General features: G+C 71.7%; 43 protein-coding genes and 1 pseudogene (1 of these 44 running past the window's edge). 13 read left to right on the top strand and 31 right to left on the bottom strand.

Features of this window, described 5'->3' with window-relative positions; all coding sequences use genetic code 11:
• Nucleotides 1-250 precede the first annotated feature (250 nt).
• The 4 genes from PZ894_RS09535 to PZ894_RS09520 all read right to left on the bottom strand — a co-directional run bounded on the left by PZ894_RS09535 (nt 251) and on the right by PZ894_RS09520 (nt 2534).
• The gene (locus PZ894_RS09535; RefSeq protein ID WP_275744267.1) at nt 251-739 is read right to left on the bottom strand and encodes a MarR family transcriptional regulator; all 489 of its coding nucleotides are present in this window, start codon (nt 737-739) and stop codon (nt 251-253) included.
• A 177-nt stretch (nt 740-916) separates the two neighbouring features.
• A complete protein-coding gene (locus tag PZ894_RS09530; protein WP_275744266.1) occupies nt 917-1435 on the bottom strand; it encodes a PH domain-containing protein in 519 nt (172 codons plus the stop codon).
• Nucleotides 1436-1443: 8 nt separating this feature from the next.
• Complete coding sequence (locus tag PZ894_RS09525) at nt 1444-1611, bottom strand: hypothetical protein (protein WP_275744265.1); 168 nt, start codon at nt 1609-1611, stop codon at nt 1444-1446.
• Nucleotides 1612-1727: 116 nt separating this feature from the next.
• Nucleotides 1728-2534, bottom strand: a complete 807-nt coding sequence (locus PZ894_RS09520; RefSeq protein ID WP_275744264.1) for a MerR family transcriptional regulator — start codon at nt 2532-2534, stop codon at nt 1728-1730.
• Between the two features lie 101 nt (nt 2535-2635).
• Here PZ894_RS09520 and PZ894_RS09515 point away from each other — a divergent pair, with 101 nt between their 5' ends.
• Nucleotides 2636-4081, top strand: a complete 1446-nt coding sequence (locus PZ894_RS09515) for an MFS transporter (protein ID WP_275744263.1) — start codon at nt 2636-2638, stop codon at nt 4079-4081.
• Here PZ894_RS09515 and meaB read toward each other — a convergent pair.
• Both meaB and PZ894_RS09505 read right to left on the bottom strand, forming a co-directional pair.
• A complete protein-coding gene (gene meaB / locus PZ894_RS09510; RefSeq protein WP_275744262.1) occupies nt 4039-5001 on the bottom strand; it encodes a methylmalonyl Co-A mutase-associated GTPase MeaB in 963 nt (320 codons plus the stop codon). The genes PZ894_RS09515 and meaB overlap by 43 nt on opposite strands.
• Nucleotides 4985-6178, bottom strand: coding sequence for an acetyl-CoA C-acetyltransferase (locus PZ894_RS09505; protein WP_275744261.1), 1194 nt, complete (start codon nt 6176-6178; stop codon nt 4985-4987). The genes meaB and PZ894_RS09505 overlap by 17 nt, the downstream gene beginning before the upstream one ends.
• Before the next feature lie 115 nt (nt 6179-6293).
• Between PZ894_RS09505 and mce the strand changes: the two genes are divergently transcribed.
• From mce to PZ894_RS09485, 4 genes are all read left to right on the top strand, one after another.
• Nucleotides 6294-6755, top strand: coding sequence for a methylmalonyl-CoA epimerase (gene mce / locus PZ894_RS09500; RefSeq protein WP_275744260.1), 462 nt, complete (start codon nt 6294-6296; stop codon nt 6753-6755).
• An 88-nt stretch (nt 6756-6843) separates the two neighbouring features.
• The gene (ccrA, locus tag PZ894_RS09495) at nt 6844-8181 is read left to right on the top strand and encodes a crotonyl-CoA carboxylase/reductase (protein ID WP_275744259.1); all 1338 of its coding nucleotides are present in this window, start codon (nt 6844-6846) and stop codon (nt 8179-8181) included.
• A gap of 125 nt (nt 8182-8306) precedes the next feature.
• Nucleotides 8307-9584, top strand: coding sequence for a hypothetical protein (locus PZ894_RS09490; protein WP_275744258.1), 1278 nt, complete (start codon nt 8307-8309; stop codon nt 9582-9584).
• Nucleotides 9585-9606: 22 nt separating this feature from the next.
• A complete protein-coding gene (locus PZ894_RS09485; RefSeq protein ID WP_275744257.1) occupies nt 9607-10743 on the top strand; it encodes an AI-2E family transporter in 1137 nt (378 codons plus the stop codon).
• Nucleotides 10744-10775: 32 nt separating this feature from the next.
• On the opposite strand, the gene PZ894_RS09480 is transcribed toward PZ894_RS09485, so the two are convergent.
• Nucleotides 10776-11762, bottom strand: coding sequence for an EamA family transporter (locus PZ894_RS09480; RefSeq protein WP_275744256.1), 987 nt, complete (start codon nt 11760-11762; stop codon nt 10776-10778).
• 120 nt (nt 11763-11882) lie between these two features.
• Here PZ894_RS09480 and PZ894_RS09475 point away from each other — a divergent pair, with 120 nt between their 5' ends.
• Both PZ894_RS09475 and PZ894_RS09470 read left to right on the top strand, forming a co-directional pair.
• Entirely contained in the window at nt 11883-12419 is a 537-nt protein-coding gene (locus PZ894_RS09475; RefSeq protein WP_275744255.1) for a CGNR zinc finger domain-containing protein, read from the top strand.
• 102 nt (nt 12420-12521) lie between these two features.
• Nucleotides 12522-14402 carry a DUF4157 domain-containing protein gene (locus tag PZ894_RS09470; protein WP_275744254.1) on the top strand — a complete coding sequence of 627 codons (1881 nt, stop codon included), beginning with the start codon at nt 12522-12524 and terminating at the stop codon, nt 14400-14402.
• Nucleotides 14403-14409: 7 nt separating this feature from the next.
• Here the strand turns inward: PZ894_RS09470 and PZ894_RS09465 are convergent, their stop codons facing one another.
• The 4 genes from PZ894_RS09465 to PZ894_RS09450 form a co-directional block, all read right to left on the bottom strand.
• Nucleotides 14410-15183, bottom strand: coding sequence for an alpha/beta fold hydrolase (locus tag PZ894_RS09465; protein WP_275744253.1), 774 nt, complete (start codon nt 15181-15183; stop codon nt 14410-14412).
• A gap of 228 nt (nt 15184-15411) precedes the next feature.
• Nucleotides 15412-16200 carry a hypothetical protein gene (locus PZ894_RS09460; protein ID WP_275744252.1) on the bottom strand — a complete coding sequence of 263 codons (789 nt, stop codon included), beginning with the start codon at nt 16198-16200 and terminating at the stop codon, nt 15412-15414.
• Between the two features lie 38 nt (nt 16201-16238).
• Nucleotides 16239-17711, bottom strand: a complete 1473-nt coding sequence (locus PZ894_RS09455) for an MFS transporter (protein ID WP_275744251.1) — start codon at nt 17709-17711, stop codon at nt 16239-16241.
• 56 nt (nt 17712-17767) lie between these two features.
• Nucleotides 17768-18232 (bottom strand): hypothetical protein, encoded by a 465-nt coding sequence (locus PZ894_RS09450; protein ID WP_275744250.1) that lies wholly within the window; start codon nt 18230-18232, stop codon nt 17768-17770.
• 84 nt (nt 18233-18316) lie between these two features.
• Between PZ894_RS09450 and PZ894_RS09445 the strand changes: the two genes are divergently transcribed.
• Nucleotides 18317-18928, top strand: a complete 612-nt coding sequence (locus PZ894_RS09445) for a helix-turn-helix domain-containing protein (protein ID WP_275744249.1) — start codon at nt 18317-18319, stop codon at nt 18926-18928.
• Between the two features lie 11 nt (nt 18929-18939).
• Here the strand turns inward: PZ894_RS09445 and PZ894_RS09440 are convergent, their stop codons facing one another.
• A complete protein-coding gene (locus tag PZ894_RS09440) occupies nt 18940-20754 on the bottom strand; it encodes a 3-hydroxyacyl-CoA dehydrogenase (RefSeq protein ID WP_275744248.1) in 1815 nt (604 codons plus the stop codon).
• Nucleotides 20755-20876: 122 nt separating this feature from the next.
• Here PZ894_RS09440 and nucS point away from each other — a divergent pair, with 122 nt between their 5' ends.
• A complete protein-coding gene (gene nucS / locus PZ894_RS09435; protein WP_275744247.1) occupies nt 20877-21554 on the top strand; it encodes an endonuclease NucS in 678 nt (225 codons plus the stop codon).
• A gap of 9 nt (nt 21555-21563) precedes the next feature.
• On the top strand, nt 21564-21878 hold the full coding sequence (locus PZ894_RS09430; RefSeq protein WP_275744246.1) for a DUF952 domain-containing protein: 315 nt from the start codon (nt 21564-21566) through the stop codon (nt 21876-21878).
• On the opposite strand, the gene PZ894_RS09425 is transcribed toward PZ894_RS09430, so the two are convergent.
• From PZ894_RS09425 to PZ894_RS09405, 5 genes and pseudogenes are all read right to left on the bottom strand, one after another.
• The gene (locus PZ894_RS09425; protein WP_275744245.1) at nt 21865-22971 is read right to left on the bottom strand and encodes an ATP-binding protein; all 1107 of its coding nucleotides are present in this window, start codon (nt 22969-22971) and stop codon (nt 21865-21867) included. The genes PZ894_RS09430 and PZ894_RS09425 overlap by 14 nt on opposite strands.
• 39 nt (nt 22972-23010) lie before the next feature.
• Nucleotides 23011-23535, bottom strand: a complete 525-nt coding sequence (locus PZ894_RS09420) for a ferritin (RefSeq protein ID WP_275744244.1) — start codon at nt 23533-23535, stop codon at nt 23011-23013.
• A gap of 26 nt (nt 23536-23561) precedes the next feature.
• Nucleotides 23562-23762 (bottom strand): hypothetical protein, encoded by a 201-nt coding sequence (locus PZ894_RS09415; RefSeq protein WP_275744243.1) that lies wholly within the window; start codon nt 23760-23762, stop codon nt 23562-23564.
• Between the two features lie 32 nt (nt 23763-23794).
• Nucleotides 23795-25807 (bottom strand): annotated as a pseudogene (locus tag PZ894_RS09410) (protein meaA); the annotation flags it as partial.
• Between the two features lie 61 nt (nt 25808-25868).
• The gene (locus PZ894_RS09405) at nt 25869-26177 is read right to left on the bottom strand and encodes an STAS domain-containing protein (RefSeq protein ID WP_275744242.1); all 309 of its coding nucleotides are present in this window, start codon (nt 26175-26177) and stop codon (nt 25869-25871) included.
• 182 nt (nt 26178-26359) lie between these two features.
• Here PZ894_RS09405 and PZ894_RS09400 point away from each other — a divergent pair, with 182 nt between their 5' ends.
• Both PZ894_RS09400 and PZ894_RS09395 read left to right on the top strand, forming a co-directional pair.
• Nucleotides 26360-26950: a cob(I)yrinic acid a,c-diamide adenosyltransferase gene (locus PZ894_RS09400; RefSeq protein WP_275744241.1), complete on the top strand. Its 591-nt coding sequence runs from the start codon at nt 26360-26362 to the stop codon at nt 26948-26950.
• A gap of 58 nt (nt 26951-27008) precedes the next feature.
• Entirely contained in the window at nt 27009-30203 is a 3195-nt protein-coding gene (locus PZ894_RS09395; protein WP_275744240.1) for a DEAD/DEAH box helicase, read from the top strand.
• A 29-nt stretch (nt 30204-30232) separates the two neighbouring features.
• Here the strand turns inward: PZ894_RS09395 and PZ894_RS09390 are convergent, their stop codons facing one another.
• Together PZ894_RS09390 and PZ894_RS09385 are read right to left on the bottom strand one after the other, a co-directional pair.
• Entirely contained in the window at nt 30233-31426 is a 1194-nt protein-coding gene (locus tag PZ894_RS09390; protein WP_275744239.1) for an MFS transporter, read from the bottom strand.
• Between the two features lie 77 nt (nt 31427-31503).
• Nucleotides 31504-34833, bottom strand: coding sequence for an AfsR/SARP family transcriptional regulator (locus PZ894_RS09385; protein WP_275744238.1), 3330 nt, complete (start codon nt 34831-34833; stop codon nt 31504-31506).
• Between the two features lie 120 nt (nt 34834-34953).
• Here PZ894_RS09385 and PZ894_RS09380 point away from each other — a divergent pair, with 120 nt between their 5' ends.
• Nucleotides 34954-36378, top strand: a complete 1425-nt coding sequence (locus tag PZ894_RS09380; protein ID WP_275744237.1) for an FAD-binding oxidoreductase — start codon at nt 34954-34956, stop codon at nt 36376-36378.
• 140 nt (nt 36379-36518) lie between these two features.
• Here the strand turns inward: PZ894_RS09380 and PZ894_RS09375 are convergent, their stop codons facing one another.
• The 12 genes from PZ894_RS09375 to PZ894_RS09320 form a co-directional block, all read right to left on the bottom strand.
• Nucleotides 36519-36968: a DUF2550 domain-containing protein gene (locus tag PZ894_RS09375; protein WP_275744236.1), complete on the bottom strand. Its 450-nt coding sequence runs from the start codon at nt 36966-36968 to the stop codon at nt 36519-36521.
• 92 nt (nt 36969-37060) lie between these two features.
• Nucleotides 37061-37453 carry a F0F1 ATP synthase subunit epsilon gene (locus PZ894_RS09370; RefSeq protein WP_275744235.1) on the bottom strand — a complete coding sequence of 131 codons (393 nt, stop codon included), beginning with the start codon at nt 37451-37453 and terminating at the stop codon, nt 37061-37063.
• Between the two features lie 7 nt (nt 37454-37460).
• A complete protein-coding gene (atpD, locus tag PZ894_RS09365) occupies nt 37461-38915 on the bottom strand; it encodes a F0F1 ATP synthase subunit beta (protein ID WP_275744234.1) in 1455 nt (484 codons plus the stop codon).
• An 18-nt stretch (nt 38916-38933) separates the two neighbouring features.
• Nucleotides 38934-39848: a F0F1 ATP synthase subunit gamma gene (locus tag PZ894_RS09360; protein WP_275744233.1), complete on the bottom strand. Its 915-nt coding sequence runs from the start codon at nt 39846-39848 to the stop codon at nt 38934-38936.
• Between the two features lie 3 nt (nt 39849-39851).
• The gene (atpA, locus tag PZ894_RS09355; RefSeq protein WP_275744232.1) at nt 39852-41495 is read right to left on the bottom strand and encodes a F0F1 ATP synthase subunit alpha; all 1644 of its coding nucleotides are present in this window, start codon (nt 41493-41495) and stop codon (nt 39852-39854) included.
• 57 nt (nt 41496-41552) lie between these two features.
• Complete coding sequence (locus tag PZ894_RS09350; protein ID WP_275744231.1) at nt 41553-42362, bottom strand: F0F1 ATP synthase subunit delta; 810 nt, start codon at nt 42360-42362, stop codon at nt 41553-41555.
• Nucleotides 42362-42862: a F0F1 ATP synthase subunit B gene (locus PZ894_RS09345; protein WP_275744230.1), complete on the bottom strand. Its 501-nt coding sequence runs from the start codon at nt 42860-42862 to the stop codon at nt 42362-42364. Before PZ894_RS09345 ends, PZ894_RS09350 begins: the two co-directional genes overlap by 1 nt.
• A gap of 74 nt (nt 42863-42936) precedes the next feature.
• A complete protein-coding gene (locus tag PZ894_RS09340) occupies nt 42937-43188 on the bottom strand; it encodes a F0F1 ATP synthase subunit C (RefSeq protein ID WP_275744229.1) in 252 nt (83 codons plus the stop codon).
• 74 nt (nt 43189-43262) lie between these two features.
• Entirely contained in the window at nt 43263-44135 is an 873-nt protein-coding gene (gene atpB, locus PZ894_RS09335) for a F0F1 ATP synthase subunit A (RefSeq protein WP_275744228.1), read from the bottom strand.
• Nucleotides 44132-44599 carry an ATP synthase subunit I gene (locus PZ894_RS09330; protein ID WP_275744227.1) on the bottom strand — a complete coding sequence of 156 codons (468 nt, stop codon included), beginning with the start codon at nt 44597-44599 and terminating at the stop codon, nt 44132-44134. The genes atpB and PZ894_RS09330 overlap by 4 nt, the downstream gene beginning before the upstream one ends.
• A 6-nt stretch (nt 44600-44605) precedes the next feature.
• Complete coding sequence (locus PZ894_RS09325) at nt 44606-44848, bottom strand: AtpZ/AtpI family protein (RefSeq protein WP_275744226.1); 243 nt, start codon at nt 44846-44848, stop codon at nt 44606-44608.
• Between the two features lie 281 nt (nt 44849-45129).
• Nucleotides 45130-45864: the 3' portion of an MraY family glycosyltransferase gene (locus PZ894_RS09320; protein ID WP_275744225.1), read on the bottom strand. Its footprint extends 477 nt past the window's final position; the window shows 735 of its 1212 coding nt (coding positions 478-1212); its start codon lies off the right edge, out of view — the gene reads right to left on this strand; the stop codon is at nt 45130-45132.

The following is a 45864-nucleotide window of genomic DNA, read 5'->3' as shown; positions in this document are numbered from 1 at the left end:
CGACCCGCCAGCTGAACCCGAGGCCGAGGGCAAAGTCACCGGAACCTTCCTTACAGACGGGACTTCGTCCCTCCTCAAACCACCGCGGCCCGGTCTCGGTGGTTGAGGAGGTGGCGCAACGCCGGCGACACGGTGGTTGAGGAGGTTGCGCAGCGCCGGCGACACGGTGGTTGAGGAGGTTGCGCAGCAACCGTCTCGAAGCCACCCCCGGCGGTCGACGGGCCGACCTGGCCCCTCGTCCCGGGTCGTCTCAGTAGTCCCCGGCTGCCTTCCGCACCGGCGCCAGCAGGCTCGACAGCGACGCCAGGTCGCCGTCGGAGAGCGCACCGAGGGCGAAGTCGGCGGCGACCAGGTCCTTCGTGGCGAGCTCCACCAGCTCGCGGCCGGCGGGGGTGATCTCGGCCAGCACGGCCCGCCCGTCGTCGGGGTGCGCGCGGCGTACGACGAGGCTCGCCGCCTCCAGACGCCGCACGATCGAGGTGACCGAGGTCGGGTGCACCTGCAGCCGCTCGCCCATCTTGCCGAGGGGCAGCGAGCCGCGAGAGGAGAAGGTCAGCAGCACCAGCGCCTCGTAGCGGGCGAACGTGAGCCCGTGCGGTCGGAGGATCGCGTCGAGCTGGCCGATCACCAGCTGCTGCACGCGCATCAGCGAGGTGACGGCGTGCATCGCGGGCACGCCCTCCCAGCGCTTTCCCCACTGGCGGGCGGCTTCGTCGATCGGGTCGAAGGGAAGGGCCACGGAGAGAGGCTAGTGGTCATCCCCGTTGATTCACCAAGGATCTGCGCACCCAGCGCACGCACCTCGCTGCGTTGGCGACGCTCGGTAGACAACCCGGTATGCCGTCACGCCGCCGCCTTGCGATGCACACACGCCGAGCACGGAGACCCCCGACGTATCAACGGGCACGACCACTAGCTAGTTGACCCGGTTGCCGCGCAGCCCGGAGCGCTGTACGACGCGCTGGATCGCGAGGTCGCGCTCGTAGGGCCGGCCGACGTACCGGACGTCGCGGACGCCCTGCTCCTGGGCGGCCGACTCGAAGCAGAAGTGGCCGAAGCCGAGGAGCCGGCCGTGGAGCGGGCGACGCACGGTGATGTCGAGGATCCGGGTGAGCGGCATCGTCGCGAGGCTCTGGCTGAGCACGCCGTGGACCCGGAAGACGCGCATGTTGGTGATCACGAAGCGGTCCCGGTGCTCTCGGAGCGCGAGCCACGCGGCGTGGAGCAGCGCGGCGAGCGCCAGGAGGATCGGCGCCCACGCGACGTCGACGGGTGCGACGGCACTGATCGCCAACAGGCCCGCGGCGGCGAGCGCCTCGAGCGCTGGGCGCACGTAGGCGCACCAGTGGTGGCGGACCTCGTCGACGATCACCTCGCCCTCGTCGCGCAGCAGGTGCTTGGCGATGTCGGGGTCCGTCCAGCCACCGAGACCCATGGTCGCGGCTACTCGCCGAGCTCGCCGGCGAAGTCGATGAGCGCCTCGAAGAAGTCCCCGGTCGCCGAGACGGCCTGGCCGCCGGCGTCCTGGGAGGTGTCGGCGAGGCTGCGGGGGTTGGTGAACATCCAGAAGCCGAGGAAGAGCACGACGGCGACGAGGACGACCTTCTTCATGGGGGAAGCTCCATCTGCGGTGACACCCGGAGTCATGACATGGACCTGTCCGGTGTCTACCGGCTCCGGCACCGACCATGCACCCCGACACGCCGGTCTAGACCAGATCGGGCACGTCACCGCCGGACCGGCCAGCAGACCTCCGTGGCGTGGTCGAGCAGGTCGCCCTCGTCACCGAGCGGGAGGTAGCGCTCCACGACCGGGCCGTCGGCCGCCAGTGCCTGCTCGGTCACCGTCCGCCCGAGCACCGAGTAGGCGCCGTCGAGGTCCACCATGGGGCCGTCGTACGTCGCGACCGCGTAGCGCCCCGCCGGCCGCTCCACGACCTCGACCCGACCCCCGACGGTGGCGGTCGAGGTGACCGGCACGAAGACGACGACCTCGGCGCTGCCCTCGGTGAAGAACTCGGTGGGGAAGACCGCCCCGTCGGGGCCGGCGCGCTCGGCGCCGGACGTCCGCAGGGCGCGGTGCAGCTCGGCGAACGCCTCGAGCCACCACGACACGGCGACGTCGCCGCCGACGACACCGCGGATCGCGAGCGTCAGCACGGCCGCCTCGTCACGCCGCACCACCGCCAGGCGCTCCTCGTCGCCGGAGAGCAGCCGTCGCAGCGAGTCGACCGTCTCCTGGGTCTCCCGCAGCTGTCGGCTCATCCGATCCAGGTGAGCGACGATCACCGCGTTGCGGCTCTCGTCGTCCGGCGCGTCCAGCACGGCGCGCACGTCGTCGACGGGCAGGTCGAGGTCGCGCAGCCGACGGATCAGCCGGGCCGGGGCGACCTGCTCGGGCCGGTAGAGCCGATAGCCGCTGTGCGGGTCGATCCGCGCCGGCTCCAGCAACCCCACGTCGTGGTAGTGCCGCAGCGCCTTGACGGTCAGGAACGTCATCCGGGAGAAGTCGCCGATGCTCAGCAGGCCGTTCATGGCGCCCAGCCTGCACCCTCCCCCCGGGGGAGAGTCCACGACGACTCCTGCTCGCTTCCGGCCTTGACTCTCCCCCTGCGGGAGGCCGGAGAACTCCTGCCATGACCATCCCCCACCTCGACTCCGACACCACCTTCAGACGGGGCCCCCTCGCGGTCCTGCTGACCGGCATCTTCCTGATCGTCCTCGACTTCTTCGTCGTCAACGTCGCACTGCCGTCGGTGCGGCGCGACCTGCACGCCGGCAGCACCGCGCTCGAGTGGGTGGTCGCCGGCTACGGCCTGACCTTCGGCGGCCTGCTGCTCGTGGCCAGCCGGATCGCCGACCGCTGGGGCCGCCGCCGGATGTTCGTCCTCGGCGTCGCGCTGTTCGTCGTGAGCTCGGCCGCGTGCGGCGTGGCCCCCGACGTCGAGACGCTGGTCGTCGCCCGGCTCGTCCAGGGAGCGGCCGCCGCGGCGATCGGCCCGACCGTGCTCTCGCTCATCGGTGACGTTTACGACGGGCCGCACCGCACCCGGGCGCTCGGCGCCTACGCGACCGTCATGGGCGTCGCCGCCGCGCTCGGCCAGCTCCTCGGCGGCCTGCTCATCCACCTCGACGTGGCGGGCACGGGCTGGCGCTCGATCTTCCTCGTCAACGTGCCGATCGGCCTGGCCGCGCTCGTCGCCGCACCCCGGCTGCTTCCCGACATCCGCTTCCGCGCCGCGCCTCGCGTCGACCCGACGGAGGCCCTGCTCGTCGTCGGGACGCTCACCGCGTTGGTGCTCCCACTGGTCGAGGGCCAGCGTCAGGGCTGGCCGCTGTGGACCTGGCTCTGCCTGGGCTCCGCAGCCGTGCTGGCCGACCTCGCCTGGCTGCGCGGCCGGGCGTTGCGTCGCCGCGGCACCACGCCGCTGGTCGACCCCGGTGCGCTGCGACACCGGCCGGTCGGCGTCGGCCTGCTCGGGCAGGCCGCGCTCTTCACGGGCATGGCGGCCTACTTCCTCGTGCTCGCGCTCTACCTCCAGGACGGCCGTGGCCTCGGGCCGCTGGCTTCCGGTGCCGTGTTCACGATCGTCGCGGCGACGTACATGATCGGCACCCGCGACGCCGCCACGCTGCTGGTCCGGTACGGCGCCCGCGCCACCATCGGCGGCGGCGCACTCGTCTTCGGGGCCGGTCATCTGCTGCTGCTGGCGGCCGTCGAGCACGCCGGCGGCGCCGTGCTGTGGCTCGTGCCGGGACTGGCCGTCGGCGGCCTCGGCATGGGCGTGGCGCTCTCGGCGCTCATCGGCACCGTGTTGGGCGCGGTCGACCCACGAGACGCCGGCACCGTCTCGGGCACGGCGTCGACGGTGCAGCAGGTCGGCAACGCATTGGGCGTGGCACTGGTCGGGATCATCTTCTTCGGCCGTGTCGAGGAGGGCATCGTCGAGGCGTTCGCGGCGAGCCTCGTCTACCTGACCGCGACCACCGTGGTGGTGGCCGTCGCCGCCGCGTTCCTCCCCGGCCTGTCGGGTGCGCGTCAGTCGGCGAACGCGTCCAGCAGCTCGTCGGCGGCGGCGTAGGGATCGGTCTCGCCCTCGACCACGGCCGTGGCGAGCTCGTCGAGCTCGGAGCGGCCGTGGACGTCGCCCCAGCGCGCACGGAGCGCGGTGACCGCGATGGCCTCGATCTCGTCGCGGGCCCGGCGGGTACGGCGCCGCGCGAGCTCGCCGCTCGACGCCAGCCACGCGCGGTGCCGGTCGAGTTCGCCGACGACCTCGTCGAGCCCCTGCCCCTGCTGGGCGACCGTCATCACGATCGGCGGCCTCCACGCGTCGTCGGTGCGGTCGGCCAGCGCGAGCATCGAGCGCAGGTCGCGGCGTACCTGCTCGGCACCGTCGCGGTCGGCCTTGTTGACGACGTAGAGGTCGCCGATCTCGAGGATGCCGGCCTTGGCGGCCTGGATGCCGTCGCCCATGCCGGGCGCGAGCAGCACCATCGTGGTGTCGGCGAGCCCGGCGATCTCGACCTCGCTCTGGCCGACGCCGACGGTCTCGACCAGCACCACGTCGCAGCCGGCGGCGTCGAGCACCCGAAGTGCCTGGGGGGTCGTCCACGCCAGGCCGCCGAGGTGCCCCCGCGAGGCCATCGAGCGGATGTAGACGTCACGGTCGAGCGCGTGGTCCTGCATGCGCACCCGGTCGCCGAGCAGCGCGCCACCGGAGAACGGCGAGGACGGATCGACCGCGAGCACGCCGACGCGCTTGCCGGCCCTGCGGAGCTCGGTCACCAGCGCGCTGGTCGACGTCGACTTGCCGACGCCCGGCGAGCCGGTGATGCCGATGACCTGCGCGCTGCCGGTGTGCGGCGCGAGCGCCGCCATCACCTCGCGCAGCAGCGGGGACTCGTCCTCGACGAGCGAGATCAGCCGGGCGACCGATCGGGCATCGCCCTCGCGGGCGCGCTCGACCAGTCGCTCGACGGAGTCAGGCCGTCGGGACACGCACGATCAGGGCGTCGCCCTGCCCACCGCCGCCGCACAGGGCCGCGGCACCGACGCCGCCCCCGCGCCGCTTGAGCTCGAGCGCGAGGTGCAGCACCACGCGCGTGCCCGACATGCCGACCGGGTGGCCGAGCGCGATCGCGCCGCCGTTGACGTTGACCTTGGCGTTGTCGAGTCCGAGCTCGCGGGCCGAGGAGATGCCGACCGCGGCGAACGCCTCGTTGAACTCCACGAGGTCGAGGTCGGTCGGCGCGATGCCCTCCTTCTCGCAGGCCTTCGCGGTCGCGGCGGACGGCTGGAGCTGAAGGGTGGAGTCGGGGCCGGCGACCTGGCCGTGCGCGCCGATCTCGGCGAGCCAGTCGAGCCCGAGCTCCTCGGCCTTCGCCCTGCTCATCACGACGACCGCGGCGGCACCGTCGGAGATCTGGGACGACGAGCCCGCGGTGATCGTGCCCTCCTTGGAGAACGCCGGACGCAGCTTGCCCAGCGACTCCGCGGTGGTGTCGCCGCGCACTCCCTCGTCGGTCGCGAACTGGATCGGGTCACCCTTGCGCTGCGGGATCTCGACCGGCACCACCTCGTCGTCGAAGACGCCGTTCTTCCACGCCACGGCGGCCTTCTGGTGCGACTGGGCCGCGAACTCGTCCTGCTCCGCGCGGGTCAGGTTCGCCGCCGCGGCGTTGCACTCCTCGGTGAGCAGGCCCATCGCCTGCGAGGTGAACTGGTCGAAGAGCGCGTCGTAGGCCATCGAGTCGACGAGCTTCACGTCGCCGAACTTGATGCCCTCGCGCGACTTCGGCAGGAAGTGCGGGGCGTTGGTCATCGACTCCATGCCGCCGGCGACGACGACGTCGACCTCGCCGGCGCGGATCAGCTGGTCGGCGAGCGCGATCGCGTTGAGGCCCGACAGACAGACCTTGTTGATCGTCATCGACGGGACGCTCATCGGGATGCCGCCACCGACGGCCGCCAGCCGGGCGGGGTTCTGCCCGGCCCCGGCCAGGATCACCTGGCCCATGATCACGTAGTCGACCTGCTCGCCGGAGACCCCCGCCTTCGCGAGCGCTCCCTTGATCGCGACGCCCCCGAGGTCGGCGGCCGAGAAGTCCTTGAGGCTGCCCGACAGGCGGCCGATCGGGGTGCGCGCCCCCGCGACGATGACAGACGTACCGGACATGGAAGGCCTCCAAGACTCGTGGGTCGATCTCCGGCCGACCTTACCCACGCTCCCGGACCCCGGCGAGGGTGGAACATCTCACACGTGCTCGCCGCCGCGCCCGCGGCGTACGACCATGTCGGCCATGAGCCTGGAGATCCCCGAGCACCTCTTCACCGCGATCGACCACGTCGGCATCGCCGTGCCCGACCTGGACGCCGCGATCGCCTTCTACCAGGAGATGTACGGGATGCGGCTGGCGCACCAGGAGGTCAACGAGGAGCAGGGTGTCCGCGAGGCGATGATGGCCGTCGGCGACCCCGAGCAGCCCCACTCCTGCATCCAGCTCCTCGCCCCGCTCGACGAGCAGTCCACGATCGCGAAGTTCCTCGACGCCAAGGGGCCGGGCATCCAGCAGATGGCCTATCGGGTCACCGACGTCGAGGCGGTCAGCGCGATCCTGCGCGAGCGCGGCCTGCGTCTGCTGTACGACGAGCCGCGTCGCGGGACCTCGGACTCGCGGATCAACTTCATCCACCCCAAGGACGCCGGCGGCGTGCTCGTCGAGCTCGTGGAGCCGGCCGTCGCCTCCCACTGAGGAACAGGTCACAGGGGCTGGCTGGCCCCGGTTACCGATGGGTAATCTCCCGCCAAAGCCCAGCCGCTCGACCCAACCAGGAGCCGACGTGCAGCACATCCTCGACGCGATCCAGGCAGGCGACACTGCCGCAGGTGACTTCGCGACCCTCGAGATCCCCGACCACTACCGGGCCGCGACCGTCCACAAGGACGAGGCCGGGATCTTCGAGGGCATCGCGACCAAGGAGAAGGACCCCCGCAAGTCGCTGCACGTCGAGGACGTCGCGCTGCCCGAGCTCGGCCCCGGCGAGGCGCTGGTCGCCGTCATGGCGAGCGCGATCAACTACAACACGGTGTGGACGTCGATCTTCGAACCGGTCTCGACCTTCGGGTTCCTCGAGCGCTACGGCCGCCTCTCCCCGCTCACCAAGCGGCACGACCTGCCCTACCACGTGGTCGGGTCCGACCTGTCCGGCGTGGTCCTGCGCACCGGCCCGGGCGTCACCAGGTGGCAGCCGGGCACCGAGGTGGTCGCCCACTGCCTCTCGGTCGAGCTCGAGGACCCCGACGGCCACGACGACACGATGCTCGACCCGCAGCAGCGGATCTGGGGCTTCGAGACCAACTTCGGCGGCCTCGCCCACGTCGCCCTGGTCAAGGCCAACCAGCTGATGCCCAAGCCGGCCCACCTGACCTGGGAGGAGGCCGCCTCCCCCGGCCTGGTCAACTGCACGGCGTACCGCCAGCTCGTCTCCAAGAACGGCGGCGACATGAAGCAGGGCGACAACGTGCTGATCTGGGGCGCCTCCGGCGGCCTGGGCGGCTTCGCGACCCAGTACGCCCTCAACGGCGGCGCCACCCCGGTCTGCGTGGTCTCCAACGAGGAGAAGGCCGAGATCTGTCGCTCGATGGGCGCGAAGCTGATCATCAACCGCTCCGAGGAGGGCTACCGGTTCTGGAAGGACGAGCACACCCAGGACCCGAAGGAGTGGAAGCGCCTCGGCGCGAAGATCCGCGAGCTCACCGGCGGCGAGGACATCGACATCGTCTTCGAGCACCCCGGCCGCGAGACCTTCGGCGCCTCCGTCTACGTGACCCGCAAGGGCGGCACCATCACCACCTGCGCCTCCACCAGCGGCTACATGCACGAGTACGACAACCGCTACCTGTGGATGAACCTCAAGCGCATCATCTCCTCGCACTTCGCCAACTACCGCGAGTCCTGGGAGGCCAACCGGCTCATCGCGAAGGGCAAGATCCACCCGACCCTCTCGAAGACCTACGCCCTCGACGACGTCGGCCAGGCCGCCCTCGACGTCCACCAGAACGCCCACCAGGGCAAGGTCGGCGTCCTCTGCCTCGCCCCCACCGAGGGCCTCGGCGTCCGCGACCACGAGATGCGCGAGCAGCACCTCGAGGCGATCAACCGCTTCCGCGGGGTCTGACCGACGCCGACCCGCCCGAAACTTTCGGGCGGGTCGGCGCGTCCCCCGGGTGTGCCGGGCTGGGATCGGCCGGCCCGATCGGCAAGACTGGGCCGCACACACCAACGCGAAGGAGTTGCGCCGCGATGAGCGACCAGGGACTGTCCATCTTCGACGACAACGAGCCGGAAGAGGACGAGACCCGCGCCGCCGCCGCTGACGACGCCGACGCCACGCAGGTGATGCCGGCCGTGACGCCGCGGCAGACCGCGCCGGGGACCGAGCGCCCCCGCGCCGGGTCGGCCCCCGCCGCCCCGGTCACCCCGGCGACGACTGCGGCGGCCCCGAGCCCCACGCCGCCCCGCGCACCGGCCCCGGCCCCGGCGCAGACCCGGGCGCAGACCCAGTCGCAGGCCCAGGCCCAGGCTCCCGCGGGTGCGCTCCCGGTCGTGCGTCGTGGCGGCTACGACCGCGACGCGGTCGACACCCGGCTGCGCCAGCTCGCGAGCGAGAAGGCTGGCCTCAGCGCGAGCCTGACAGAGTCCGAGCGCCGCGCGGTCGACCTCGAGCAGCAGGTGACCACGCTCCGGGGCGAGCTGGAGGAGAACAAGAACCCGTCGTACGCCGGCCTGGGCGGGCGGGCCTCGGCGATGCTGCGGCTCGCCGAGGAGGAGGCCGCGGAGGTCCGCGAGACCGCCGAGCGCGACGCCGCGGAGATCCGCGAGCAGGCGTCCCGCGACGCCCGGGCGACCCGGGCCGACGCGGCCCGCGAGGCCGAGGACATGCGCCTGGTGCAGCTCAAGGAGCTCGACGAGCACCGCAGCCGGCTCGTGGCCGACGCGGAGCAGGAGCGCGCCCAGGCGCGCAGCGAGGCCGAGGACCTGCTCGCGACCGCGCAGCGCGAGGCCGCCCAGCTCCGGCTCGCCGCGGCGCAGGAGGCCAACGAGCTGCGCACCTCCGCCAAGCGGGAGGCCGAGCAGCTGCGCGCCGCCGTCGACCGGGAGGCCCAGGAGGCGCGGCGCACGCTCGCGGTCGAGAAGGAGCGGCTCGCCCGCGAGGCCACCGACCACCACGCGAGCGCGACCGCGGAGACCCGCCGCCTCGTCGAGGAGGCCGAGCAGCGCGCGGTCGCGGCCGAGCAGCGCGCCCAGGCGGCATCGGCCCAGGCGGCCGAGCACCGCGGCCAGGCCGCGACCGAGGCCGAGGCCCTGCTCAGCCGGGCCCGTCGCGAGGGCGAGCAGATCGTGGCCACCGCACGCACCCAGGCGGAGTCGCTGACCTCGAGCGGTGCCGCCGAGGCCGAGCGCGAGCTGGCCGCGATCAGGGCCGAGGTCGACCGGATGGCCAAGCGTCGCGATGCCATCACCGCCCAGCTCGCGTCCCTGCGTGACGTCGTGGCGGGCTTCGCCGAGGACGACGAGTGAGCATCCCGGTGAAGGATCCTGCATGAGCGACGCCGCGGAGGCGCCGGCTGCCGAGCCGGCCGACGCCTCCGGGGACGCGTCGCCGGGCATCCCCGTCGACGACGACTATCTCGGCGAGCCCGGCCCCCCGCTGGACCACCACGCACCGTTCTTCGTGGGCTTCGTCGGCGGGCTCGGCGTCCTGGTCGCCGTCTGGCTGGCCACGCAGATCCAGGCGATCGGCTCGACGCTGATGTTGATCGTCGTGTCGCTCTTCCTCGCGGCCGGGCTCGACCCGGCCGTGCGCTGGTTCGAGCGCCGCGGCCTGGGCCGGTCGTACGCCGTCCTGACCGTGATCCTGGCGTTCCTCGCGGCACTCGCGCTCTTCATCGTCGCGATCGTGCCGGTGATCGCGGACCAGGTGCGGTCGCTGACGGACAACGTCCCGCAGTGGCTGGACCAGCTCCAGCGCAACCGGCAGGTGCAGCGGCTCGACGACGAGTACGACATCATCACGAAGATCCAGGACTACGTCACCAACGGTGACTTCGCCGGCGCGATCTTCGGCGGGGCCGTCGGCGTCGGACTCGCGGTGCTCGGCGCGCTCTTCAACGGGTTCATCGTCATCGTGCTCACGCTCTACTTCCTCGCGTCGCTGCAGACCACGACGTCCGCGATCTACCGCCTCGCGCCCGCGTCGCGCCGCGACCGGGTCTCCCGGCTCGGCGACCGCATCGTGCGCAGCGTCGGGGGCTACGTCTCCGGCGCGTTCATCGTCGCGATGTGCGCCGGCATCTCGTCGCTGGTGTTCCTCTTCGTCGTCGGGCTCGGCGAGTACGCCGTCGCGCTGGCCTTCGTGGTCGCGCTGCTCGACGTGATCCCGATGATCGGCGCGACGCTCGGCGCCGTCATCGTCACGGCGATCGCCTTCGCCGAGGACTGGAGGATCGGCCTCGCCTGCGCGATCTTCTACCTCGTCTACCAGCAGGTGGAGAACTACGTGATCTACCCACGGGTGATGTCGAAGTCCGTCGACGTCCCCGGCGCGGTCACCGTGATCGCCGCGCTCGTCGGCGCCGCCCTCTTCGGCGTCGTCGGCGCGCTGCTGGCGATCCCGACCGCCGCCACCGTCCTGATGCTGGTGCGCGAGGTCTGGGTCCGGCGGCAGGACACCCGGTAGCCAGGACACCCGAGAGCTAGGACACGCGAGAGCTAGGGCAGCTCGCCCGCGGCCGGTGCCGCCGCCGTGGCCCGCTCGCCCAGCTTCACTCCGACCACGCCCGCCAGGATCAGCACCCCGCCGACCAGCTGCACCGGCCGGGGCAGCTCGTCGAGCAGCAGCCAGGCGAACACCACGCCCGCCACCACCTCGAGCAGCGCGACGAACGACGCGAGCCGCGACCCGAGCCGCCGGCCGGCGGCGATGCCGGTCGTGTAGGCGACGGCCGCGGTGACGACTCCGAGGAGCAGCAGCGGGACCCACCAGGTCACGGCGGCGCCGGCGTACGTCACGTCGGCCGTCGCCCCCTCCATCGGGAGCACGCCGACCAGGCCGGCCAGGCCGAGCACCGTGGCGCCGACGAGCAGGCCACCCGCCGCGAGCGCCATCGGCGGCAGGCCGTTGGCCTCGTCGGCGGAGATGACGAAGTACGTCGCGGCGCCGACCATCGCGGCGAGCGCCCAGAGCACGCCCACCGGGTCGAGGTCTGCACCGGAGACCAGGTCGAGCACGAGCACCAGGCCGAGCGCGGCGAGACCGGCACCCACCAGCGTCAGCGGGCCGGGGCGCTCGCCGTGCCGCAGCCACATCCAGACGACGACCGCGGCGGGGGCCGTGTACTCGATCAGCAGGGCGGGCCCCACCTGCATGTGCTGGACCGCGGAGAAGTAGCAGAACTGGGCGCCGGCCACCGCGAGCGTGCCGTAGAGGACGATCAGGCCGGCGTTGCGGCGTACGACGCCGCGGTGTCCCCGCAGCGCCAGCAGCCCGAACGGCAGCACCACGAGCGCCGCGAGGGAGATCCGGATCAGCACGATCGCGCCGGGGCTCCAGCCGGACTCGAGCAGCGGCCGGGCGAGCGGCCCGGAGAGCCCGAACGTCGCGGCCGAGACGACCGCGAAGGCCAGGCCGGCGGCGAGCCGGGAGCCCGGCGGCACCGTCGGCGTGGTCACGGACGCGTCGTCGGCGAGCTTGGTCACGGCTGATGGTACCCAGTGTCCCGAACCAGGAGTTCGTGCGCGCGCATTGCGGATGAACCTCCGACTCGGAAGACTCGGCAATCTTCTACGAATGTCGCGACGGCCCGGTAATATGTCAACATGTCCTTGGCGAATGACACGACGACGACCCTCCAGGCCGCCGTGGTGCTCGCCAACTCCGCCATCGGCGTCGACGGCCTGACCAGCGTCGATCAGCTCGACGAGTGGTACGCCGAGTACCTGCACACCGAACGCCGGTCGGCGACCGCCGACGAGCTCGAGGCGGTCCGCGCCGTGCGACCGATCCTCCACGACCTCCTCGGCGCCGACCGCGACCGCGCCGCCCAGCTCGTCAACGAGCTGCTCGCCGAGTCCGGGACGGTCCCGCAGCTGGTGCGCCACGACGACTGGGACTGGCACCTGCACGGCGTCTCCCCCGATGCCGGACCGGCGACGCGGATCATCGTCGACACCGCGATGGCGATGATCGACTTCATCCGCGAGGACGAGATGTCGCGGCTGGGCATCTGCGCCGACGAGGCGTGCACGGGCATCGTGCTCGACCTCTCCCGCAACCGCTCGCGCCGCTTCTGCTCCACCGCCTGCGGCAACCGCAACGCGGTCGCGGCGTACCGCGCGCGGCAGGCTCGGGGCTGACCGCACCCCACGAAATGCCCCGAACGGGCCATGCGACCCGCGGGTCCCCGTGGCTACCGTGCTGGGGGCTCGGGTTCCACATCCACAGCGGGAGATCTCGGCATGCACGCAGGTCCGGTCCACGCGACACCCAGATCAGACGACGCGCACGAGTCGGACCATCGACCCGACGACCTCGTGGTGGGTGCGGCCGACGACCGCGCCGAGCTCGAGGCGGACGCACGGGCCAACGTCGTGATCGCGCGCCTCGCGGCCGCCCGCACGGGAGGCGGGCACGCCGACGGTGCCGGGCACGTCCACGAGCACGGCGTACGCCGCTCCGCGGGTGCCGAGACCGGCGCGATCGGGATGGCCGGTGGCGCGCTCGACGCCCCGACGCAGCAGCGGGTCGGCGCGCGCCTCGGCCGCGGCGCCGCCCTGGACGCCCCGGTGCGGCGCCGGATGGAGGGCGCCTTCGGCAGGTCGTTCTCCGACGTGAGGGTGCACACCGACGGCGAGGCGGACTCGCTCTCCCGGCTGATGTCGGCCACGGCGTTCACGGTGGGCACCGACCTGTTCTTCGCCAAGGGGGCCTTCCGTCCCGGCGACGCGTCGGGCGACCGGCTGCTCGCCCACGAGCTGGCGCACGTCGAGCAGCAGGGCGGAGGCGCCCGCCGGATGGTGCGTCGCGCGGTCGGCTTCGAGTTCGAGACCAACGTCATCGTCAAGCGTCGTCGCAAGACCCTTCGCAAGCGCTTCGAGCCGTACGGCAAGACCGCCGTGCTCAAGCAGTACGACGGCTTCCGGATGGAGGCCGACGAGCACTCCGACTACGGCTCGGCGATCGAGTTCGTCGTCGATCCGCCGCTCGGTGAGGACGACCGCGACAAGCTGGCCGCGATCATGGACGCGATGGTCGCCGACGTCGACCGGATCGTCGCCGCCGCCGGCAGGAAGGTCGTGAAGAAGGCGGACGACAAGTACACCGAGAAGTTCGACGAGGCCCACCAGGAGTACCTCGCGGAGGAGAAGGCGCTCGGCGACCAGGGCAAGGACCGCGACGAGATCCTCGACGAGATCGGCTCGTTCAAGATGCCCGACCGGGACCCGTCGGTGCCGATGTCGGACGTCGGCATCAAGGGTGCGGATCCCGCCGCCTGGATCCATCCGACGCGAGGCCTGACGGCCAACCCGCAGGTCACCGGGGGCGTGGCGTTCGACAAGCTCCTCGAGTTGATGTCCGAGATGGGCGGCGCCGGCAACCAGACCAACCTGTCGGAGGAGGGCGCCACCGGTGCCAAGAACCTCGACAAGATGAGCGGCATGAAGGGCCCGGCGATCTTCGCGGGCAGGGTCGAGACCGTCGCTCCGCCGCGCAACCTCACCGGCGAGCCGAGCAAGGAGCTGAAGTCGCTGGTCGCGGTGCTCGCGATGTACCTCGACAACGGCGCCCTGGTCGACGCGCAGAGCACGCCCCCCCTCAGCTACGCGAAGCTGCTGTCCGGCTCCATGCTGATGCGCACCGACTTCGCGTCCATGTTCAAGCGCCTCAGCGAGATGGAGCGCCAGGACGTGCGCATGGACCCCACGGCGTTCGTCGACTGGGTGCTCGAGGTGGCCCAGCTCAGCGGCACCGGCGGGGCCAAGGTCTACGAGCGCGGCATCCTCAAGGATTACCACCAAGGCAGCAAGGGCGGGGTCGACGACACCCCGGGGCTCCAGATCAGCCGCAACGACTGGCTGCTGGGGATCCTGGTCGGCAGGGACGACCTCTCCGCCAAATCCAACCCGGCGATCAAGGACAAGCTCGAGGGGCTCGGCCGGCTGGGCAACAAGTTCGACACCGTCGGCGACGAGGGCGGCTCGTTCGCGAAGCCGTCCGGCGTGATCATGGAGTTCCGCAACATGTCGCGCAACGTGCCGCCGAAGAACTGGACCGCCCTCGCCATGTCGATCTACGACTACCTCGTCAGCGTCAACGAGCGCTCGCGCGCGAAGGTGTGACGGGCGGTCACCGCAGGAAGCGGCGCAGCACCTCGGTGAAGACCTGTGGCTGCTCCGAGTGCACCCAGTGGCCGGCGTCCTTGACGGTCACCCGCCGGTTGCGGGGGAACCAGTGGTCCATCGCCGCGGCGTACTCGTCGCGCACGTAGTCCGAGCGCTGTCCCGACACCCACAGCGTCGGCTTCTCGTACGGCGCAGCGGCGGCCAGCTCCGCCTCCGGCCAGCCGCTCAGCGAGGCGATGTCGCGCCCCAGCACCTCGAGGTTGGGCTGCCACGACCATCCGTCGTCACCGCGGCGCAGGTTCTGGAGCAGGAAGCTGCGGACGGTCGGGTCGGGGACCGCCTCGGTGAGCGCGGCGTCGGCGTCGCGGCGGTGCTCGAGGCCGTCGAGGTCGAGGGCGAGCATGGCGGCGATGTAGCCGGTGAACTCGCTCGCCGACTCGTAGTCCACCGGAGCGACGTCCACGACGCAGAGCCGCTCGACGACGTCGGGGTGCCGCAGCGCCAGCACCATCGCGGCCTTGCCGCCCATGGAGTGGCCGACGAGCGCGACCGGGTCGTCGGCGCCGAACAGCCCGGCCACCCGGTCGGCGACGTCGACGTAGTCGAAGCGCTCGGGCCAGGACGACCGCCCGTGGTGGGGCATGTCGACGAGCAGGACCCGGTGGTCCTCCGCGACGACCTTGGCGATGCTGGTCCAGTTCTTGCCCTGACCGAAGAGTCCGTGGCAGAAGGCCACCAGCGACCCGCGCTCCCCCAGCGTCGTCGTGTGGAGGGTCATGGCGCGAGGGTAGTTCAGCACCAGGCTCGTACGCCGCGGGGGCTCAGGTCGCGGTCCGGGGCGGCTAGTGTCGTGCGTCGGATGTAGTTGAACGGTTGGCGTGCTCAGGGTGCGTGCGCTGCAAGGCGCCGGAGCGAAGCCATACCCGCCCGTCTCGCGAGCTTCGGCAACGCAGCAGAGTGCGTGCCATGGGTGCGCGAAGCGCACAAGAACTTCCGACGGGCGGCACTAGAAGTCGAAGCCGTCGAACACGTCGCCGATGCCGTCGCCGATGCCACCGATCGCGTCGCCGATGCCGTCGCCGAGGTCGCCGATGCCGTCGCCGATCGCGCCGATGCCGTCACCGAGCATGTCGAAGCCGCCGAGCCCGCCGAAGAGCAGCCCGGCGAACATGATCTCCATCGGCCCGAACGCGCCGAAGTAGCCCTGGGCGTAGGGACGGTAGGCCCCGCCGGCCTGGTAGTAGGGCACCCGCTGGGCTCCGGCCATCACCATCCGCGAGTCCGGGTCGGCGCCGGCCTGCACCCGCTCGGCGTCGAGCGCGCAGGCCGGGACGTCGCGCGGTGCGCCACCGGGCGGCGCCCACATCACGTCGGTCACCGACAGGCCGTGCCGCGGGTCGAAGAAGCACGGCGGTCGACGGGTCGGCAGCGGCTCGCCGGCGACCCGGGCCTGCACGCACGCGATGGCGTAGCGGCCGTCGTCGAGGATCTGGGTGACGTGGCGCACGTCGTCGGGGCGGGTCATCGAGTCCGCCGCCGTCTTCGCCGACTCGTAGGCGTCGAGAGCCCGCTGGTAGTCGGCGTTCTCGCCCTCCGTCAGCTGTCGGCCCGCCAGCTCGAGGTCGAGCTCCTGCAGCTGCTCACCGAGCGCGGTGACGTCCTCGAAGGTGAGCTTGCGCACCGGTGCCAGCTCGGCCTCGCGGCGCTCGAGCTCGCGCGCCTTGGACCGGCGGCTGGCCACGACGATCGCGGCGATCGCCGCCGCGATGACGAGCAGGATCAGGAGGCCTTCCATGGGCCCAGCGTACGTGGCGGGCCGTAGCCCGGGGCGGCTCAGGTCTGAGCGCGCTCGCCGGCGTCGTCGGCCGGGTCCTCCGCAGTGAGCGGCTGGGCGATGCTCTCCAGCGACCGCCCCTCCGCCCGGACGCCGAGGAAGGCGGCGACGATGCCCGCGCCGACCATCAGTACGGCGCCGATGAAGTAGCCGGCCGCGATGCCGGTGATGTCCTGGTCGGCCGACGCCCGGTCGATCAGCCAGCCGAAGAGCAGCGGACCGCTGATGCCGCCGGCGGCCGTGCCGATCGCGTAGAAGAACGCGATGCACAGCGCGCGGGTCTCCATCGGGAAGACCTCGCTCGCGGTGAGGTACGCCGCGCTGGCCCCGGCCGACGCGAAGAAGAAGATCACGGCGCCGAGCACCGTGAGCGAGACCGCCGTGACCGACCCGAGGAAGAAGCCCGTCACTCCGAGCAGCGCTCCGGAGAAGACGTAGGTGAACGTGATCATGCCGACCCGGCCGATCCTGTCGAAGAGCGGACCGAGCGAGAGTGCGCCGATGAAGTTGCTGAGCGCGAAGATCGCGAGGTACCACCCCGTCTGCTCGACGCCGAGGAACGTCGACAGCGTGTCGCCGTAGGTGAAGAAGAAGGCGTTGTAGAGGAACGCCTGTCCGACGAAGAGCGAGAAGCAGAGGACGGTGCGCTTGGGGTAGAGCGTGAAGACCGTGCGCGCGATCATCCGGAACGGGATCGCCTTGCGCTGCCGGACGGTGATCGTCTCGTCGACGTCCGCGAGCCGCTCCCCCGCCTCGTCGGAGACGGTGTCCTCGATCGCGCGGACGATCCGCTCGGCGTCGTCCTCGCGGCCGTGGATGAAGAGCCAGCGCGGGCTCTCCGGCACGTTGCGACGCACCAGCAGGATGCCGACCGCGAGGATGGCGCCGAGCCCGAAGGCCAGCCGCCAGCCCCACTCGGCGTCGACGACGGTGGGGTCGAGCAGCGGGATCGTCAGCAGGGCGCCGCCGGCCGCGCCGATCCAGTAGGAGCCGTTGATCGCGATGTCGACGCGGCCGCGGTACCTCGCGGGGATCAGCTCGTCGATGGCGGAGTTGATCGCGGCGTACTCACCACCGATGCCGAAGCCGGTGACGAAGCGGGCCGCGAAGTACCACCACGGTGCCATGGAGAACGCCGTCAGCACCGTCGCGCAGGTGTAGACGACCAACGTGACGATGAAGAGCCTCTTGCGGCCGAACCGGTCGGTCAGCTGCCCGAAGAACAGCGCACCGGCGCAGGCGCCCGCGACGTAGACGGCGCCGGCGAAGCCGACGTCCCAGCTGCTGAGCCCGAGCCCGGTCTTCGGGTCCTTGAGCGCGTCGGACATCGATCCGACGATCGTGACCTCGAGGCCGTCGAGGATCCAGACCGTGCCGAGCCCGACGACGACCAGCCAGTGCCATCGCACCCACGGCAGCCGGTCGAGCCGGGCGGGGACGTCCGTGGTGATGCGTCCGGTCTCTGCTCCCACGCGCTCGACGTACCCGGGGCCGACGGCCCCCATGCTCGCCGCGCCCGCGGGCCGGGTCAGTCGGACCGGCGCCTGGCCAGCCGGACGAGGACGAGTACGCCGGCGGCCGGTGACACCAGCGCCAGCAGACCCCACCGGGCCGGGAAGACCTGCTCGCCGTACTCCTGCGCGCCGAGGAGGGCGCCGGCCAGCGCGACGCCGACCGCGATCGCGAGGCCGGTCAGGAGGGCGGCCCACCTGCTTCCGACCGAGGCACTGCGGAGCACGGCCGCCCACAGGACGATGTTCGCGCCCGCGACGCAGTAGATCAGGCCGTAGAGCAGGTCGGCGCTGACGGCCTCCCCGTGGGACCGGTAGGCCTCGGTGGCGTGGTCGACGAGGGCGCGGCCGCCCGCCTGGTCGACGACGGCCGCGACCGCGAGCCCGATCGCGGCGAGGAGCGCGAGCGCAAGGCCGGCGTACGGCACCCGACGCGCCGTCGGGGTCGCGAGGGTCGGCGTGTCTGAGAGTGACTGTCTCATGGCAAGTGACTGTACGAGACGAGACAGTCACTTTCAAACGGACGGTGACTTGCTCCGGTGGTCGTGGGTCCCTACGCTCCCCCCATGGCACCGGGCATGCGGGAGCGATGGCGGACCGACGCGATGCGGAGCATCCGGCGGACCGCGCTGGACCTCTTCGACCAGCGCGGGTTCGCGGCGGTGAGGATCGACGACGTCGCCGCGGCGGCCGGGGTGTCCGCGTCGTCGATCTACCGCTACTTCGGCACCAAGGAGGGCCTGCTCGTCGCCGACGAGTTCGACAGCATGAGCGAAGCCGAGGTGCGGGAGATCTTCGACCCCGAGGATCCCGTGGGCAGCATGGTGCGGGCCGTGCAGCGCTACGAAGCTGCGCCCGACCCGGCGCCCGACCTGGCGTCCGACCCAGCGTCCGGCGGCGTCTCGACGGCCGCTCGCCGGATCCGCTACTTCTTCGACGAGCCCTCGGTGCGCCAGGCCCTGTTCGCGTCCCTCGACCGGGCCGCGCAGCGCATCGCGCCGCTGATGGTCAGCGACACGACGAGCGTGACCCAGGCACGCGCGGCCGCCCATGCACTGGCGTTCGCCTACTTCGGCGCGCTCGAGCAGTGGTACGTCGACGGCGGCCAGCGCCCCATCGGCGAGTACGTCGAGGAGGGGCTGGGCCCGCTCCGTCGCATCTGGTCACCGGTGACCTGACGACCGCCAGGTCACCGGGCGCCGTAGTCCCGGAAGCCGCGGCCGGTCTTGCGGCCCAGGTAGCCGGCCGTCACGAGCTGCTCGAGCAGGGGGGCCGGGGCGAAGCCGGGCTCGCGGAACTCGAGGTAGAGCTCGCGCTGGATCGCCAGCGACACGTCGTTGCCGACCACGTCGAGCAGCTCGAACGGCCCCATCGGCAGGGCGCAGCCCTGCTTCATCGCGGTGTCGATGTCGTCGGCGGTCGCGTAGTGCGCCTCGAGCATCCGCACGGCGTCGTTCAGGTAGGGGAAGAGCAGCGCGTTGACGATGAAGCCCGCCCGGTCGCCGCAGGCGACCGCGACCTTGCCGACCTCCCCGCAGAGCGCCCGGGTGGTCTCGGCGACCTCGTCGGAGGTCACGACGGTCGTGACGACCTCGACGAGCTTCATCACCGGCGCCGGGTTGAAGAAGTGCATCCCGACCACGTCCTGCGGCCGCGAGGTCGCCCGGGCGCACGCGATGATCGGCAGGCTCGACGTCGTGGTCGCGAGGACGGCGCCCTGGCCCCCATTTCCATGCCGACAGATCTCGTCGAGGTTCGCGAAGAGCGTGGTCTTCACGTCGAGGTCCTCGGCGATCGCCTCGACCACGATGTCGACCTCGGCGAGGTCGTCGAGCGAGGTGCTCCCGGTGAGCCGGGCGAGCACCTCGGCCTTGGCCTCCTCGGTGGCCCGGCCGCGCTGGATCTGCTTGTCGAAGCTCCGGGTGATCGCCGCGACCACCCCGTCGACCTTCTCCCGGCTGCGGCCGACGAAGGTCACGTCGTACCCGGCCTTGGCGAAGACCTCCACGATGCCGCTCGCCATGGTGCCGGTGCCGACGACGCCGACGAGCCTGAGGTCGTGACGCAGCCGGGGCGCGGCGTCGGCGGAGGGCGTCTGGGCGTCCGCGACCACGACCGGGCTGTCGGGCGCCTCGTAGGTGTAGAAGCCCCGACCGGTCTTGCGGCCCAACCAGCCGGCGGTGACCATCTGCTTCAGGATCGGTGCCGGCGCGTGGAGCCGGTCGCGACCCTGGCGGTACATCGTCTCGAGGATCTCGTAGGCCGTGTCCAGGCCGATCAGGTCGAGCAGCGCCAGCGGGCCCATGGGGTAGCCGCAGCCGAAGCGCATCGCCGCGTCGATGTCCTCGCGGGTGGCGTAGCGGGCCTCGTACATCGAGACCGCGTGGTTGAGGTAGCCGAAGAGCAGGGTGTTCGCGATGAAGCCCGCCTTGTCTCCGCAGACGACCGGGGTCTTGCCGAGCTGGTCCATCAGCGCCCGGACGTCCTCGAGCACCTGCTCGTCGGTGACGACGGTCCGCACGATCTCGACGAGCCGCTGGACGGGAGCGGGGTTGAAGAAGTGGATGCCGACGACGCGCCCGGGGCGGGAGTTGGCCGTCGAGATCTCGGTGACCGACAGGCTCGAGGTGTTGGTGGCGAGGATCGTGTCGGCGCCGACGATCCCGTCGAGCTCCCGGAAGAGCTCCTTCTTGGTGTCGAGCGACTCGACCACGGCCTCGATGACCAGGTCGGCGCCGGCGACGTCGGTCAGCGAGGTCGTGAAGGTGATCCGTCCGAGCAGCTCGCTCTGCTCGAGGTCCGTCATCTTCTCGCGCTTGACCGCCCGTGTGGTGGAGTGCTCCAGGTACTGCCGACCGCGGGCCAGCGAGTCGTCGTCCTGCTCCACGCCGACGACCGAGTAGCCCTGCCGGGCGAAGACCTCGGCGATGCCGGCGCCCATGGTGCCGAGGCCGAGGATGCCGATCGTCGTGAAGGTCCGCGAGGGTGCCGGTGCGCTCGTCATGGCGCGCATCGTGGCACGGCGTCACGGGGCGCGCAGTGAACTGGTTCACTCACCAGTAACTTAGGAACGATCCAATCGCCCGCCGCCGTCCGGCGGCGGCCGTCCCGGTAGATTCCACGCCCGTGAGACTCGTCGTAGCCAGGTGCCAGGTCGACTACGCCGGTCGGCTGACCGCCCACCTGCCGATGGCCACCCGGGTCCTGATGATCAAGGCCGACGGCTCGGTGCTCGTCCACTCCGACGGCGGGTCGTACAAGCCGCTGAACTGGATGTCGCCGCCCTGCACCCTCCGCGAGGGCACGACCGAGGACGGTCAGGTCGAGTGGACGGTCACCAACCCCAAGAGCGACGACACGCTGCGGATCCTCATCGAGGACATCCACCACGAGTCCCACCACGACCTCGGCATCGATCCCGGGCTGCGGAAGGACGGCGTCGAGAAGCACCTGCAGGAGCTGCTCGCCGAGCACCCGGCCACGCTCTCCCCCGGCCTGACCCTGGTGCGCCGCGAGTTCCCCACCGCGATCGGCCCGGTCGACCTGATGTGTCGCGACTCCGACGGCCACTCCGTGGCCGTCGAGATCAAGCGCCGCGGCGAGATCGACGGCGTCGAGCAGCTGACCCGCTATCTCGAGCTGCTCAACCGCGACCCTCTGCTCTCCCCCGTCCGCGGAATCTTCGCGGCCCAGGAGATCAAGCCGCAGGCGCGGGTCCTCGCCACCGACCGCGGCATCGCCTGCGCGGTGGTCGACTACGACGCCCTGCGCGGGCTGGACGACCCGAGCCACCGGCTCTTCTAGGGCTCCCCCGTGAGGATCTTCCACATCGCCGCGCTCGCCGACTGGGAGGCCGCCCAGGAGGACGGCGCGTACCGCACGTCGACCCGCGGAATGAGCCTCGACGAGGTGGGCTTCATCCACGCCAGTCGCGCGGACCAGTGGGAGGGCGTCCGGGCGGCGTACTACGCCGGCGCCACCGAGCCCCTGGTGCTGCTCGAGATCGACACCGACCTGCTCGACATACCCGTCGTCGAGGAGCCGCCCGGGCCGGGCGTCGACGAGACGTTCCCGCACCTGTACGGCGAGCTCGACCCGGCCGCGGTCGTGGGCGTCACCCCGCTGTAGCCGCCGTCTCGTCGTCGCCGACGACGTGCGGGAGTGCGACGCGCACGACGGTGCCGACGCCGACCTCGCTCTGGATGTCGACCCAGCCGCCGTGGGCCTCGACGATGGCCCGGACGATCGACAGTCCGAGGCCCGCGCCCTGCACCTGGTTGGCGATCGCGTGCGGGCCCCGGTAGAGGCGCTCGAACAAGCGCGCCATCTCCTCGGGTGGCACGCCGACGCCTGTGTCCCTCACCTCGAGCACGACCATCGTTCCCTGCTCGGAGAGGCTGAGGTCCACCCGACCCCCGCCGGCGGTGAACTTGATCGCGTTGTCGACGAGGTTGTCGACCACCTGGACCAGGCGGTTGAAGTCGCCGACCGCGGGCTCGCTCTCCCCGCCCGCGAAGCCGAGGCTCAGCCCGTGCTCGCGCGCGCTCCCGGCATGGTCGTCGACCACGCGTTCGCACACCTTCGCGAGGTCGACCTGCTCGCGCAGCATCTGCAGCCGGTCGTCGTCGAGGTAGGCCATCGTCAGCAGGTCGTCGACGAGCTGCAGCTCGCGCACCGCGTTGCGCTCGATGACGCCGAGCAGCTTGCGTGAGCGCCGGCTGAGGTCACTCTCGCCGAGGTCGGCCATCAGCTCGGCGTAGCCGATGATCGAGGTCAACGGGGTGCGCAGCTCGTGGGAGACCGTGGCGATCAGGTCGTCGCGCAGCCGCTGCGACTCCGCCTCCAGGCGGCGCCGCTCGGTGACGTCGCGCAGGGAGATGATGACGAGCAGCCCGTCGACCGTCTCGAGCGGCGAGAGCGAGAGCTCGACGGGGACCTCGTGTCCGTCGCGGTGACGGATGCGGAACTCCTGCGTGTAGCCCATCGGCACCGCCTCCGGCTCACGCAGGTAGGCGCCGAGACGCCGGACCACCTCTGCGGGTCCGGGCGTGGCCGCCAGGACGCCGACGGAGCATCCCACCAGCTCGTCGCGCTCGTAGCCGAGCACCTCCCGCACCCGGTTGTTGACCAGCACGACCGTCGCCGAGGTGTCCACGATGACGGTCGCATCGGGGGCGGTCTCGAAGACGCCGCGGAAGAGCGCCTCGGCGGGCTGGTCCACCCGCTGACAGTACCGGCTTCCCGGGCCGACGGGGCTGGCTCAGGCGCCGGCCTCGCGCGGCGCGGTCGGGTCGTCGCCCCCGGAGCGCTGCTCGCGGGCGACGTACTCCTCGATGTCCTCGACGTCGTCCACGTTGCGCTGCACGACGGTGAGCAGGTCGCTCATCGTCGCGACCTCCTCGACCTGCTCCTTGATGAACCACTGCATGAACTGCTCGGAGGCGAAGTCGAACTCCTCCCGCGCGATCCGGAGCAGTCCGTTGATCTGGTCGGTGACGCGCTTCTCCTGCTCGAGCGCCAGCGCGACGGGCGCGACCACGTCGGCGAAGTCGCCGACCGGCGCCGGTACGGCGGGGATGGTCACCGGGCTGTCGGTGTCGAGGAGGTACTGGACCATCATCGCCGCGTGCGCGCGCTCCTCGAGTGCCTGCGCGTAGAAAAACGCGGCCATCTGGGGCATCGTGAGGGCGTCGTAGTGGACCGCGCAGGCGAGGTACTGGTTGTGCGCGGCGAGCTCGTTGCCGATCTGGGTGTTGAGCTGCTCGGTGAATCGCGGTGCGGCCACGGGGTCTCCTGGTCGGGATGGGCGGGTCAGGCAGCCTTCGCGAGCTTCTTCTTGGTGACCTTCTTGCCGTCCACTCGCACGAGCTTGCGCTTCCTGACGGTATACCCCTCGGGCAGCGTGCCCTCCTTGAGCATCCGCAGGGGGCAGCGCCCGCACTTCGTCCTGGACTCGCAGCACTCCAGCTTCGGCAGCTTCGCCACCTGCCGGGAGTCCTTCTTCTTGCCCACGGCCGGAACCGTAGCACGGGTTTTAGGGCAGGCTAACCTTCGTCCAGGTGGTGCGCGGCGCGGATCACGTCGACGATGCCGCCCATGATCTCCGTGAGCCCGAAGTCCTTAGGCGTGTAGACGGCCGCGACGCCGAGCTCGGTCAGCCGGCGGGCGTCGGAGTCGGGGATGATCCCGCCGACGATCACGGGCACGTCGTCGAGCCCGGCCTCGCGCAGGCCGTCGAGCACCGCCGGCACCAGCTCCATGTGCGACCCGGACAGGATGGAGAGCCCCACGCAGTGCACGTCCTCCGCGACGGCGCCGGCGACGATCTGCTCGGGCGTGAGCCGGATGCCCTGGTAGACGACCTCGAAGCCCGCGTCGCGGGCGCGCACGGCCACCTGCTCGGCACCGTTGCTGTGCCCGTCGAGCCCGGGCTTGCCGACCAGCAGCCGCAGGCGGGTGCCCAGGGAGTCACCGGTCTCCCGGACCCGCTCGCGGACGGCGGCCAGCTCGGCCCCCGCCTCCGCGACCACCGCGCCGCTGACGCCGGTGGGGCCGCGGTACTCGCCGAAGACCTCCCGCAGCGTCGCGGCCCACTCCCCGGTGGTCGCGCCCGCCCGGACGGCGGCCAGCGTGGGTCCCATCAGGTTGGTGTCCGTCTTCGCCGCCGCCGCGAGCGCGGTCAGCGCCTCGGCGACCTCGGTCTCGTCGCGTCCCGCCTTCCACGCCCCGACGCTGGCGACCGCGGTCTTCTCGGCCTCCGGGTCGGGGGCCATGATCGCGCCCTCGAGGTCCGCGGTCAGGGGCGAGGGCTCCGTCGTCTCGTACCTGTTCACGCCGACGATGACCTCCTCGCCCGACTCGATGCGCGCCCGGCGCGCGGCGTGGGAGGAGACCAGCTCGGACTTCATGTGCTCGACGGCGGCGATGGCCCCACCCAGCGCCTGGATCCGGTCGATCTCGGCCTTGGCGCCCTCGACCAGCTCCGCGACCTTGGCCTCGATCACCCGGGAGCCGTCGAAGATGTCGTCGTACTCGAGGAGGTCGGACTCGAACGCCAGCACCTGCTGCAGCCGCAGCGACCACTGCTGGTCCCACGGGCGCGGCAGCCCGAGCGCCTCGTTCCACGCGGGGAGCTGGAGCGCGCGCGCACGCGCGCTCTTGGAGAGGGTCACGCCGAGCATCTCGAGCACGATGCGCTGGACGTTGTTCTCGGGCTGGGCCTCGGTCAGCCCGAGCGAGTTGACCTGCACGCCGTACCGGAACCGGCGCATCTTCGGGTCCTGTACGCCGTAGCGCTCGCGGGTGATCTCGTCCCACAGCTGCACGAAGGCCCGCATCTTGCAGGTCTCCTCGACGAACCGCACGCCCGCGTTGACGAAGAACGAGATCCGGCCGACAACCCGTCCGAAGTCGTCGGCGGAGACCTGGCCGGAGTCCTTGACGGTGTCGAGGACGGCGATCGCGGTGCTCAGCGCGTAGGCGAGCTCCTGCGTCGGCGTCGCTCCCGCCTCCTGCAGGTGGTAGCTGCAGATGTTGATCGGGTTCCACTTCGGCACCTGGTGGACCGTGTAGCAGATGACGTCGGAGATCAGCCGCATGGAGTGCTCGGGCGGGAAGGCGTAGGTCCCGCGCGAGAGGTACTCCTTGATGATGTCGTTCTGGGTGGTGCCGGCGAGCTGCGCGGCCACCTCCTCCGGCGAGCGGTCCGGGTTCTGCTCCTCCGCGACGACCTGGTACATCGCCAGCAGCCACATGGCGGTCGCGTTGATCGTCATCGAGGTGTTCATCTCCGTGAGCGGGATGTCCTCGAAGAGGTGCCGCATCTCGCCGAGGTGCGGCACCGGTACGCCGACCTTGCCCACCTCGCCGCGCGCCAGCGGCGAGTCCGGGTCGTAGCCGGTCTGGGTCGGCAGGTCGAAGGCCACCGAGAGGCCGGTCTGGCCCTTGGCCAGGTTGGTGCGGTACAGCGCGTTGGACGCGGCCGCCGTGGAGTGACCGGCGTACGTGCGCATCACCCAGGGTCGGTCCTTGGGGTGGCTCGCCTTCTCGCTCATGGACCGAGAGTAGGGGTGGGCCTACCGATTGGTAACCGGCTGTGGGGTATCCGACATCAGGCGCTCAGGCGCTGATCGTCTCCCGCTCGACCTCCATGACCCGCCCGAGGCGGGAGAGGGTCAGCATCCGGCGGACGGCCGGCCCGCAGCCACGCAGCGTCAGCCGGTGACCGTCGCGGGAGGCCTGCCGGGTGGCGACCGCGAGCAGCCGCAGCGCGGTCAGGTCGATCGTGGTCACGTCGGTCAGGTCGACCACGAGGTCGACCTCGTGCCCGCGCAGCTGCTCGTAGATCGCGTTGCGCGCCTCCATCGTGCTCCGCACGTCGAAGTCGCCGCTGAGGTAGAGGGTCGGTCCGTCGGTGCTGATGTCCATCTGTGGATCCCCCGTCCTCGGAGCCCCGCGCCCCGATGAGCCGTCCTCGGCCTGTCACCCACTATGACGCCGCCCACGCCCGGATGGTTGCCTCGGCCTCCGGACTTTCCGTCGTGTCGCGTCCGGATGGGTGGCACCCGCCGGACCCGAGCCCGGTCCCGCACCCGGCTACGCTCGCGCTCATGGTGAACCTGACCCGGATCTACACGCGCACCGGCGACGCCGGGGAGACCCGGCTCGGCGACATGAGCACGACCACCAAGACCGACCCGAGGCTCGCGGCGTACGCCGACGTCGACGAGGCCAACGCCCACCTCGGCGTGGTGCTGGCGACGAGCGGGCTCGACGAGGACGTGGAGCGCGTGCTGACCCGGATCCAGAACGACCTCTTCGACGTCGGCGCCGACTTCTGCACGCCGGTGGTGGCTCCCCAGGATCCAGCACAGCCGGAGTACCCGCCGCTGCGCATCGAGCAGGAGTACGTCGACCGCCTCGAGGCGTGGTGCGACCACTACAACGAGGACCTGCCGAAGCTGCGCTCGTTCATCCTCAACGGCGGCGCCCCCGCCGCCGCGCACCTGCACGTCGCCCGGACCGTGGTGCGGCGCGCGGAGCGCTCGGCGTGGGCGGCGTACGAGGTCCACGGCGAGTCGATGAACGTGCTCGCGATCAAGTACCTCAACCGGCTCTCCGACCTGCTGTTCATCCTGGCCCGGCACGCCAACCGGGTGAACGGCGACGTGCTCTGGGTGCCCGGCGGCGAGCGGCGGTAGCTCCACCTGTGGACGAGCGCCGCGGTCCGTCGACGCGCGGTGCCACGATGGCCGCACGATGAGCATCCTCGCCGCACTCACTCCCGCCGCGCTCGCCGGGTTCTTCGACGCGCGCACCCTCGCCCGCGGCTTCGAGTACGCCCGGTCAGGGCGGGTCGGGGAGCCGGAGCTGGTCAAGCTCACAGAGACCACGGCGACCGCGACCGCGACCGTCTCCGGCGCGGCACCTGCGCCGTACGCCGTCAACCTGTACGCCGAGTACGTCGACGACCAGTTCTGGATGACCACGACGTGCTCGTGTCCGGTGCACATCGACTGCAAGCACGGGGTCGCGCTCGCGACCACGCTCTGCTCCCCCCAGGAGCGGCCGCCCACCGAGCCCGCGCCGTGGCATCGCGCGCTCGACGAGGCGCTGCGCGACCTCGTGAACGCCGACCGGGTCGCGAGCCGGACCTCCGATCCGGTGCCGCTGGCGCTGGAGATCGGGCTCGAGGACTCCTGGCGGCACCGGCGCTACCGCACGACCGGTGACCCGCGGACGCCGGTCCTGCGACCGATGCGGCTCGGCGCGCGGGGGGCGTGGGTGAAGACCGGCGCCGAGTGGAGCTCGCTCAACGCCGCCGCGACTCGTGCGAGGCATCCCGCCGACCAGGTCGACGCGCTGCTCGACCTCCTCTCGGCACTGCAGGCCCAGGACCCCTACTGGCGACACAGCGTCGGCTCCCCCGCGCTGGCCGGCTTCGGCCACCGCCTCGTCCCGCTCCTGCACCGCGCCGTCGCAGCGGGCGTGACGCTGGTGCCGGGCAACGAGCTGGACGCCGTCGCCCTGCTCCGCGACCCCCGGGCCGTCGTGTGCGACGTCACTCGTGACGGGGAGGAGCGGCCGACCCTCCACCTCGGGGTGACGCACGCGGGCCGCCTCTGGCAGGGCGACGACGTCGTGGTGATCGGTGCGCCCGCCCACGCCGTGGCCCTGCTCGGGGGCCGCACCCTGACGCTGGCGGCGACGACGCGCCCGGTGCCGTCCGCGGTGGTGCGGCTGCTCGATGCCGACATCACCGTGCCGGCCGACGACGCGGCGCGGCTCGACGACTACCTCCGGCCGCTGTCCCGCGCGCTCGACCTGACCTCCTCCGACGGCTCGATGGAGCTGCCCGAGCCGATCCGGCCGCTGCTCGGGCTCGAGGTCCGGTGGCGGTCGTCGACCGACGCGGAGCTCACCTGGTCCTGGCGCTACGGAGACCGCTGCTGCCGGCTCGACGGTGACGAGCCGCTCGGCGGCCTGCGCGACCGCGACGCCGAGCGGCTCGTGCGGGCGCGGGTGCCCGCGGAGCTGCTGAAGATCACCCGGGCCACGGGGGGTGACGCCCTCGCGCTGGCGCTCCACGACCTGCCGTCCCTGCGGGAGCTCGACGACGTCATGGTCGTCGAGGAGCAGCGGCCGGAGTTCCGCGAGAGCGACCAGGGGCCCGAGATCAGCTTCGACCTCCTCCCACCTCCCCCTGCCGAGACCGACACCCACACCGACTGGCTCGACCTCGAGGTCACGATCACCGTGGAGGGTGAGCGACTCCGGCTCCCTGACGTGCTGAGGGCGCTGACCCTCGGCGAGGAGTTCCTCGTCCTCCCCAGCGGGCTCTATCTCCGCACCGATCGCCCGGAGCTCGAGCGGCTGCGCGATGCCGTGCGGTCGGCCGGCGAGCTCCGCGAGTCCGACGGCGAGACGGTGAGCGTCGGGCGCCACGACCTGGGGGTCTGGGCGCAGCTCGCCGAGCTCGGCCTCGTCGACGCCCAGGCCGGCGAGTGGGTACGCCGGGCGCGGGCGTTGCGCGACCTCGCCGACCTGCCGCGCCCCGAGCCGAGCGGACTCACCGCGGAGCTGCGCCCCTACCAGCGCGACGGCTTCCACTGGCTGGCCTTCCTCTGGGAGCACCGGCTCGGCGGCATCCTCGCCGACGACATGGGACTGGGCAAGACGCTGCAGGTGCTGGCCCTCATCGCCCACGCGACCACCTGCGGCGAGCGACGGCCCTTCCTGGTCGTCGCGCCCACGAGCGTCGTGACCGCCTGGGAGTCCGAGGCCGCTCGACACACGCCGGGCCTGCGCGTCCGCACCGCCCGCCGGCGGGCCGACGACATCTCCGCCCTCGCGGCCGACGCCGACGTGGTCGTCACGACGTACGCGCTGATCCGCCTCGCGCAGGACCGCTACGCAGGCGTCGCCTGGGGAGGGATGGTGCTCGACGAGGCGCAGCAGGTGAAGAACCACCGGAGCAAGACGTACGGAGCAGTGCGGCTGGTCGACGCGCCGTTCCGGCTGGCTGTCACCGGCACGCCGTTCGAGAACCGGCTCATGGAGCTATGGTCGCTGCTCTCGATCGTCACGCCCGGCCTCTATCCGTGGCCGCGCTCGTTCACCCGACACGTCGTGCGCCCGGTCGAGAGCGCCGGCGACGAGGGTGCGCTGCGCCGGTTCCGACAGCGCATCCGGCCGTTCATGATGCGCCGAACGAAGGAGCTGGTCGCCGCCGACCTGCCGCCCAAGCAGGAGCAGGTGCTGCGGGTCGAGCTGGCGCCGAAGCATCGTCGGATCTACGACACCCACCTCGCGAAGGAGCGTCAGCGCATCCTCGGTCTGGTCGACGACTTCGAGGAGAACCGGATCGCGATCTTCGCGGCGCTGACCAGGCTCCGCCAGCTCGCCCTGGACCCCGGGCTGGTCGACGCAGACCACGACGCGATCGGCTCGGCGAAGGTCGACCTCTTGGTGGAGCACCTGCTCGAGATCTTCGAGGAGGGCCACCGGGCGCTGGTGTTCAGCCAGTTCACCTCGTTCCTGGGCCGGGTCGGGGCCCGGCTCGAGGAGGAGGGCATCGCCTCGACCTACCTCGACGGCTCGACCCGCGACCGCGCGGCCGTCATCGAGCAGTTCCGCAGCGGCGCCGCCCCGGTCTTCCTGATCTCGCTGAAGGCCGGTGGCGTGGGTCTGACGCTCACCGAGGCCGACTACGTCTTCGTCCTCGATCCGTGGTGGAACCCCGCCACGGAGGCGCAGGCGGTCGACCGCGCCCACCGCATCGGCCAGACCCGCCCCGTGCACGTCTACCGGCTGATCGCCGAGGAGACGATCGAGGAGAAGGTGATGGAGCTCAAGGGCCGCAAGGCCGAGCTGTTCGCGAACGTCGTCGACGGCGACGGGTCGTCGGCCGCCGGCATCACCGCCGACGACATCCGGTCGCTGTTCGACGGGTGAGCATCCGGCCCCGGTCGGACCAGCGTCGCTCAGAGTCGGGCGCGGCCCACCGGCTGGTCCGGCTCGGCCGGCGACGGACGGCGCTCGCGCGCCGCGAACACCGTGGCGGCGGCCGGGATCATCAGGGCCGCGATCACCAGCAGCGTCTCGAGCGTGCCGACGTGGTCGGCGAGCAGGCCGAGCAGCGGCGGGCCGGCCAGGAACGCGGTGTAGCCGATCGTCGAGACCGCGCTCACCCGGCGGGCCGCGCGCAACGGGTCGTCCGCGGCGGCGCTCATGCCGACCGGGAAGCCGAGGGAGGCCCCGAGGCCCCAGACGACGATGCCGAGGCCGACGAGCACGACGTGCGCGCCGAAGACGACGAGCAGGATGCCGACGAACGCCGCGGCGGAGGAGGCCCACAGCACCGGCGCGCGGCCGTAGCGGTCGAGCAGGACCGGCCCGTAGAGGCGGCCGGCCATCATCGAGCAGACGAACACCGTGAAGCCGGTGACGCCGACCCAGTGGCGCACGTCGTACCCGTCGATCAGCGCGAGGGCGAGCCAGTCGTTGGCGGCGCCCTCGGTGAGCGCGAACGCGAGCACCATCACGCCGATCGCGAGGGTCCGCGGCTCGCGCCACGGCGAGAAGGGCTCGACCTGCCGCTCCTCGTGGGCCTCCCGTGCGGGGAGGTACGTCGCGGCCGCGCGCCAGGTCGCGAGCCCGGCGAGCAGCGCGAAGCCCGGCACGTGCAGCATCAGCGGCGCGTGCACGGCCGCCATCGGGATGCCGATGGCCGCGCCCGCGAAGGAGCCCAGGCTCCAGCCCGCGTGGAAGCGCGGCATGATCGTGCGCTCGAGCCGGCGCTCGACCTCGGCGGCCTCGACGTTCATGGAGACGTCCCACACCGCGATGCCGACGCCGTCGAGGAAGAAGCCGACCGCGGTCAGGGGCAGCAGGTCGGTGACCACCCCGAGCATGCCGACGCTCAGCCCCACCACGACCAGCACGGCGCCGAGCCGCGTCACCCAGGTCGCACCGAAGCGGTCGATGAGCCGGCCGCTGAGCGGCAGCGCGATCACCGATCCCACGGAGATCGCGAGCAGCAGCAGGCCGAGCGCGGCGTTGTCGAGCTCGAGCCCGCTGCGGATGTCGGGCAGCCGCGAGACCATCGTGGCGAAGCAGAAGCCGTTGAGCGCGAAGCTCAGCGCGACCGCGTTGCGGGTGTGGAGCAGGGACGTCACCGCCCTAGCGTTCCCGATCGGGGGCTGCTCATCCAAACCGGTTACTTGACCGGTCCAGATGGCGGGACGGGCCGACCTCAGAACCCGCGCGTACGCCGCTCCTCGGCGAACCATCCGGCGAACAGCGGGATCCCCCACTCGACCGCCTTCCGGTCCGCCGCGTCGGCGTGACCGGTCGCGAGCTCCGTCTCGCCGACGGCGGCGGCCGCCAGCGCCAGGTAGGCGTCCACGGGTCCGAGGGCCAGGTCCGAACCGACGCAGCACGAGTACCCGGCGTACGGCGCGATCCGCTCGTAGGCGTCGGCCGCCAGCTGTCGCTCCCCCAGGTAGAGCGCGAGCTCGGCCGCGTGGCACCAGGCCAGCAGCGAGAGGTCGACCTCGTGCTCGAGCGGCGCGCCGTGCTCGGCGAAGTGGGCGCGGGCCCGGTCGTGCTCACCCGCTCGCCACAGGTAGACGGCGAGGCTGGCGTCGAAGGGGTAGGGCGTCGGACCGAACCGCTCCAGCGCCGGCACCATCTCGATCGACCGGCCCTGCCACAGCCGCAGCGCGAGCAGCGAGCTGAGCACGGAGTCGTCGGCGTCGTTGTGCGAGATGCGGGAGGCGACCTGCCGGATGTTGTCGACGAGCCGCTCGGCCTCCTCGAACCGCCCGGCCATCGCGTGCCACGGCACCAGGATGCCGTCGAGCACGGTCTCGCCGAAGGCGATCCGGAGCCGCTCCACCTCCGGCCGCGCGACGTCGACGGCGGCGAACATCTCCGCGGGCCGACCCAGCTCGCCGAGCACCGCGACCCGCAGGCAGGCGGAGACGACGAAGCTGCGCTCGCTCCCGGTGCTCCGCGCGAGCTGCATCGACTCGGTGACCAGGTCGAGGCGCTCCGCGGCCGTCCGCGTCAGCCAGAGCGCCACGAAGACGGTCTGGCAGGCATCGAGCAGCAGGACCGGGTCGCCGAGGCGACGCGCCATGGCGAGACCCTCGTCGCACAGCGCGCGCCGCTCCTCGTAGGACGCGGTGTCGGAGAGCTCGTTGGCGAGGGCCAGCATCGCGCGGCAGCGCAGGGCGCTGTCGTCCGGCGGCAGCAGGTCGAGGCTCCCCCGCAGGGCACCGACGACGGCCTGGTTCACCAGGCCCGGCGGGGCCGAGCGCCACAGCACGCCCTGCGTGGTCGAGATCGCGGCGCGCGCGACGGCCTCGGCGTCGCGCATCAGCTTGCCGACCTCGATCGCCTCCTCGACGGCGCCCACCAGCCGCGGCAGCTGCGCGGCCCAGCGGTACTCGTCGATCAGCGCCATCAGCAGGTCGTAGCGCTCCCGCAGCCCGGCGTCGGCGTCGCCCTCGATCGAGACCAGCGCACCCCGGATCAGCTCGGCGGCCTCGTCGTAGGCGTAGAGGCGCCGCGAGAGCGCCGCCGCGTCGACCGCGGCGCGCCACGCCCGGTCGGCGTACGACGGCCCGGCCTCGCGCCAGTGCCGGGCGACCTCGGTCTCACGTCCGCGGGCGCCGTCGAGCGCCTCCGCGACGCGGGCATGGGCGCGAGCCCGCCGGCTGGCGCTCAGGCCGCCGCGCAGGGTGTCGCGGACGAGCGCGTGCGCGAAGAGGTACCGATCGATCCCGTCCTCGCGCACCAGCCCGGCGGCCTGCGCGGGCTCGACCACGTCGATCAGGTCGTCCTCGTCGATGCCCGTGACGGTCGCCAACGTCTCCACGTCGAACATGCGCCCGATCACCGACGCCGACCGCAGCGCGCTCACCGTCGAGTCGGGCAACCGCGCCAGGCGCTGGTTGAGCACGTCGGTGACGGCGCCCGGCAGCTCGCCGGCGTCCCCGCCTCGGCTGCCGAGCCGCGCGAGCTCCACGAGGAAGAACGGGTTGCCGTCGGTGCGCTCCCGCAGCGCGTCGGCGCCGGCGTGGTCAAGCTCGCGCGACGCGATGCTCGCGAAGACCGCCGCGGCCTCGCCGGGCGCGAGCCCGTCCAGCTCGACCCGCACCGCGTGCATCCGGGCCAGCGACTCCGAGACGTCGGCCAGCAGGCCGGTCGGCTCCGGGCGCCAGGTGGTGACGACGAGCAGACGGGCCAGGTCCGTGGTCTCGACCAGCAGTCGCAGCACGCGGAGCGTCGAGGCATCGGCCCAGTGGAGGTCGTCGAGCACCACGACCACCGTCCGGTCCCGGGCGGCCGCGCGGATCGTCTCGACGATGCGCTCCCAGGCCCGGAACTGCTCGCCGTCGCCGGCGCCACCGGCGGCGTCGTCGAGCAGGGTGGCGCCGAGCCCCTCGAGCACGGACTTCCACGGCCACAGCGGCGGCGCGCCGTCGTCCTGCGAGCACCGGCCGACCAGCGTCAGCAGCCCCCGCTGCCGCACCCGCGCGACCAGCTCGGCCGCCAGCCGGGACTTGCCGATGCCCGGCTCGCCGCTGAGCACGGCGTAGGACGGCGCGCCTGCCTCGGCCCGATCGACCAGCGCGAGGAGCGTCGTGAGGTCGACGTCGCGCCCGACCATCGGCCAGGGCGCGACCTGGTCGACCGGGGGCGCCGCTGCCGTGGGCTCGGGCGCCGCCTCGACGGCCGACGGAGTCGCCGGCGCCGCGACGCCCCCGGCGGGGCGCGCCCACTCCAGCCCGGGATCCTGGCGCAGCACCGCGGTCTGCAGCTCACGCAGCTCGACCGACGGCTCGAGACCGAGCTCCTCGTCGAGGATGGTGCGCTGCCGGGCGAGCGCGTCGAGGGCGGCGGCCTGGCGGCCGCTGCGGGTCAGCGCGACCGACCAGAGCGCCCACAGCCGCTCCCGGAGCGGATGGGCGCTGGTGAGCGCCTCGAGCTCGGCCGCCACCGTCGCGTGCCGGCCGAGGGCGAGCTCGACGACCGCCCGGTCCTCCACCGCGACCAGCCGCAGCTCCTCGAGCCGCGCGCGTTCGGCCCCGGCCGCGTCGGCCTCGCCCAGCTCGGCGTACGGCGTGCCCCGCCACAGTCGCAGCGTCTCGTCCAGCGTCTTCGAGAGCAGGACGAGATCGGGCTCGCCCAGCGGCGAGGCGCCCCACGTCGGCATCGGTTGCAGCCGTCGGTGCACGTCGGTGATCGCCTGCTCGAAGCGGTGGGCGTCCACGTCCCCGTCGGGCACCCGCAGCGCGTAGCCCGGCGCGACGGTCACGAGCACGGTCGCCGGCGCCCGACGCTGCCGCTCCGGCTCGAGCACGCGCCGCAGCTGGGAGACGTAGCCCTGCAGGGTCGCGGTCACCCCGGGCGGGGCGTCGTCGCCCCAGAGGAGGTCGACGATGCCGTCCACCGACACCGGCCGCCCGCGCGAGAGGGCCAGCGCCGCCACGAGCGCACGCTGTTTCGGCGTACCGAGGTCGACGGTCCCGTCCGCGAGCCGGACCTCCACCGTGCCGAGCACCGACACCTCCACGGTCGGCAGCGTAGGACGTGCCGTCCGACTCCGCTCCCAGTCGGCTCAAAGTCACCTCCAAGAGGCGAGGTGCAGGGTCCTACCACCCGATCGAAACCGCCTCCCCAGGAGTCACCAACCATGACCATCGAGCTCAACGCCGACCAGCGCGCCACCACCGGCGCCGCCACCGCCCTCCGCGGGCTGCTCCCCGGCCGCCTCCACGTCCCGGGCGACGAGGGGTACGACGCCGCACGCGTCGCCTGGAACCTCGCCGTCGACCAGCGGCCGGCCGCCGTCGCGCTCCCCCGCACGGCCGCCGAGGTCGCCACCGTCGTCCGGCGCGCCGCCGAGGCGGGCCTGCGCGTCGCGCCGCAGAGCACCGGCCACAACGCCGGCCCGCTCGCGGCCCGCGGCCTCGACGACACCGTCCTGCTGCGCACCTCCGAGCTCAGCTCCGCGATCGCCGACCCGGCGCGCGGCGTCGTTCGTGTCGAGGGCGGCACGGTCTGGGAGCCCGCGGTCGACGCCGCGGCCGCCCACGGCAAGGCGGTGCTGCACGGCTCCTCCCCCGACGTCGGCATCGCCGGCTACAGCCTGGGCGGCGGCATCGGCTGGTACGCCCGCACGCTCGGTCTCGCGGCCAACAGCCTCACCGCCGTCGAGATCGTCATCGGGGACGGCACGCTGGTGCGCGCCGACGCCCGCACCAACGCCGAGCTCTTCTGGGCCGTGCGCGGGGGCGGCGGCAACTTCGGTGTCGTCACCGCGCTGGAGTTCCGGATGTACGAGATCGAGACGGCGTACGCCGGGTTCCTCATGTGGGACCTGCGCGACCTCGAGCCGGTGCTCCGCGAGTGGGCCGCCTGGGCCCCGGACGCGCCGGACGAGATCACGACCGCCTTCCGCGCGATGCGGCTGCCCCCGATGCCCGAGCTGCCCGACTTCCTCCGCGGCAGGGAGCTCGTGATCATCGACGGCGCCGTCCTCGGCTCCGACGCGCGCGGCGAGGAGCTCCTCGCAGGACTGCGTGCCCTCAAGCCGACCATGGACACCTTCGCCCGGGTCCCCGCCAAGTCGCTGGTGCGCCTGCACATGGACCCCGAGGGCGGCGCGCCGTTCGCCTCCGACACCGCGATGCTCCGCGCCTTCCCGGACGCCGCCCTCGACGCGTTCGTCGCGGAGGCCGGCCCCGATGCGCGGACCTCGCTGCTGATGGCCGAGCTCCGGCAGCTCGGCGGCGCGCTCGGCCGCCCGCACGAGGGAGGAGGAGTGCTCAAGCAGCTCGACGCGCAGTTCGTCACCTTCGCCGGCGGCATCGCCATGACGCCCGAGATGGGCGCGCAGACCCACGCCGACGCGGTCCGGTTCACCCAGGCGCTGGCGCCGTTCCAGAGCGGCCGCCAGTACGGCAACTTCGCCGAGACCCCGGTCGACGCCCGATCGATCTACGGCGACGACACCTGGACCCAGCTCACCGGGATCCGCAGCGCGGTCGACCCGCACGGGGTCTTCCTCGCCAACCACCCCGTCCCGCGCCTCTACGAGGGTCAGGCGACCTCCTGACCACGGAGCCCCGACTCCGGGACGGTCGGCAAGGTCCCTACTTCTCGGGCAATCCCTGACGTTCTGGGGTGACGCAACGGCCGAGAAGCGCAGGAATCCCCGGTGCACCGGGTATTCCTGCACTTGTCCCCGGGTCCGGGTCAGCGCGGCGGCCGGGTCCAGTCGGTGCCCGGGGGGCCGGACTCCAGCCAGGACTGGAAGCCCATCAGCGACGCCGGGGACATCGCGAGCTCGACGGCACCGGTGGGGGTCCGGCAGGAGATCACGACGTGCTCGGGGTAGAGCGACATCTGCTCGGGGCCCTCGGGCTCGCGGCGACCGGTGAAGGTCACCTCGGACCGCTGGAGGACCCGCTTAGGCCCCGGCCAGAGCGAGAAGTAGCGGAACCACTCCAGCCGCTCGCCCGAGTAGCGGCCGAGCCCGAGAAGCCAACCGCGTCCGACATGTTCATGTCGGACGCGGTAGCTGAGCTCGAAGGTGCCGCCGTGGCGAGAGAGCCACCGGCGGCGGACGACGAGGCCGAGGCCGTAGCACAGGACGAGGAGCAGGAGCGCACCGGCTGCGTCGAGCAGCCACTGCCACACCGGCATCCACGCCCTCCTTCCGGTCCCTCGCCGAGGGTGCACACCCTAGCGGCACCCCGGCGACAGCCCGGCGGCGGGTCGGCGGTGGGTCGGCCCGGTCAGGAGGCCTTCTCGACCGCCCGGATCCGGGCCTCGGCGCGACGGGCGCGCTCCTGGGCCTCGTCGGAGTCCTCACCCTGCGCGGCCTCGAACTCGGCGCGCGCTGCCTCGACGTCGATCTCGTCGGCGAGCGCGGCGTACTGCGCGAGGATCGAGACCCGGTTGTTGGCCACCGAGAGGAACCCTCCGTCGACCGCGGCGTACATCCGGTCGCCGTCGACCGGGTCGACCGAGATGACGCCGTCGACCAGGAGCGAGAGCACCGGCATGTGGTTGCGCAGCACGCCGATGTCGCCGTCCGCCGTCTTGGCGATGATCATGGTGGCCTGACCGGACCACACGGTCCGGTCGGCCGCCACGAGCTCCACCTGGAGCTGGTCGTTGTCTGCCATCGGAGCCTCAGAGGTTCTTCTGGATCTCGGCCCACTTCTGCTCGACGTCGTCCAGACCGCCGCACATGAAGAACGCCTGCTCGGCCACGTGGTCGTACTCGCCGTCCGCGATCTTGTTGAACGCCTCGATGGTCTCCGAGACCGGGACCGTCGAGCCCTCGATGCCGGTGAACTGCTTGGCCACGTAGGTGTTCTGCGACAGGAAGCGCTGGATGCGGCGGGCCCGGGACACGATGATCTTGTCCTCTTCGGAGAGCTCGTCGACACCGAGGATCGCGATGATGTCCTGGAGCTCCTTGTTGCGCTGCAGGATCTGCTTGACGCGGATCGCGCAGTCGTAGTGGGCCTGACCGATGTACTGCGGGTCGAGGATCCGCGAGGTCGAGGTCAGCGGGTCCACCGCCGGGTAGATGCCCAGCGACGCGATCTCACGCGAGAGCTCGGTGGTCGCGTCGAGGTGCGCGAACGTCGTCGCCGGCGCCGGGTCGGTGTAGTCGTCCGCGGGCACGTAGATCGCCTGCATCGAGGTGATCGAGTGACCACGCGTCGAGGTGATCCGCTCCTGGAGCGTGCCCATCTCGTCGGCGAGGTTCGGCTGGTAGCCCACCGCGGACGGCATGCGGCCGAGCAGGGTGGACACCTCGGAGCCGGCCTGGGTGAACCGGAAGATGTTGTCGATGAAGAGCAGCACGTCCTGGTTCTGCACGTCGCGGAAGTACTCCGCCATCGTGAGCGCGGACAGCGCGACCCGCAGGCGGGTGCCCGGCGGCTCGTCCATCTGGCCGAAGACGAGCGCGGTCTGGCCGATGACCCCGGCCTCCTCCATCTCCACGATCAGGTCGTTGCCCTCACGGGTGCGCTCGCCGACACCGGCGAACACCGACACACCACCGTGGTCCTTCGCGACGCGCGCGATCATCTCCTGGATGAGCACGGTCTTGCCCACGCCCGCGCCACCGAACAGGCCGATCTTGCCGCCCTGCACGTACGGCGTGAGCAGGTCGATGACCTTGATGCCGGTCTCGAACATCTGGGTCTTCGACTCGAGCTGGTCGAACGCCGGCGCCTTGCGGTGGATGCCCCAGCGCTCCTCGACGTCGAGGGTCTCGCCCTCGTCGAGGTTGAGCACGTCGCCGGTCGCGTTGAACACCCTGCCGAGGGTCGCGTTGCCCACGGGCACGGTGATCGGGCCGCCGGTGTCGGCCACCTGCGCGCCGCGGACCAGGCCGTCGGTCGGCTTCAGCGAGATGGCGCGGACCATGCCGTCGCCGATGTGCTGGGCGACCTCGAGGGGCAGCACGGTGGTCTCACCACCGAGCGTGACCTCGCTCTCCAGCTTGTTGTAGATGTCGGGCATCGCGTCGACGGGGAACTCCACGTCGACCACCGGGCCGATCACCCGGGCGATGCGACCGACACCGGCGGTGCCCGTCTCCTGGGTCTCGTCGATCGTTGCAGTCATGTCTTTCACTTCTCCGCTTCAGTCTTGGCCGGCTTGGGCGTCGGCGAGCGCGTTGACGCCTCCGACGATCTCGCTGATTTCCTGGGTAATGCCGGCCTGGCGGGCCTGGTTGGCGATACGGGTGAACTTCTTGATGAGCTCGTCGGCGTTGTCGGTCGCCGACTTCATCGCCTTCTGCCGAGCCGCGAGCTCGGAGGCGGCGGCCTGGAGCAGCGCGAAGAAGATCCGGCTCTGGACGTACTGCGGCAGCAGCCCGTCGAGCACCGCCTCGGCCGACGGCTCGAACTCGTAGAGCGGCAGCACCTCTGCCCGGTCGGGCTTCTCCTCGCCCTCGACGACCTCGAGCGGCAGCAGCCGCACGTCGGTCGGCTCCTGGACGAGCATCGAGCGGAACCGGGTGAAGACGACGTGCACCTCGTCGACGGCGTTCGGCTCGCCCTCCTCGGCGAGGAACGCGTCGATCAGGGTGCGGCCGATCTCGTGGGCGGCGTCGTACGACGGCTGATCGGAGAAGCCCGTCCACGACGCGACGACGGGACGACCACGGAACTTGTAGTACGCCTCGCCCTTGCGGCCGCAGATGTAGGTGTCGATCTCCTTGCCCTCGCCGCGAAGGCGCTCGGCGAGGCGCTCGGCCTCCTTGAGCACGCTCGACGAGTAGGCACCGGCCAGGCCGCGGTCGCTGGTCACGATGAGCACGGCGGCCCGCTTCGGGTCCTCCGGCTCGCGCGTCAGCGGGTGGTCGACGTTGGAGTAGGTCGCCACCGCCGAGACGGCACGGGTCAGCTCGCGGGCGTACGGCGCGGCCGACTGGGCCCGCTGCTGCGCCTTGATGATGCGGGACGCAGCAATGAGCTCCATGGCGCGCGTGATCTTCTTCATCGACTCCGTCGACTTGATCCGCGCGCGGTACTCACGCAGCGATACGGCCATGCCTCAGCCCCGCTTCTGCCGGACGATCTGCTCCTGCTCGACCTCGTCGTCCTCGAGGGCCTCGGCCTGCGGCTCGTGGCCGACCTTGATCGACCCGCCCTCGGAGGTCTCGAACTGGTCGAGGAAGGAGTCGTAGGCCTGCTCGAGCGACTGCTCGGTGTCGTCCTCGAACTTCAGCGTCTCCCGGATCGCCGAGAGGATGCCGTCGTGCGAGCGCCGCAGGTAGTCGAGGAACTCGCGCTCGAAGCGGGCGACGTCGTCGGTCGGGACCCGGTCGAGGCGGCCGGAGGTGCCCAGCCACAGCGACACGGTCATCTCCTCGACCGGGTACGGGGAGTACGCCGGCTGCTTGAGGAGCGCCATCAGTCGCTGGCCGCGGTCGAGCTGCTGACGCGAGGCCGCGTCGAGGTCGGAGGCGAACATCGCGAACGCCTCCATCGCGCGGTACTGCGCCAGGTCGACCTTGAGCGATCCCGTGACGGCCTTCATCGCCTTGGTCATCGCCGAGCCGCCCACGCGGGACACCGACACACCGACATCGATCGCCGGGCGCTGGTTGGCCGCGAAGAGGTCCGACTGCAAGAAGATCTGGCCGTCGGTGATCGAGATGACGTTGGTCGGGATGTACGCCGAGACGTCGTTCGCCTTGGTCTCGATGATCGGCAGACCGGTCATCGAGCCCGCGCCCATGTCGTCGGACAGCTTCGCGCAGCGCTCGAGCAGCCGGCTGTGCAGGTAGAAGACGTCGCCGGGGTAGGCCTCACGGCCCGGCGGGCGACGCAGCAGCAGCGACACGGCACGGTAGGCCTCGGCCTGCTTGGTCAGGTCGTCGAACACGATCAGGACGTGCTTGCCGTCGTACATCCAGTGCTGGCCGATGGCCGAGCCGGTGTACGGCGCGAGGTACTTGAAGCCCGCGCTGTCGGACGCCGGGGCGGCGACGATGGTGGTGTACTCGAGCGCGCCGGCCTCCTCGAGGGCGCCACGCACGGAGGCGATGGTCGAGCCCTTCTGGCCGATGGCGACGTAGATGCAGCGGACCTGCTTGGTCGGGTCGCCTGACTCCCAGTTCTGCTTCTGGTTGATGATCGTGTCGATCGCGATCGTGGTCTTGCCGGTCGCGCGGTCGCCGATGATCAGCTGGCGCTGGCCACGACCGATCGGCGTCATCGAGTCGATCGCCTTGATGCCGGTGGCGAGCGGCTCGTGCACCGACTTGCGCTGCATCACCGTGGGCGCCTGGAGCTCGAGAGCACGACGACCCTCGGACGCGATGTCGCCGAGGCCGTCGATCGGGTTGCCGAGCGGGTCGACCACGCGGCCCATGAAGCCGTCGCCGACGGGGACCGAGAGGATCTCGCCAGTACGGCGGACCGTCTGGCCCTCCTCGATCTTGTCGAAGTCACCGAGGATGACGACGCCGATCTCGCGGGTGTCGAGGTTCAGCGCGATGCCGAGCGTCCCGTCCTCGAACTCCAGCAGCTCGTTGGCCATCGCCGAGGGCAGGCCGGTGACGCGGGCGATGCCGTCGCCGGCCTGCGCGACCGTGCCGACCTCTTCCTTGCTCGCCGCCTCGGGCTGGTAGTCGGCGACGTACTTCTGCAGCGCGTCGCGGATCTCCTCCGGACGGATCGAAAGCTCCGTCATCTTCGTCCCTACTCTCTTGGTTCTCTACTGAAGTTCGTGTGGATGAGCCGGTTGCGGTCAGCCGACCAGCTTGCGCCGGGCGTCGTCGAGGCGGCTGGAGACGGTGCCGTCGATGACGTCGTCCCCGATCTCGACCCGGAGGCCACCGAGCACGCCGGGGTCGACGACCTCGTTGAGGTGCACCTTCTTGCCGTACTGCTTCGACAGCGCGTCTGCGAGGCGGTCGCGCTCTGCCTTGCCGAGCGGGCTGACGACGCGGACCGTGGCCACGGCCTCGCCGTGCGCCTCGGCGGCGACGTTGCGGTACGCCGCGAGCGCCGCGCCGATCGTCCGGTAGGTGCCGCCGAGGGCCTGCTTCGCGAGCGCGGCCGTCGCGTCTAGCGCCTTGCCCGTGAGCAGCGTGTCGAGCAGCGCAGCCTTGTCGTCGCGCGAGCGCGCCGGGTTGGCGAGCGCGTCCCGCAGCTCGGGGTGCGCCGCCACGGTCTGCCCGAGGGCGAACAGCTCGTCGGCGAGCCGGTCCGAGTCGCCGCCCACCGAGGTCACCCAGGTGAGCTCGCTGAGCTTCTCGATCGCGTCGGGCAGGTCGCGGGTCGCGGTCCAGCGACGCGCCGCCGCGCTGGTGACCAGCGCGAGCGTCACGTCGTCGACCTTGCCGTCGAAGACCTGCTTGGCGAGGCCCTGCTTGGCCTCCGGCGGCAGCGACGCGTCGGTCGCGAACCGGCGCAGGGCCGGCTCGGCCCGGAGCAGCGAGGCGACGTCGAACAGCTCGCCGGCGACACGCTCGGCGTGCTGGCCGGCGCGCAGCGCCCCGTCCAGCTCGGCGGTGAGCTCCCGCAGGGACTCGGCCGACGCTCCACGCAGGTCCATCAGTTGGCGCCTTCCAGATCCGAGAGGAAGCGGTCGACGACCCGGCTCTGCCGGGCCTCGTCGTCGAGGGACTCCCCGACGATCCGGCCGGCCAGCGTCGTGGCGAGCGTGCCGACCTCGGCGCGCAGGGACGCGGCCGCAGCCTTGCGGTCGGCCTCGATCTGCGCGTGCGCGTGCTCGACGATGCGGGTGGACTCCGCCTGGGCCTGCTCACGCATCTCCGCGATGATCGCGGCGCCCTGCTCGCGCGCCTCCTCGCGGATCCGCGCCGCCTCGTGGCGCGCGTCGGCGATCTGCGACTTGAACTCCTCCTCGGCCGCATTGGCCTCGGACTTGGCCTCGTCGAGCTCGGCGAACTGCGCGCGGATCGCGTCCTGGCGGCGGGTCATCGCACGGTTGATCGGCGGGATGACGTACTTCGCCAGCAGGAACAGCAGCAGTGCGAACGCCGCGAGCTCGACGAAGAACGTCGCGTTCGGGACGAGGAAGTTGCTCTCCATGGGAGTGATCGCAACGCTTGCCATCGAATGGGTTCCTTTGCTTGCTTCTGGCTAGGTGGGGCGAGTGCCCCGGATCAGCCGAGGACGAAGACGAACAGCGCCATGAACGCGAGGTTGATGAAGAACATCGCCTCGACCAGACCCACCGTCAGGAAGAAGATGGTCTGCAGGCGGCCCTGGGCCTCCGGCTGGCGCGCGACGCCCTCGATGTACGACGAACCGGCCAGACCGTCACCGATACCGGCGCCGATCGCGCCACCCGCGAGGGCGATGCCACCACCGACGAAGGCGCCGGCCAGGGTCACGGCGTCATCAGTTACTGCCATTGTGATCTTTTCTCCTTGGTTTCGCGCCGGGGAGCGGCGCATCGGTTACCTCTGTGAACGACCGACCTCGTGGGTCAGTGCGCTGGTACGGGGGCGGCCTCGTCCGCGTGCGCGGCGTCGGCCTTCTTGCGTCGCTCCTCCTCCTCGTACTCCTCGTGGAGCTCGTGCTCCTCGTGGCCGGCTCCGGCCATCGCGAAGTAGAGGACGGTCAGGAGGGCGAAGATGAATGCCTGGATCGCGCCGATGAACATGTCGAACGCCTTCCAGATCAGGTTGGGCGCCCAGAACGCGTAGATCGGGATGAGCCCGATCAGCGACAGCATGATGCCGCCGGCGAAGATGTTGCCGAAGAGTCGCAGCGCGAGCGTGATCGGCTTGGTCAGCTCCTCGAGGATGTTCAGCGGCAGCAGCACCGGGAACGGCTCGAGGAAGTGCTTGAAGTAGCCCTTCGTGCCCTTCTGCCGGATGCCGTAGGCCCAGACGCTGACCATCGTCACGGCGGCGAGCGCGTAGGTCAGGTTGGTGTCGGCCGTCGGCGCGGGCAGCAGGTGCGCGTCGTCGTTGAGCCTGGTCGGCACCAGCTCCAGCCAGTTGGCGAAGAGGATGAAGAAGAACAGCGAGATCGCCAGCGGTGCGACGTACGGGTGCACCTTGCCGAGGTTGTCGTTGACCTGCTTGTTGACCTCGCCGACGACGGACTCCCACAGGATCTGCGTCTTGGTCGGGACGTGGTCCTCGGTCTGCTTGTTCATCTGGCGGACAACGACGAAGCCCAGGATCAGCACCAGGGCGCCCGCGACCAGCGTCGAGATGATCGTGTCGGTGTTGAACGTCATCCCGAGCCACTCGGCCGTGCGGTGGTGGCCGATCTGGATCGTCGACTCCTCTTCCTCGTGCCCCTCGGCGGCCAGGGGCAGGAGGCCGGTCAGGGAGATCAGGCCGGTCATGGGTTCTTGAGCTCCTTCAGCAACGGGAGGGTGGTCATCACCAGGGCGATGAGCCGGAAGATGGCCAGGCCGAGCAGCAGCCCGATGCCGTCGGGCCACAGGATCACGGCGGCGGCGATCGCGACCACCGTGAGGAAGGTCAGGCGGACGATCGTCGCGACGATCATCTGACGGCGGGTCGGCTGCTCCCCCGACGTGATCGTCTTGAGCAGCCAGTACTCCGTCGCCAGGTGGTTGACCAGGCCGAGCAGGACGCCGCCCGCGATGCAGCCCGCGAGCAGCCAGGTGTCGACCTGGGCGACGATCCACAGGCTCGCGACCATCAGGGCGAGGGCGACCAGGCCGACCTTGCGCTGGTCCTTGACCACGCGCCAGACGGAGGCCCTGGCCGGCGACGGACCGGGTTCCCGGGCGGGCTCGGACATCGGAGTGCTCATCTCGGTGCTCATCTCGGTCGCGGTCACCGCGGCTCACCCCCGCAGGGCGGCCCGGACCTTCGCGACGAAGCCGACGCAGCCGGCGAGGACGCCGAGGCCGATGCCGATGAGCACGCCGATGGGCGCGCTGCCGGCCGCTCGGTCGACCAGGAGGCCGACGACGAGGCCGAGGACCACGGACCCGGCGAGGAGACCGCCGAGACCGATGAGGTCGCGGCCTCGCAGCCCGGCTCCGGGGCCGGCACCACCGCCGGCTTCGGAACGCTCATCGACCATCCACCCAAGTCCCATTCGTCGGCACTGTCATCGGCAGGCTTGAAGACGCCGGAACGAAGGCCACGGACTCGGACCCGCGTGGCACCCGGCGACTGCGCGAAACTACCACAGCCAGACAGGCCGGTCTTCGGGGCGGTACCCGGGGTCCGGATGGTCGCGGTCGTCATCGTCGGCGGCCGTTCTCTCGTGGCTGGTACGGGCGGTGCTGGGGTGCTTGTGAAAACTAGCACAAGCGCTGTGCGCGGCCGAAACCGGCCCCCAAGGGGTCGGCGGACAGTCTCTCAGGCGCCCTCGGGCACGGACTGTCCGGGGGGACTCCCGGGGTCGACGCCCGTCGGCGGACCCGTCGGCGGGCCCGGCGCGGAGGTCGGACCGTCGGGCCGGTGCAGGCGCGGCAGCAGGAAGGTGGCCGCGATCGTCACGGCGGCCATCACGCTCACGACGGTCCACATCCAGGGCTCGTCGCTGTAGAGGCTGATCAGCACGGTGCCGAAGGCGACCAGCGCCGCCCAGAGGTACATGATCAGCACGGCGCGTCGGTGGGAGTGCCCGATCTCGAGCATCCGGTGGTGGAGGTGCTGCTTGTCGGGGGCGAACGGCGACCGGCCGGCGCGGGTGCGGCGTACGACCGCCAGGACCAGGTCGAGGATCGGCACGATCAGCAGCGAGACCGGGAGCAGCACCGGCAGCAGCGTCGGGAGGAAGCTCGCCTGCGAACCGGCCGCGCCCTCGGTGATCTGGCGGGGCGTGAACTGTCCCGTGAGCGTGACCGTGCTCGCGGAGAGCACGAGACCGATGAGCATCGAGCCGCTGTCGCCCATGAAGAGGCGTGCGTGGTGGAAGTTGTGGGGCAGGAACCCCGCGCAGGCCCCGGCCAGCGACGCGCTCAGCAGCGCACCGGTCGTGGCGAGCGTGACGTTGTTGAAGCTCGAGAGCTGGTAGCAGTAGACGAAGAACGCCGCGGCGCCGAGCCCGACGACTCCCGCGGCGAGCCCGTCGAGACCGTCGACGAAGTT

This window comes from Nocardioides sp. YIM 152315 (assembly GCF_029210375.1).
Classification (GTDB): Bacteria; Actinomycetota; Actinomycetes; order Propionibacteriales; family Nocardioidaceae; genus Nocardioides.
Note: the sequence above shows the minus strand (reverse complement) of the source record. Positions and strands in the feature narration are given on the sequence as shown.

Bases quoted from the DNA above. Each gene is read 5' to 3' on its own strand.
- PZ894_RS09360 (WP_275744233.1), bottom strand. From the start codon at position 39,848: ATGGCCGTATCGCTGCGTGAGTACCGCGCGCGGATCAAGTCGACGGAG.
- PZ894_RS09350 (WP_275744231.1), bottom strand. From the start codon at position 42,362: ATGGACCTGCGTGGAGCGTCGGCCGAGTCCCTGCGGGAGCTCACCGCC.
- PZ894_RS09470 (WP_275744254.1), top strand. From the start codon at position 12,522: ATGCACGCAGGTCCGGTCCACGCGACACCCAGATCAGACGACGCGCAC.
- PZ894_RS09515 (WP_275744263.1), top strand. From the start codon at position 2,636: ATGACCATCCCCCACCTCGACTCCGACACCACCTTCAGACGGGGCCCC.
- PZ894_RS09505 (WP_275744261.1), bottom strand. From the start codon at position 6,178: ATGTCCGGTACGTCTGTCATCGTCGCGGGGGCGCGCACCCCGATCGGC.
- PZ894_RS09380 (WP_275744237.1), top strand. From the start codon at position 34,954: ATGACCATCGAGCTCAACGCCGACCAGCGCGCCACCACCGGCGCCGCC.
- mce (WP_275744260.1), top strand. From the start codon at position 6,294: ATGTCGGCCATGAGCCTGGAGATCCCCGAGCACCTCTTCACCGCGATC.
- atpD (WP_275744234.1), bottom strand. From the start codon at position 38,915: ATGACTGCAACGATCGACGAGACCCAGGAGACGGGCACCGCCGGTGTC.
- PZ894_RS09370 (WP_275744235.1), bottom strand. From the start codon at position 37,453: ATGGCAGACAACGACCAGCTCCAGGTGGAGCTCGTGGCGGCCGACCGG.
- PZ894_RS09485 (WP_275744257.1), top strand. From the start codon at position 9,607: ATGAGCGACGCCGCGGAGGCGCCGGCTGCCGAGCCGGCCGACGCCTCC.
- PZ894_RS09520 (WP_275744264.1), bottom strand. From the start codon at position 2,534: ATGAACGGCCTGCTGAGCATCGGCGACTTCTCCCGGATGACGTTCCTG.
- PZ894_RS09375 (WP_275744236.1), bottom strand. From the start codon at position 36,968: ATGCCGGTGTGGCAGTGGCTGCTCGACGCAGCCGGTGCGCTCCTGCTC.
- PZ894_RS09345 (WP_275744230.1), bottom strand. From the start codon at position 42,862: ATGGAGAGCAACTTCCTCGTCCCGAACGCGACGTTCTTCGTCGAGCTC.
- PZ894_RS09445 (WP_275744249.1), top strand. From the start codon at position 18,317: ATGGCACCGGGCATGCGGGAGCGATGGCGGACCGACGCGATGCGGAGC.
- PZ894_RS09400 (WP_275744241.1), top strand. From the start codon at position 26,360: ATGGTGAACCTGACCCGGATCTACACGCGCACCGGCGACGCCGGGGAG.
- PZ894_RS09465 (WP_275744253.1), bottom strand. From the start codon at position 15,183: ATGACCCTCCACACGACGACGCTGGGGGAGCGCGGGTCGCTGGTGGCC.
- PZ894_RS09325 (WP_275744226.1), bottom strand. From the start codon at position 44,848: ATGGTCGATGAGCGTTCCGAAGCCGGCGGTGGTGCCGGCCCCGGAGCC.
- PZ894_RS09405 (WP_275744242.1), bottom strand. From the start codon at position 26,177: ATGGACATCAGCACCGACGGACCGACCCTCTACCTCAGCGGCGACTTC.
- PZ894_RS09395 (WP_275744240.1), top strand. From the start codon at position 27,009: ATGAGCATCCTCGCCGCACTCACTCCCGCCGCGCTCGCCGGGTTCTTC.
- PZ894_RS09340 (WP_275744229.1), bottom strand. From the start codon at position 43,188: ATGGCAGTAACTGATGACGCCGTGACCCTGGCCGGCGCCTTCGTCGGT.
- PZ894_RS09440 (WP_275744248.1), bottom strand. From the start codon at position 20,754: ATGACGAGCGCACCGGCACCCTCGCGGACCTTCACGACGATCGGCATC.
- PZ894_RS09450 (WP_275744250.1), bottom strand. From the start codon at position 18,232: ATGAGACAGTCACTCTCAGACACGCCGACCCTCGCGACCCCGACGGCG.
- atpB (WP_275744228.1), bottom strand. From the start codon at position 44,135: ATGACCGGCCTGATCTCCCTGACCGGCCTCCTGCCCCTGGCCGCCGAG.
- PZ894_RS09525 (WP_275744265.1), bottom strand. From the start codon at position 1,611: ATGAAGAAGGTCGTCCTCGTCGCCGTCGTGCTCTTCCTCGGCTTCTGG.
- PZ894_RS09490 (WP_275744258.1), top strand. From the start codon at position 8,307: ATGAGCGACCAGGGACTGTCCATCTTCGACGACAACGAGCCGGAAGAG.
- PZ894_RS09475 (WP_275744255.1), top strand. From the start codon at position 11,883: ATGTCCTTGGCGAATGACACGACGACGACCCTCCAGGCCGCCGTGGTG.
- PZ894_RS09460 (WP_275744252.1), bottom strand. From the start codon at position 16,200: ATGGAAGGCCTCCTGATCCTGCTCGTCATCGCGGCGGCGATCGCCGCG.
- atpA (WP_275744232.1), bottom strand. From the start codon at position 41,495: ATGACGGAGCTTTCGATCCGTCCGGAGGAGATCCGCGACGCGCTGCAG.
- PZ894_RS09530 (WP_275744266.1), bottom strand. From the start codon at position 1,435: ATGGGTCTCGGTGGCTGGACGGACCCCGACATCGCCAAGCACCTGCTG.